The 48,127-nt window shown below is 72.5% G+C and carries 45 protein-coding genes (1 of these 45 running past the window's edge); 26 read left to right on the top strand and 19 right to left on the bottom strand.

The window, feature by feature from the left end:
- The 4 genes from IF22_RS0108060 to IF22_RS0108075 all read left to right on the top strand — a co-directional run.
- A protein-coding gene (locus tag IF22_RS0108060; RefSeq protein ID WP_030329973.1) for a sensor histidine kinase crosses the window boundary here: on the top strand, positions 1–2,219 show its 3' portion. 940 nt of this gene lie to the left of the window's left edge; only the last 2,219 of its 3,159 coding nucleotides appear in the window; its start codon lies beyond the left edge, outside the window; it ends in the stop codon at positions 2,217–2,219.
- The gene (locus tag IF22_RS0108065) at positions 2,216–2,623 is read left to right on the top strand and encodes a roadblock/LC7 domain-containing protein (protein WP_030329975.1); all 408 of its coding nucleotides are present in this window, start codon (positions 2,216–2,218) and stop codon (positions 2,621–2,623) included. The genes IF22_RS0108060 and IF22_RS0108065 overlap by 4 nt, the downstream gene beginning before the upstream one ends.
- Positions 2,624–2,712: 89 nt before the next feature.
- Entirely contained in the window at positions 2,713–3,078 is a 366-nt protein-coding gene (locus tag IF22_RS0108070) for a DUF742 domain-containing protein (RefSeq protein WP_007465174.1), read from the top strand.
- On the top strand, positions 3,059–3,682 hold the full coding sequence (locus IF22_RS0108075; RefSeq protein WP_030329978.1) for a GTP-binding protein: 624 nt from the start codon (positions 3,059–3,061) through the stop codon (positions 3,680–3,682). The genes IF22_RS0108070 and IF22_RS0108075 overlap by 20 nt, the downstream gene beginning before the upstream one ends.
- Before the next feature lie 44 nt (positions 3,683–3,726).
- Here the strand turns inward: IF22_RS0108075 and IF22_RS0108080 are convergent, their stop codons facing one another.
- The 5 genes from IF22_RS0108080 to IF22_RS0108100 are packed head-to-tail and all read right to left on the bottom strand — an operon-like array spanning position 3,727 to position 11,393.
- Positions 3,727–4,815: a uroporphyrinogen-III synthase gene (locus IF22_RS0108080; RefSeq protein ID WP_030329980.1), complete on the bottom strand. Its 1,089-nt coding sequence runs from the start codon at positions 4,813–4,815 to the stop codon at positions 3,727–3,729.
- Complete coding sequence (gene nirD, locus IF22_RS0108085) at positions 4,815–5,162, bottom strand: nitrite reductase small subunit NirD (RefSeq protein WP_030329982.1); 348 nt, start codon at positions 5,160–5,162, stop codon at positions 4,815–4,817. The genes IF22_RS0108080 and nirD overlap by 1 nt, the downstream gene beginning before the upstream one ends.
- A complete protein-coding gene (nirB, locus tag IF22_RS0108090; RefSeq protein WP_030329984.1) occupies positions 5,159–7,681 on the bottom strand; it encodes a nitrite reductase large subunit NirB in 2,523 nt (840 codons plus the stop codon). The genes nirD and nirB overlap by 4 nt, the downstream gene beginning before the upstream one ends.
- A complete protein-coding gene (locus tag IF22_RS0108095; RefSeq protein ID WP_030329986.1) occupies positions 7,678–9,117 on the bottom strand; it encodes an FAD-dependent oxidoreductase in 1,440 nt (479 codons plus the stop codon). The genes nirB and IF22_RS0108095 overlap by 4 nt, the downstream gene beginning before the upstream one ends.
- A complete protein-coding gene (locus tag IF22_RS0108100; RefSeq protein ID WP_051708248.1) occupies positions 9,114–11,393 on the bottom strand; it encodes a molybdopterin oxidoreductase family protein in 2,280 nt (759 codons plus the stop codon). Before IF22_RS0108100 ends, IF22_RS0108095 begins: the two co-directional genes overlap by 4 nt.
- 418 nt (positions 11,394–11,811) lie before the next feature.
- Here IF22_RS0108100 and IF22_RS0108110 point away from each other — a divergent pair, with 418 nt between their 5' ends.
- The 7 genes from IF22_RS0108110 to glmM all read left to right on the top strand — a co-directional run bounded on the left by IF22_RS0108110 (position 11,812) and on the right by glmM (position 17,299).
- The gene (locus IF22_RS0108110) at positions 11,812–12,507 is read left to right on the top strand and encodes a class I SAM-dependent methyltransferase (RefSeq protein ID WP_030329989.1); all 696 of its coding nucleotides are present in this window, start codon (positions 11,812–11,814) and stop codon (positions 12,505–12,507) included.
- A 90-nt stretch (positions 12,508–12,597) separates the two neighbouring features.
- Positions 12,598–12,855: a DUF6364 family protein gene (locus IF22_RS0108115; protein ID WP_030329990.1), complete on the top strand. Its 258-nt coding sequence runs from the start codon at positions 12,598–12,600 to the stop codon at positions 12,853–12,855.
- Positions 12,845–13,138, top strand: coding sequence for a hypothetical protein (locus IF22_RS0108120; protein ID WP_030329992.1), 294 nt, complete (start codon positions 12,845–12,847; stop codon positions 13,136–13,138). The genes IF22_RS0108115 and IF22_RS0108120 overlap by 11 nt, the downstream gene beginning before the upstream one ends.
- A 156-nt stretch (positions 13,139–13,294) precedes the next feature.
- Positions 13,295–14,677, top strand: a complete 1,383-nt coding sequence (locus IF22_RS0108125; protein ID WP_030329994.1) for a nitrate/nitrite transporter — start codon at positions 13,295–13,297, stop codon at positions 14,675–14,677.
- A gap of 209 nt (positions 14,678–14,886) precedes the next feature.
- Complete coding sequence (rplM, locus tag IF22_RS0108130) at positions 14,887–15,330, top strand: 50S ribosomal protein L13 (protein WP_007465158.1); 444 nt, start codon at positions 14,887–14,889, stop codon at positions 15,328–15,330.
- Positions 15,331–15,350: 20 nt separating this feature from the next.
- Positions 15,351–15,824 (top strand): 30S ribosomal protein S9, encoded by a 474-nt coding sequence (gene rpsI, locus IF22_RS0108135; RefSeq protein ID WP_030329997.1) that lies wholly within the window; start codon positions 15,351–15,353, stop codon positions 15,822–15,824.
- Positions 15,825–15,943: 119 nt separating this feature from the next.
- Entirely contained in the window at positions 15,944–17,299 is a 1,356-nt protein-coding gene (gene glmM / locus IF22_RS0108140) for a phosphoglucosamine mutase (protein ID WP_030329999.1), read from the top strand.
- 18 nt (positions 17,300–17,317) lie between these two features.
- On the opposite strand, the gene IF22_RS0108145 is transcribed toward glmM, so the two are convergent.
- Together IF22_RS0108145 and IF22_RS0108150 are read right to left on the bottom strand one after the other, a co-directional pair.
- The gene (locus tag IF22_RS0108145; protein ID WP_051708249.1) at positions 17,318–18,064 is read right to left on the bottom strand and encodes an ABC transporter ATP-binding protein; all 747 of its coding nucleotides are present in this window, start codon (positions 18,062–18,064) and stop codon (positions 17,318–17,320) included.
- A gap of 2 nt (positions 18,065–18,066) precedes the next feature.
- Positions 18,067–20,892, bottom strand: a complete 2,826-nt coding sequence (locus IF22_RS0108150) for an FtsX-like permease family protein (RefSeq protein WP_030330003.1) — start codon at positions 20,890–20,892, stop codon at positions 18,067–18,069.
- Between the two features lie 74 nt (positions 20,893–20,966).
- On the opposite strand from IF22_RS0108150, the gene IF22_RS0108155 reads away from it, so the two are divergent.
- Positions 20,967–21,617 carry a PadR family transcriptional regulator gene (locus tag IF22_RS0108155; protein WP_167337280.1) on the top strand — a complete coding sequence of 217 codons (651 nt, stop codon included), beginning with the start codon at positions 20,967–20,969 and terminating at the stop codon, positions 21,615–21,617.
- A 7-nt stretch (positions 21,618–21,624) separates the two neighbouring features.
- On the opposite strand, the gene IF22_RS0108160 is transcribed toward IF22_RS0108155, so the two are convergent.
- Complete coding sequence (locus IF22_RS0108160) at positions 21,625–22,821, bottom strand: pyridoxal phosphate-dependent aminotransferase (RefSeq protein ID WP_030330007.1); 1,197 nt, start codon at positions 22,819–22,821, stop codon at positions 21,625–21,627.
- 242 nt (positions 22,822–23,063) lie between these two features.
- On the opposite strand from IF22_RS0108160, the gene glmS reads away from it, so the two are divergent.
- Entirely contained in the window at positions 23,064–24,977 is a 1,914-nt protein-coding gene (glmS, locus tag IF22_RS0108165) for a glutamine--fructose-6-phosphate transaminase (isomerizing) (protein WP_030330009.1), read from the top strand.
- A 3-nt stretch (positions 24,978–24,980) separates the two neighbouring features.
- Here the strand turns inward: glmS and IF22_RS0108170 are convergent, their stop codons facing one another.
- Together IF22_RS0108170 and IF22_RS0108175 are read right to left on the bottom strand one after the other, a co-directional pair.
- Positions 24,981–26,573, bottom strand: coding sequence for an alpha/beta hydrolase (locus IF22_RS0108170; RefSeq protein WP_030330011.1), 1,593 nt, complete (start codon positions 26,571–26,573; stop codon positions 24,981–24,983).
- A complete protein-coding gene (locus IF22_RS0108175) occupies positions 26,570–26,866 on the bottom strand; it encodes a hypothetical protein (RefSeq protein WP_030330013.1) in 297 nt (98 codons plus the stop codon). The genes IF22_RS0108170 and IF22_RS0108175 overlap by 4 nt, the downstream gene beginning before the upstream one ends.
- 174 nt (positions 26,867–27,040) lie before the next feature.
- On the opposite strand from IF22_RS0108175, the gene IF22_RS0108180 reads away from it, so the two are divergent.
- The 6 genes from IF22_RS0108180 to ung all read left to right on the top strand — a co-directional run bounded on the left by IF22_RS0108180 (position 27,041) and on the right by ung (position 32,488).
- Positions 27,041–27,409, top strand: coding sequence for a holo-ACP synthase (locus IF22_RS0108180; RefSeq protein ID WP_030330015.1), 369 nt, complete (start codon positions 27,041–27,043; stop codon positions 27,407–27,409).
- Between the two features lie 55 nt (positions 27,410–27,464).
- Complete coding sequence (locus IF22_RS0108185) at positions 27,465–28,934, top strand: NAD(P)H-hydrate dehydratase (protein ID WP_030330017.1); 1,470 nt, start codon at positions 27,465–27,467, stop codon at positions 28,932–28,934.
- An 89-nt stretch (positions 28,935–29,023) separates the two neighbouring features.
- The gene (alr, locus tag IF22_RS0108190) at positions 29,024–30,142 is read left to right on the top strand and encodes an alanine racemase (protein ID WP_030330018.1); all 1,119 of its coding nucleotides are present in this window, start codon (positions 29,024–29,026) and stop codon (positions 30,140–30,142) included.
- The gene (locus tag IF22_RS0108195; RefSeq protein WP_030330019.1) at positions 30,139–31,242 is read left to right on the top strand and encodes an alpha/beta fold hydrolase; all 1,104 of its coding nucleotides are present in this window, start codon (positions 30,139–30,141) and stop codon (positions 31,240–31,242) included. Before alr ends, IF22_RS0108195 begins: the two co-directional genes overlap by 4 nt.
- Positions 31,239–31,721: a tRNA (adenosine(37)-N6)-threonylcarbamoyltransferase complex ATPase subunit type 1 TsaE gene (gene tsaE, locus IF22_RS0108200; RefSeq protein ID WP_030330020.1), complete on the top strand. Its 483-nt coding sequence runs from the start codon at positions 31,239–31,241 to the stop codon at positions 31,719–31,721. The genes IF22_RS0108195 and tsaE overlap by 4 nt, the downstream gene beginning before the upstream one ends.
- Positions 31,722–31,786: 65 nt before the next feature.
- Positions 31,787–32,488, top strand: a complete 702-nt coding sequence (ung, locus tag IF22_RS0108205) for a uracil-DNA glycosylase (protein WP_030330021.1) — start codon at positions 31,787–31,789, stop codon at positions 32,486–32,488.
- Between the two features lie 40 nt (positions 32,489–32,528).
- On the opposite strand, the gene IF22_RS0108210 is transcribed toward ung, so the two are convergent.
- Positions 32,529–33,233, bottom strand: a complete 705-nt coding sequence (locus IF22_RS0108210; RefSeq protein WP_030330022.1) for a helix-turn-helix domain-containing protein — start codon at positions 33,231–33,233, stop codon at positions 32,529–32,531.
- A gap of 391 nt (positions 33,234–33,624) precedes the next feature.
- Here IF22_RS0108210 and tsaB point away from each other — a divergent pair, with 391 nt between their 5' ends.
- Genes tsaB through IF22_RS0108230 form a run of 4 tightly spaced genes read left to right on the top strand, consistent with a single transcriptional unit; the run spans position 33,625 to position 36,089 of the window.
- The gene (gene tsaB, locus IF22_RS0108215; RefSeq protein ID WP_030330023.1) at positions 33,625–34,302 is read left to right on the top strand and encodes a tRNA (adenosine(37)-N6)-threonylcarbamoyltransferase complex dimerization subunit type 1 TsaB; all 678 of its coding nucleotides are present in this window, start codon (positions 33,625–33,627) and stop codon (positions 34,300–34,302) included.
- Complete coding sequence (rimI, locus tag IF22_RS0108220) at positions 34,299–34,781, top strand: ribosomal protein S18-alanine N-acetyltransferase (protein WP_030330024.1); 483 nt, start codon at positions 34,299–34,301, stop codon at positions 34,779–34,781. Before tsaB ends, rimI begins: the two co-directional genes overlap by 4 nt.
- Complete coding sequence (tsaD, locus tag IF22_RS0108225; RefSeq protein ID WP_030330026.1) at positions 34,774–35,820, top strand: tRNA (adenosine(37)-N6)-threonylcarbamoyltransferase complex transferase subunit TsaD; 1,047 nt, start codon at positions 34,774–34,776, stop codon at positions 35,818–35,820. Before rimI ends, tsaD begins: the two co-directional genes overlap by 8 nt.
- Positions 35,821–35,834: 14 nt before the next feature.
- The gene (locus IF22_RS0108230) at positions 35,835–36,089 is read left to right on the top strand and encodes a hypothetical protein (RefSeq protein ID WP_030330028.1); all 255 of its coding nucleotides are present in this window, start codon (positions 35,835–35,837) and stop codon (positions 36,087–36,089) included.
- A gap of 32 nt (positions 36,090–36,121) precedes the next feature.
- Here the strand turns inward: IF22_RS0108230 and IF22_RS0108235 are convergent, their stop codons facing one another.
- The 8 genes from IF22_RS0108235 to IF22_RS0108270 form a co-directional block, all read right to left on the bottom strand.
- A complete protein-coding gene (locus IF22_RS0108235; RefSeq protein ID WP_030330030.1) occupies positions 36,122–36,862 on the bottom strand; it encodes a DUF4142 domain-containing protein in 741 nt (246 codons plus the stop codon).
- Between the two features lie 124 nt (positions 36,863–36,986).
- The gene (locus IF22_RS0108240) at positions 36,987–37,283 is read right to left on the bottom strand and encodes a DUF1707 SHOCT-like domain-containing protein (protein ID WP_030330032.1); all 297 of its coding nucleotides are present in this window, start codon (positions 37,281–37,283) and stop codon (positions 36,987–36,989) included.
- Between the two features lie 19 nt (positions 37,284–37,302).
- Positions 37,303–38,484 (bottom strand): ROK family protein, encoded by a 1,182-nt coding sequence (locus tag IF22_RS0108245; RefSeq protein WP_030330034.1) that lies wholly within the window; start codon positions 38,482–38,484, stop codon positions 37,303–37,305.
- 22 nt (positions 38,485–38,506) lie between these two features.
- Complete coding sequence (locus tag IF22_RS0108250; RefSeq protein WP_030330036.1) at positions 38,507–39,769, bottom strand: sugar ABC transporter permease; 1,263 nt, start codon at positions 39,767–39,769, stop codon at positions 38,507–38,509.
- Positions 39,766–40,584 carry an ATP-binding cassette domain-containing protein gene (locus IF22_RS0108255; protein ID WP_030330038.1) on the bottom strand — a complete coding sequence of 273 codons (819 nt, stop codon included), beginning with the start codon at positions 40,582–40,584 and terminating at the stop codon, positions 39,766–39,768. Before IF22_RS0108255 ends, IF22_RS0108250 begins: the two co-directional genes overlap by 4 nt.
- A gap of 114 nt (positions 40,585–40,698) precedes the next feature.
- On the bottom strand, positions 40,699–41,790 hold the full coding sequence (locus tag IF22_RS0108260) for a sugar ABC transporter substrate-binding protein (RefSeq protein WP_030330040.1): 1,092 nt from the start codon (positions 41,788–41,790) through the stop codon (positions 40,699–40,701).
- Positions 41,791–41,969: 179 nt separating this feature from the next.
- Positions 41,970–42,449: a Cys-tRNA(Pro) deacylase gene (gene ybaK, locus IF22_RS0108265; protein ID WP_030330042.1), complete on the bottom strand. Its 480-nt coding sequence runs from the start codon at positions 42,447–42,449 to the stop codon at positions 41,970–41,972.
- A 10-nt stretch (positions 42,450–42,459) separates the two neighbouring features.
- Positions 42,460–43,656 carry a THUMP-like domain-containing protein gene (locus IF22_RS0108270; RefSeq protein ID WP_030330044.1) on the bottom strand — a complete coding sequence of 399 codons (1,197 nt, stop codon included), beginning with the start codon at positions 43,654–43,656 and terminating at the stop codon, positions 42,460–42,462.
- 259 nt (positions 43,657–43,915) lie between these two features.
- On the opposite strand from IF22_RS0108270, the gene groES reads away from it, so the two are divergent.
- From groES to IF22_RS0108285, 3 genes are all read left to right on the top strand, one after another.
- Positions 43,916–44,230: a co-chaperone GroES gene (groES, locus tag IF22_RS0108275; protein ID WP_030330046.1), complete on the top strand. Its 315-nt coding sequence runs from the start codon at positions 43,916–43,918 to the stop codon at positions 44,228–44,230.
- Between the two features lie 70 nt (positions 44,231–44,300).
- Positions 44,301–45,941: a chaperonin GroEL gene (groL, locus tag IF22_RS0108280; protein WP_030330049.1), complete on the top strand. Its 1,641-nt coding sequence runs from the start codon at positions 44,301–44,303 to the stop codon at positions 45,939–45,941.
- A 134-nt stretch (positions 45,942–46,075) separates the two neighbouring features.
- The gene (locus tag IF22_RS0108285; protein WP_030330051.1) at positions 46,076–47,860 is read left to right on the top strand and encodes a molybdopterin-dependent oxidoreductase; all 1,785 of its coding nucleotides are present in this window, start codon (positions 46,076–46,078) and stop codon (positions 47,858–47,860) included.
- Positions 47,861–48,127: the final 267 nt, after the last annotated feature.

Here is a 48,127-nt window from a genome sequence, read left to right on the forward strand (position 1 = left end):
TGCTCCAGCAGGCCGACCAGGCGCGTTCGGACGTCATCCGGCAGGCAGTGGTCGAGTCGGTGCTGGTGCTGCTGACCCTGATCATCGCCGTGTCGCTGGCCGTGGTGCTGGCCCGCTCGCTCAACCACTCGCTGCGCCGACTGCGTGAGGGCGCCCTCTCGGTGGCCAACCACGACCTGCCCGACGCCGTGCAGCGGCTGCAGAACATGGGCAGCGTGGGCGACGGCGGGGTGGACGAGATCGTCCGCCAGGTCCGCGACCCCATCCAGCTCAACAGTCGCGACGAGGTCGGTCAGGTGGCGCTGGCCTTCAACGTCGTCCACCGGGAGGCGGTGCGGGTCGCCGCCGAGCAGGCGGCACTGCGGACCAGCGTCTCGGCGATGTTCCTCAACCTGGCCCGCCGCAGTCAGACCCTGGTCGACCGGATGATCGGCGAGCTGGACGCGATCGAGCGCGGCGAGGAGGACCCGAAGCGGCTCGCGCAGCTCTTCGAACTGGACCACCTGGCCACTCGAATGCGCCGCAACGACGAGAACCTGCTGGTCCTGGCCGGCGCCGACTCCGCCGTACCGCGTCGTGACGACGCGTTGGTGGTGGACGTGCTGCGCGCCGCCCAGTCCGAGGTGGAGCTGTACAACCGCATCGAGTTCGGGACCGTGGACACCGACATCTCGGTGGCCGCCCACGCGGTCAACGACGTGGTACGTCTCGTCGCCGAACTCCTCGACAACGCCACCCGGTTCTCACCGCCGAACACCACTGTGGTCGCCGACGGTCGCCGGATCCGCGACTACGTGCTGATCCAGATCGAGGACCGTGGGCTCGGCCTCACCGACGAACAGCTCGACTCGCTCAACCGGCGGCTGGCCGCCCCGCCGAGCGTCGACGTCGCCGCGTTCCGGCTGATGGGTCTGGCCGTGGTGAGTCGGCTCGCCTCCCGCTACGGCATCCGGGTGGAGCTGCGCCGCAACGTCGAGGGCGGCACCGTAGCCCAGGTGACGCTGCCCGCCACCACGGTGGTGCTGCCCAGCAACCGGGGCCGGGAGCAGGTGCTCACCCGGCCGCGTCAGCCGATGGCCGTGGAGCAGACGCCGCTCACCCCGGTCGGTCACGCCGAGCAGTTCGCCGGTGCCGCCACGTCGGCGGCGACGCTGCCCGACCAGTGGCGGACCAGCACGCCGGCACCCGCCCAGTGGCAGTCACCGCTCGACTCGCGGGACACCACCCCGGCCGTACAGGCGGGTGGCTACACCGGACCGCGCTCGACCATGCCGCCCGTACCCGCCGACCCGGCACCGGCCGCTCCGGCACCCGCCGCCCCGCTCCCGCCGGCACGTCCGGCGTACAGCAACGGCGCGGGCGCCTCGATGGGCAGCCCGACGGTGGCCTACCCGACGGTCGACCCGCTGCCACGTCGGGGCGCCACCGCGGATGGCGCGGACGGGCGCGGCGGCCAGGGCCTTCCGGTCGGGCCGGTCGCCGGGCCGGGTGCGGTGGCACCACCGGCCGCACCGCCGGTCCCCGCCGCACCGCCGGTGCCTGCCGTGCCGTCGGTGCCCGCCGCACCGGTCAGCACCCGGCCCGACTTCCCCGCCGAAGCGCCGATCTTCCGGGAGATGGAAGCGGTCTGGTTCCGGTCCCACGGCGACGACGCCACCGCGATCTTCACCCGGCCCAACTTCGACGAGCCGCCCGCACCCGCCGCCGACTCCGGGCTGCGCAGCGGCAACAGCGCGGCGTCCGTGCCGGCCGCGCCGGCCCGGCCGAAGCTGCCGACCCGCACCCCGGGCAGCTCCGACGGCACGACCGCGCCGGGCACCGGGGGCAACGGCGGCGCGACGATGGACGGGTTCGCCGCCCGGTCGTCGGCGCCACCGTCGTACACCCCGACCCCGAGCCCGGCACCGGCTGGCCGGACGGCTCCGGCCGCGCCCGCTCCCGACCCGGAGGCCTGGCGTACGGCGGCCGACGAGGGCTGGTCGCGGGCAAGCCGGGCTGCCGAGCCGGCCCCCGCCGGGACCACCCGTTCCGGGTTGCCCAAGCGGGTGCCGCAGGCACAGCTCGTGCCGGGTGGCATCGAGCCCAAGAGCGGCCGGGACCGCAGCCGGCGGACCCCGGATGAAGTACGTGGTCTGCTGTCGGCCTACCACCGCGGTGTGCAGCGCGGTCGTACGGCCGGAACGGACCTGAACAGCACCTCGACCAAGGAGAGCCGATGAACAGGCCAGCTGCCATGCAGGACATGGGTTGGCTGCTCACCAACTTCGCCGACAGCGTGGCGGGCATCGCCCACGTGGTGGCGGTGTCCGCAGACGGGCTGTTGCTCGCGTCCTCCCGGGACCTGCCGGCGGACCGGGCGGACCAGCTCGCTGCGATCACCTCCGGGGTGGTGAGCCTGACCGAGGGCGCGGCCCGGATGTTCAGCGCGGGCGGGGTGTTGCAGACAGTCATCGAGATGGACAGCGGGTACCTCTTCCTGATGTCGATCAGCGACGGTTCGTCGATGGCCGTGCTGGCCGCGCGCAGCTGCGACGTGGGTCAGGTGGGCTACGAGATGGCGTTGCTGGTCGAACGGGTGGGCGCCGCGCTGGTGCCGCTGCCGCGCGACGCGGTGCGCTCTTAACACCGGGGGACGGCGCTCACTTCGAGTGCCGGACCAGGGACGAGAGGCGGCGCAGGCCGGCTCCGCAAGGGACGAGGAGGTGACCGGGAATGGACCAACGACGCGCTGACCCGCGCGGCGCGCTGGTGCGTCCGTACGCGGTCACCCGTGGTCGTACCGAGCCCCGACAGGACATCGCCCTTGAGGCCGTCCTCACCGCCTCGCCCACCCAGGTCGCGGAGTCCCGCTTCGCCGGGCACGACAAGCACCGCATCGCCACGGTCTGTGAGGGCCGAGCACAGTCGCTGGCGGAGATCGCCGCGTACACCCGGATGCCGCTGGGCGTCGCCCGGGTGTTGGTCGCCGACATGGTGGCCGAGAGCCTGCTGACGTTACACACTGCTGCTCCCGCCGAGGGGTTCGAGGAGCGGATGGAACTGCTTGGAAGGGTGCTAAGTGGACTTCGCAGGCTATGACCCCGCAGGGGGGCGGCCGGGCCGGGGAATCGTATCCGCGAAGATCGTCGTCGCGGGCGGCTTCGGCGTCGGTAAGACGACACTGGTCGGGGCGATCTCCGAGATCACACCGCTGACCACCGAGGCGTTGATGACCGCGGCGGGTGTCGGCATCGACGACCCGTCCAAGGTGCCGGGCAAGGAGACCACCACGGTCGCCATGGACTTCGGCCGGATCACCATGGCCCAGGACCTGATCCTGTACCTCTTCGGTACACCGGGTCAGACGCGGTTCTGGTTCATGTGGGACGAGATCATCCGGGGGGCGGTGGGTGCCGCCGTGCTGGTGGACACCCGCCGGATCACCGATGCCTTCGCCCCGCTGGACTACTTCGAGAACCGCAACCTGCCGTACGTGGTGGCGCTGAACAAGTTCGACGGCGCTCCGCAGTACGAGGCGGAGGAGGTCCGCGAGGCGCTGGCCATCTCGCCGCAGGTGCCGCTGGTGATGACCGACGCCCGGCAGCGGGACTCGGTCAAGCAGGTGCTGGTGACGGTGGTCGAGCACGCCATGCTCCGGCTCCAGTCGGAGCACGGGCGGGGCTTCCCGACGCCGGTCGGCTGAACCACCGCGTCACGGCCGGCGCGCGACGGCCGGCCGTGACGCGTTCAGTCCACCCGCAGCCGGTACCCGCGCTTGACCACGGTCTGCACCACGCGGGGCGCGCGCAGGCCGGCCCGCAGGCGGGCGACGGCCATCTCCACGGCGTGCTCGTCGGCGCCCCGGGGCAGGGTCCGCAGCAACGCCGTGCGGGACAGCACCCGCCCCGGTGACTGGGCCAGCGCCCGCAACACCGCCATCGGTGCGGGCGCGAGCGGCCGCAGCTCGCCGTCGATCACCGCGGCGTGCCCGCGCAACGTGAGCAGGTGCCCGGCGGCCTTGAACGTCACGGTCCGGCGGGGCAGCTCGTCGACGATGGTCCGTACCAGCGCGCCCAACCGGGCCCGACCCGGCGCGCTCACCGGCACCCCGCGTCGCAGCAGCGGCTCGGCGGTCACCGCGCCGACGCAACTGGCCAGCACATCACCGCGCAACGCGGACAGCACCGCGTCGGTGCGGTCCCCGGCGGCCCGCAGCAACGCCTCGGCCGCCGGCGCCGAGGTGAACGTCACCGCGTCCACCAGCCGGCCGGCGATCAGGTCGATCAACCGGTGCAGCGGCGCCGGGTCGGTCGGCGGTGCCCAGCGGTAGACCGGCACCTCGATGACGGTGGCGCCCGCCGCCTCCAGCGCGAGCGTGCACTCGGGTTGCCGCTCGCCGTGCAGCTGCATGGCGATCACCTGCCCGGCGACGCCGCGCCGACGCAGGTGGTCGACCACCTCGTCGCAGCTCTCCGAGGCCGGCGACCACTGGTCGTGCAGGCCGGCCGCCCGGATCGCGCCGCGGGCCTTCGGGCCGCGCGCCACCACGTACGAGCTGGCCAGCACGGAACGCAGCGGCTCGGCCAGCCCCCAACCCTCGGCCGCCTCCAGCCAACCGCGCATACCGATGCCGGTGTTGGCCATCAGGATGTCCGGCGGCTGGTCGAGGCAGGCGCGGGTCGCCTCACGCAGCTCGGTGTCGTCGGAGAGCGGCACGATCCGCAACGCCGGGGCGAGCACCACCCGGGCGCCCCGTCGTTCGAGCAGCGCGGCCAGCTCGTCGCGCCGCCGGTCGGCGGTCACCCCGATGGTGAAGCCCGCCAGTTCTTCCCGCATCAAGCCTCCTGTCGCAGCCGCACCTCGACCAGCCCGTCTCGGCAGCGCACGTCGTGTCGGGCCACCGTCACCCCGGGCAGGTCGAGGCAGTGCCCGCTGCGCAGGTCGTACACCTGCTTGTGCAGCGGTGAGGCGACCGTCGGCACCCCGCCGCGGCTGCCCACGATGCCCCGGGACAGCACGTACGCCCCGGAGACCGGATCGCGGTTGTCGATCGCGAACAGCCCGTCGGCGGTCCGGAAGAGGGCGACCTGCACCCCGTCGACCAGGGCGGCGACGCCCCGGTCCGGTTCCAACCGGTCGAGGAGGCAGACGGTGGTCCAGGTGAGCGCGAGGGTCTGGGTCATCGCCGTACCTCCGGTAGGCCAAGGGTGACGGGTTGCGGACGGTGACCGCCGGCCGGACCGTCAGCGCGTACGGGAACCGGCTGGCCGCGTTCCCGGGTGAAGGTGATCGACGGGTCCGGCACGTCGGGGGCGTTGACGAAGGACGTGTAGCGGCGCAGCCGGTCCGGGTCGTCCAGGACGTCACGCCACTCGTCGGAGTACGACGACACGTGCCGGGCCATCGCCGCGTCCAGGTCGGCGCAGAGCCCGAGCGAGTCGTCCACGATCACCGCGCGCAGGTGGTCGAGGCCGCCGTCCATCGCCTCGATCCAGCCGGCGGTGCGTTGCAGCCGGTCGGCGGTGCGGATGTAGTAGATGAGGAACCTGTCGATCAGCGTGATCAGCTCGTCAGTGGACAGGTCGGTGGCGAACAGGTCGGCGTGCCGGGGGCGGAAACCCCCGTTGCCGCCCACGTAGAGATTCCAGCCGGTCTCGGTGGCGATGATGCCGAAGTCCTTGCTGCGGGCCTCGGCGCACTCCCGGGCGCAACCGGAGACCGCCGACTTGAGCTTGTGCGGGGCGCGTAGCCCGCGGTAGCGCAGCTCCAACGCGACGGCCAACCCCACCGAGTCCTGCACCCCGTACCGGCACCACGTCTCACCCACGCACGACTTCACAGTGCGCAGCGCCTTGCCGTACGCGTGACCGGACTCGAAGCCGGCGTCCACCAGCCGCCGCCAGATCTGCGGCAACTGCTCCACCCGCGCCCCGAACAGGTCGATCCGCTGCCCACCGGTGATCTTCGTGTAGAGCTGGAAGTCCCGGGCGACCTCGCCGATCACGATCAGCTTCTCCGGGGTGATCTCGCCGCCCGGTATCCGGGGCACCACCGAGTAGCTGCCATCGCGTTGCAGGTTGGCCAGGAAATGGTCGTTGGTGTCCTGCAACGACGCCTGCTCACCGTCGAGCACGTGCCCGTTGCCCAGCGAGGCGAGGATCGAGGCCACCACCGGCTTGCAGATGTCGCAGCCACGGCCCCGACCGTGCTCGGCGACCAGCCGGGAGAAGGTGCGGATGCCGCGCACCCGGACGATCTCGAACAGCTCCCGCCGGCTGACGTCGAAGTGCTCGCAGAGCGCGCTGGACTGCGCCACCCCCGCCGCGTCCAGGAGCTGCTTCAGCATCGGCACGCATGAACCGCAGCTGGTGCCGGCCCGGGTGCAGGCCTTCACCGCCGCCACGTCCGCGCAACCACCGGCGATGGCGGCGTCCACGTCGCCCCGGGTCACCGCGTTGCAGGAGCAGACCTGCGCGGTGGCCGGCAGCGCCCCGGCGTCCGCGCCGCCGCCGTCGGGGGCGAGCAGCGCCAGCGGCGCGGCCGGCAGCGGGCCGCCCACACTCGCGCGCAGCGTCGGGTACGCGCTGGCGTCGCCGACCAGCACCCCGCCGAGCAGGGTGTGCGCGTCGTCGGAGAGGACCAGCTTCGCGTAGACCCGGGTGGCCGGGTCGGTGAACGTGACGTCCAGGCAGCCCTCGGTGGCGCCGTGGGCGTCACCGAACGAGGCCACGTCCACGCCGAGCAGCTTGAGTTTGGTGGCGGTGTCCGCACCCGGGAAGGTCGCCGCGCCGCCGACCAGCCGGTCGGCCACCACCTCGGCCGTCGCGTAGCCCGGCGCGACCAGACCGTGGCAGGTGCCGTCGACCGCCGCGCACTCGCCGACCGCCCAGATCCGTTCGTCGACGGTGCGGCAGGTCGCGTCGACGAGCACCCCGCCGCGCGGGCCCAGCGGCAGACCGGCGTCGCGGGCCAACTGGTCCCGGGGCCGGATGCCGGCGGCCACCACCACCAGCTCGGCGTCGATGGTGCTGCCGTCGGAGAGTTCCAGGGCCGCGACGCCGCCGTCCGGGCCGGGACGGATCGCTGTGGTCGCCACCCCGAGATGGGTCCGTACGCCCAGGTCGTCGACGTAGCGACGGAGCATCGCGCCGCCGGCCTGGTCCACCTGCACCGGCATCAACCGGGGAGCGAACTCGACCACGTCGGTGCTCAGGCCGAGCAGTCGCAGGGCGTTCGCGGCCTCCAGACCGAGCAGCCCGCCCCCGATCACCGCGCCGACTCGCCGGCCCCGCGCGTACGCCCGGATCGCCGCCAGGTCGTCCAGGGTCCGGTAGACGAAGACGCCGGGCAGTTCGGTGCCGGCCACCGGCGGTACGAACGGGTACGACCCGGTGGCCAGCACCAGCGCGTCGTAGCGGTACTCGCCGACGGCGGTGGTCACCACCTGTCGGTCCCGGTCGACGGCGGTGGCCGGTTCGCCGAGGCGCAGCCGCACCCCGTCGTCGGGTGTGTGCAGGTTGAGTTCGCTCTCGGTCACCCCGTCGAAGTACGCCGAGAGCCGCACCCGGTCGTACGCCGGGCGCCCCTCCTCGGCCAGCACCGTCACCCGCCAGCTGCCCTGGGGGTCGCGGGCGCGCAGCGCGTCCACGAACCGCTGCCCGACCATTCCGTTGCCGATGACGATCAGATCGCCGCCGCTCATCGCGTCACCTCCACCGATTCCGCCTGGCTCAGCCAGTCGACGATGCCGCTCACCGCGTCCCGGCATCCGCCGCATCCGGTGCCGGCCCGGGTCGCGGCCACCACCGCATCGACAGTCCGGGCGCCGGAGCGCCAGCTTCTGACCAGTGCGCCCTTGCTCACCGTGTTGCACTGGCACACCGTGGCCGCGTCCGGCATCAGCGCCGGTGAGGCGGCCGGGGTCGCGCCGACCGCACCGAGTGCCCGGCCCAGCAGCAGCGCCCGCCGGTCGGTCGGCACCGGGTGGCCACGGTCGAAGAGTTGGATCACCGTGCCGACCGCCGGGTTGTCGCCGAGCAGGATCGCGCCGATCAACCGCTCGTCCCGGATCCGCAACCGGGCGTACGTGCCCCGGGCCGGGTCGGCGAAGGTCAGCTCCTCGCCCGGCTCGCCACCGGCCGCGTCACCCATCGAGGCCAGGTCGATCCCGGCGGCCTTCAGCCGGGTCACCACCGGCCGGGGCCGGTAGCGGGCCAGTGGGTCGGTGCCGGTCAGCACGTCCGCGAGCACCTGGGCCTGGGCCCAGGCGGGCGCTACCAGCCCGGTGAGCACGCCGTCGTGCTCGGCGCAGTCGCCGATCGCGGAGATGGACCGGTCGCTGGTGCGGAGCCGGTCGTCCACCACCACGCCGCGCCGCACGGTCAGACCGGCGGCCTGCGCGAGGGCGGTGTCCGGTCGTACGCCGCAGGAGAGCACCAGCAGGTCGGCGTGGAGCGACCGGCCGTCGGCCAGGTCGAGGCGGACACCGTTGGCGTCCGTGGCCACGCCGGTGGCCGACACTCCCAGTTGGACGGTGACACCGAAACCGGCGAGTGTGCCGGCGAGCACCGCACCGGCCGCCGGGTCCAGTTGCCGTTCCATCAGGTGTTCTCTCGGGTGCACCACTGTGGTGGCCAGGCCCCGGGTGGCCAGTCCTCGGGCGGCCTCCAAGCCGAGGAGCCCGCCGCCGAGCACCAGCGCGCTGCGGGCGCCGTCCGCCGCGGCGAGGATCCGCCGGCAGTCGTCCAGGGTCCGGAAGGGGACCACCCGCTCCGGCAGGTTCGCCGGGTCGAGGCCGGGCAGCGACGGGACCACCGCGCGGGCGCCGGTGGCCAGTACCAGGTGGTCGTACCCGATTCGTTCGCCGTCGTCGGTGCGGACCTGCCGGGCGGACCGGTCGATGGCGGTCACCGGTACGCCGCTGCGCAGGTCGACGCCGTGCCCGGCGGCTTCGGTCAGCTCCACGTCCGGCTCGCCGATCCGGCCGGCCAGCAGAGTGGAGAGCAGGATCCGGTTGTACGCGCGGTGCGGCTCGGCCCCGAGCACCGTGACCTTCCGGTCTCCCTCCCGGGCGTGCAGCTCACCGGCGAGGCGCGCGCCCGCCATTCCGTTGCCGACGATGACCACCCGGGCGGTCATGCCTTCTCCACCCGGACGGCGCAGATCTTGAACTCGGGCATCCCGGAGATCGGGTCGACCGCGTCGTTGGTCACCGAGTTGGCGCGTCCCGCCCCGGCGTAGTGGAACGGGGCGAACACGGTGTCGGGTCGGATCCCGGCGCTGAGTCGGGCCGGGGCGCGGAACTCACCTCGGCGCGAGGTGACCCGCACGGGGTCGCCGTCGTCGATGCCCAGCCGGGCGGCCAGGTCGGGGTGCAGTTCGACGAACGCCTCCGGCGCGGCGCGACGCAGCGCGGCCACCCGTCGGGTCTGGGCTCCCGACTGGTACTGCGCGAGCACCCGACCGGTGGTGAAGTGCAGCGGATACGTGGCGCAGACCTGTTCGGCGGCCGGCCGATGGTCGACGGCGTGGAAGCGGGCCCGGCCGTCCGGGGTGGCGAACCGGTCGGCGAAGAGTCGTGGCGTGTCCGGCCCGTCCTCGGTCGGGCAGGGCCAGTAGACGCCGTCGTCGGCGTCGATCCGGTCCCAGCTGATGCCGGCGTAGTCGGCGGCCCCGCCCGCGGAGGCGCGGCGCAGCTCGGCGAAGACGGCAGCCGGGTCGGTGGGAAAACGCCCCGCCGAGACGGCAGCCTCCGGTCGCCCGGCCGTCTCGGCGGGTGCCGGTGCGGTGCCGGCCAATTCGGTGCCGGGCGTCCTGGTGCTTGCCAGTGCCGTGCCGGCCGGTGCGGTGCCGGGCGTCCTGGTGGTTGTCGGCGCCGTGCCGGCCGGTGCGGTGTCGGTCGCTTCGGCGACTGCCAGCCGCGCCGCCAGGCCGGCGATGATGGCCAGGTCGGTCCGGACATCGGGCGGGGGTGGCCGTAGTGCGCGCCGACGCAGCACCCGACCCTCCAGGTTGGTCATGGTGCCGTCCTCCTCGGCCCACTGCGCGGTGGGCAGCACCACGTCCGCCAACGCGGCCGTCTCGGAGAGCAGCAGGTCGGCGACGACCAGCAGGTCCAGGTCGCGCAGCCGGCCCTCGATCCGGGCCGCCCGGGGTGCCGAGACCACCGGGTTGGACCCGAACACCAGCAACGCGCGCGGCCCGCCCGGGGTGCCCAGCGCGTCGAGCAGTTGGTACGCCGGCACCCCCGGGCCGGGCAGTTCGTCGGCCGGTACGCCCCAGACCCCGGCCACGTGTTCCCGGGCCGCCGGGTCGTCGATCTTGCGGTAGCCGGGGAGTTGGTCGGCCTTCTGCCCGTGTTCCCGGCCGCCCTGGCCGTTGCCCTGGCCGGTGAGGCAGCCGTACCCCGAACCGTCGCGGCCGGGCAGACCGAGGGCGAGGGCGAGATTGACGTACGCGGTGACGGTGTCCACCCCCTTGGCGTGCTGCTCGGCGCCGCGCGCGGTCAGGATGATCACCCGACCGCCGGTGCCCAGCGCGCGGGCGGTCGCCTCCAGGTCGGCCACCGGCACCCCGGACAGCTGTTCCGCGCGGGCCGGCCACCAGGCGGCGACGCCGCGGCGGACCGCGTCGAATCCGGTGGTGCGCTCGGCGACGTACGCCCGGTCGACCCACCCCTCGGTGAGCGCGATGTGCAGCAGCGCGTTGGCCACCGCGAGGTCGGTGCCCGGCAGTGGTTGCAGGTGCAGGTCGGCCTGGCGGGCGGTGGCGGTGACCCGGGGGTCGACGACGATCAGTTTCCCGCCGTTGCCGCGCTGCTCGGTGAGCCACCGCACCAGCGGCGGCATGGTCTCCGCCGGGTTCGCCCCGACCAGCAGCAGGGTGTCGGCCCGGCCCAGGTCGGCCAGCGGGAACGGCAGCCCACGATCGATGCCGAAGGCGCGCATCCCGGCGGCTGCCGCCGAGGACATGCAGAACCGTCCGTTGTAGTCGATGTGCCGGGTCCGCAGCCCGATCCGGGCGAACTTCCCCAACGCGTACGCCTTCTCGTTGGTCAGGCCGCCACCGCCGAAGACGGCGACCGCGTCCCGACCGGCGTCGGCCTGGACGGCGCGGATGCCGGCGACCACCCGGTCCAGCGCGGTGTCCCAGCTTGCCGGGCGCAGTGTGTCGGTGGCCGGGTCGCGCACCAGCGGGGTGGTCAGTCGGTCCGGGTGGTCGAGCAGTTCGGCGGCCGTCCAACCCTTCTGGCAGAGCCCGCCCCGATTGGTGGGGAACTGGCGCGGGTGGACGGTCACCCCGGTGTCGCCCGCGCGCAGCGTCATTCCGCACTGCAGTGCGCAGTACGGGCAGTGCGTCGCCACTTCCCGGGGCGTCAGCCCCGGTGGAGTTGCCGACCGTGCACCGTCTGTCATGTCGGGAAAGCGTGCCGTCGGGCGGTTTCCGGTCCGGGTCCCTTCTGTTTCGGTCCTGTCAAGTGGGGCTCACACCGCACATGGGCAGCGGGCGCGTTGGAGGGTGCGAGTCGGAGTCGGTGGAGCTGAACCGCTGACGTGTGGGGCTGAACCGCTGACGACAGCGGCGGTTGACTCGTTCGCGACATCAGCTCCAAAGCGGCAGCGCACCTCATCGCGCGGGGACCGTCAGCGCAAGTCGGCCTCGGTTCGGCTTTCGGTTCGGGCGTCGGTTCGATTTCCGGCGCGCGCTTCCGATCGGGCGGCTTGTCCGGCACGTGCTCACCCGGGTCGTCCTTTCGGTGTGCTCAGGGTCAGCGTCGTTCATCGCGTACCGCCTATAATGTGGGAAATCTGTCTCATACTTTGGGAGGCTGCGATGGGCGTGACGGACGTCTTCGACGCGGTGGCCGGCACCTACGACGAGGCGCGCAGGCGGCTGGTGCCCTGCTTCGACGCCTTCTACGGCACCGCCGTCCAGGTGGCCGCGCCGCCGCTGCGCGCCGCGCTCGCCGCCGGGCGTACCCCGGAGGTGTTGGATCTGGGCGCGGGCACCGGCCTGCTCTCGCTGCTGCTGGCCACGGCGGTGCCCGGAGTCCGGCTGACAGTGGTGGACGGAGCCCCGGCGATGCTCGCCCGCGCCACCGACCAGTTGGCCGCGCGGTCCGTGCCGCACCGCGCGGTCCGGGCGGACCTGGCCGACGAACTGCCGCCCGGCCGGTACGACGCGGTGGTCAGCGCCCTGGCGATCCATCACCTGGACGACGGCGGCAAGCGCGCGCTCTACCGGCGGGCCGCCGCCGCGCTGGCGCCGGGCGGGGTGTTCGTCAACGCCGAGCAGGTCGCCGGCCCGACCCCGGAACTGGACCGGCGCTACGACGAGGTGTGGTTGGAGCGGATCACGGAGCTGGGTGCGTCCCCCGACGAGATCGCGGGGTCCCGGGAGCGGATGCGCCACGACCGCCCGGCGACCGTGGCCGACCAGTGCCGGTGGCTGGCCGAGGCGGGCCTGGTCGACGTCGACTGCTACTTCAAGGAGTGGCGTTTCGCGGTGTTCGGTGGTCGGGTCGGGTGAGCCTCGGCGGAATGTGCCTTTCGTCGCCCGGGAGCGAGCCGGTGAGCGCCGGGATGACTGTCGGTCACACCGCTGGGTAATCTGCTCGGCATGACTGCCAAGGTGACTCTCTCGTTCACGGACGAGACGATCGAGGAGGCGCGGCGGTTCGCCAAGCGCGAAGGGCTGTCGCTCTCCGCGTGGATGGACCAGGCCGCCCGGGAGAAGGCGCTGCGCGAGGTCTTCACCGCGCACGCCGCCGCCGTGGGCCGCGCCAGCCTGGATCTGGAGTCCGCCGCCCTCGCCGACGCCCGCGAGGTGGGCATGGTCAACGACCTGTTCTCCGACGGACGGCCGCGTGCTGCGTAGGGGTGAGATCTGGCGCATCGAGGGCGCCCGGGAACGCCTCGGCCTGGTGATCAGCTCGGACGTCTACAACTCCACAGACGTACCCATCGTGATCGTCGTCGAGGTGGTCGAGGAGTCGCTGCTGCGGGACTCACCGCTCGCCGTGCCGATGGGCCGGTACGTGGTGATGCCCGACCGGATCTCCTCACCGATGAAGAAGTGGTTCACCGGGTGCGTGGACGTCGCCGACGCCGACACCATGCTCCGGGTCGGCCGCGCGCTGCGCATTCTCCAACAGCTCTGAGCACGTGGCCCGGGTGGCGTGCTCACCACCGCGTGCTCACCACCGCCGCCGGCCCGTGGTGCGATCCCCGTTTCCGGCCCGACCCGCGACGGGCACTGCCAGGTAACCCGGCGTTCCTAGCGTTTCCCCTCGTCACATCGACGAGGAGGAGCCGCCGTGAGCACGCTCACCAGCACCGCAGTCACCGCCGAGCCGCCTGCCGTCACCGGTCGCCGGCAACCGCTGCACGACTGGCGCCCCGAGGACCCGGACTTCTGGCAGACCACCGGCGCGCCGATCGCCCGACGCAACCTCTGGGTCTCGATCTTCGCGGAGCACGTCGGCTTCTCGGTGTGGAGCCTCTGGTCGGTCACCGTGCTCTTCCTCGGCCCCGCGTACGGCATCGATCCGGCCGGCAAGTTCCTGCTCACCGCCGTGCCGGCCGCACTGGGCGCGGTGCTGCGGCTGCCGTACACGCTGGCGGTGGCCCGCTTCGGCGGACGACGCTGGACGATCATCAGCGCACTGCTGTTGCTGGTGCCCGCGGTGCCGATGACGGTACTGCTGGAACCCGGGGTGTCCTACTCCACGCTGATGGTGCTCGCCTGCCTCACCGGGGTCGGCGGCGGCAACTTCGCCTCCTCGATGGCGAACATCAACCTGTTCTACCCGCAGCGACTCAAGGGGCGGGCGCTCGGGCTCAACGCCGGCGGGGGCAACCTGGGCGTACCCGCCGTGCAACTGGTCGGCCTGGCGGTCCTCGCCACTGCGGGCGCCGCGTACCCCCGGTTGGTGCCGGCCGTCTACCTGCCGCTGATCGTGCTGGCCGCGCTGGCGGCGGCCCGCTGGTTGGACACCGTGCCCGGGGCGCGCAACGAGCCGGGGGCGTTGCGTGAGGCGGCCCGCGACCCGCACACCTGGGTGATGTCGCTGCTCTACATCGGCACCTTCGGCTCGTTCATCGGCTTCGGTTTCGCCTTCGGTCAGGTGCTTCAGCTCCAGTTCGCCGAGCGGTTCCCCACCCCTGTCGACGCCGCCTGGCTGACCTTCCTGGGCCCGCTGATCGGCTCGCTGATCCGGCCGCTGGGCGGGCACCTCGCCGACCGGTTGGGCGGTGCCCGGGTGACCTTCTGGAACTTCGTCGCGATGGCGGCCGGCGCGAGCACCGTGCTGTACGCCGCCCGGGAGCGCTCGTTCGGGCTCTACCTGGCGGGGTTCCTCGCCCTCTTCGTCTTCTCCGGCATCGGCAACGGCTCCACCTACAAGATGATCCCGGCGATCTTCCGGGCCCGGGCGGCGGATTCGATGGCCAGCGGCCAGCGCGATCCGGAGGCGGCCGCGCGGTGGGCCCGAAGGATGACCGGCGCGTTGATCGGCATCGCGGGTGCGATCGGGGCCTCCGGTGGCGTGCTGGTCAACATCGCGTTCCGCCAGTCGTTCCTCAGCTCGGGCAACGCCGACGCCGCCTACCTGGCCTTCATCGGCTGGTACGCGTTGTGCTTCGCGGCCACCTGGGTCGTCTACCGTCGGCCGAGGGCCGGCCGTCTCGCCAACGTGTGAGCTGAGCCACCCTCGGCGCGTCATCGTGCGGGACCGTACCCCCGTTTTGACCTGCGGACGGGGCGCCGGGTATCGTTGCCTGCTGTTGTACGACATCCAGAGGCGTGCCCCATCAGGTACGCTTGGTCGTTCGTGCGCGCTGGTCCGGCCTGCTAACTCTGGTCACCTCGGCGCGCGACCCCAGACCGACGACGAGACAAGGTAGACCTGTGCGTACGTACAGCCCGAAGCCGGGTGAGATCGAGCGTCAGTGGCACGTCATCGACGCCTCTGATGTCGTGCTGGGCCGCCTGGCCACCCACGCCGCCACGTTGCTGCGTGGTAAGCACAAGCCGACTTTCGCGCCGCACGTCGACACGGGCGACTTTGTCGTCATCGTGAACGCGGGCAAGGTTGCGTTGACCGGCAACAAGCGCCAGACCAAGGTCGCTTACCGCCACTCCGGTTACCCGGGTGGTCTGAAGCAGGTCGGCTACGACGAGCTGCTGACCAAGCGTCCCGAGCGGGCCATCGAGCTGGCTGTGAAGGGGATGCTCCCGCACAACAAGCTCGGCCGTCAGCTGATCAAGAAGCTGAAGGTCTACGCCGGTGCCGAGCACCCGCACCTCGCGCAGCAGCCGGTGCCGTTCGAGATCAAGCAGATCGCGCAGTGAGCGCGGGCGAAGGAAGCAGCATGACCGACATCATCGAGACCGAGGTCGCCCCGGAAGCCCCCGAGGCCACCGAGGCGCCGGCGCCCGTCGCCCGCGCGCCTCGTGGTGACCGGCCGATCCAGACCGTGGGCCGCCGCAAGGAGGCCATCGTCCGGGTCCGCATCGTCCCGGGCACCGGCAAGATCACCTGCAACGGTCGCGACCTTGAGGCGTACTTCCCGAGCAAGGTGCACCAGCAGCTCATCAAGGACCCGCTGGTCACCGCCGAGAAGCCCGAGCAGTTCGACGTCATCGCGAACCTGCGTGGCGGCGGCACCACCGGCCAGGCCGGTGCGCTGCGGCTGGCCATCGCCCGCGCGCTGATCGTCAACGAGCCGGACGACCGCCCGGCCCTGAAGAAGGCCGGCTTCCTCACCCGTGACGCCCGGGTCAAGGAGAGCAAGAAGTACGGCCTCAAGAAGGCCCGTAAGGCTCCCCAGTACTCGAAGCGCTGATCTTTCCCAGCGCGTTGTACTTCTGACGGACGGCCGGTCCGCCTCCCCCTCGTCGAGGGAGGCGGGTCGGCCGTTCCGCTTTCTCCTCACAGGCAGTGCTCATTCGGAGGTTGGCGGGTATGGGTCGGTTGTTCGGCACGGACGGCGTACGCGGGCGGGCGAACGCGGATCTCACCCCGGAGTTGGCACTGGCGGTGGCGGTGGCCGCCGCGCACACACTCGCCGAGACGGACCGCAGCCACCCGCCGCTCGCCGTCGTCGGCCGGGACACCCGCGCCAGCGGCGAGATGCTGGAGGCCGCCGTGGTGGCCGGGCTGACCAGCGCCGGCGCCAACGTCGTCCGGGTCGGTGTGCTGCCCACCCCCGCGGTGGCGTTCCTCACCGCCGAGGCCAAGGCCGACCTGGGTGTGATGCTCTCCGCGTCACACAACCCGATGCCGGACAACGGCATCAAGCTCTTCGCCGCCGGTGGGCACAAGTTGCCCGACGAGATCGAGATGCGGATCGAGGCGGCCGTCGAGACGAACGCCACCACCGCCTGGGACCGGCCGATCGGCGCCGGCGTCGGCCGCGTGCACGACCTGCTCGACGGTGCCGACCACTACGTCCAGCACCTGGTGGGCACCGTTGGGCACCGGCTCGACGGGATCAAGGTCGTGGTCGACTGCGCCAACGGCGCCGCGGCCGAGGTCGCCCCGGTCGCCTACCGGGAGGCCGGCGCCGAGGTCATCGCCATCTACGCGGAGCCCGACGGCCTGAACATCAACGACGACTGTGGCTCCAACCACATCGACGCGCTGCGTGCCGCAGTGGTCGAGCACGGCGCCCACCTGGGCATCGCCCACGACGGCGACGCCGATCGCTGCCTGGCGGTCACCGCCGACGGTGACGAGGTGGACGGCGACCAGGTCATGGCGATCCTCGCGCTGGCCATGCGGGACGCCGGCACGCTCACCCAGGACACCCTGGTGGCCACCGTGATGAGCAACCTCGGGCTGCGCCTGGCGATGTCCGCGCAGGGCATCCGCCTGATCGAGACCAAGGTCGGCGACCGGTACGTGCTGGAGGAGCTGCGCGCCTCCGGGCTGGCGCTCGGCGGTGAGCAGAGCGGCCACATCGTCATGCCCGCGCACGCCACCACCGGCGACGGGGTGCTCACCGGCCTGCACCTGATGGCCCGGATGGCGGCCACCGGCCAGTCCCTCGCCGAGCTGGCCTCGGTGGTCACCAAGCTGCCCCAGGTGCTGATCAACGTCCCGGTTGGCGACCGGACCATCGGCGCGGCCGCGCCAGCCGTCCGCGCCGAGGTCGAGCGGGCCGAGGCGGAGCTGGGGGAGACCGGTCGGGTGCTGCTGCGCCCGTCGGGCACCGAGCCGCTGGTCCGGGTGATGGTCGAGGCGGCCACCGAGGCGACCGCCCGGTCGGTCGCCGAGCGGATCGCCGAACTGGTCCGCACCGCGAGCCCGGTCGCCTGAGGCCACCTCCGGGCGGCCTCACAACCGCAGTTGGGTCGCCCGCCCGTACGTGTCGGCCGGGTCCTCGCCGTCGGTGAGGTCGAGGTCCTCGGTGACGCGTCCGTCGGCCAGCCGGACCAGCCGGTCACAGCGGGCCGCGATGGCCTGTTCGTGGGTGGCCAGCAGGATCGTCATGCCGTGCCGGTCGCGGAGGTCGAGCAGCAGGTCGAGGATCTGCCCACCGGTGGTGGAGTCGAGGTTGCCGGTGGGCTCGTCGGCCAGCAGCAGGCCCGGCGCGCCCATCAGGGCCCGGGCGATGGCGACCCGCTGCTGCTGGCCACCGGAGAGCTGCGCGGGCAGGGCGCGCTCCCGCCCGGCCAGGCCCACCGCGTCGAGCAGTTCGCGGGCCCGCGTCGCGTGATCGGTCCGGCCCCGGCGGGGGAGGACCGGCGCGATCACGTTGTCCAGCACGGTGAGCGCGGGCAGCAGGTGATAGCGCTGGAACACGAACCCGACCCGTTGCCGGTAGCGGGCCAGCGCGGCACGACGCAGCGAGGTGACCTCCACGTCGTCGACGGTGACGGTGCCGCTGTCGGCCTGCTCGATGGCGCCGATCAGGTGCAGCAGTGTGGACTTGCCCGAGCCGCTGGGACCGGTCAGCGCCACCACCGACCCGGCCGTGATCTCCAACGAGACGTCGTCGACAGCTGTCAACTTTTCCGTGCCGGTACGGAACTGCCGGTTCAGCCCGACAGTCCGGACCGTGCTGCCGGTGGTTGCCTCCATCGTCACTCCTCCGCGAGTAGCCGTGCGGTCGGGAGCCGGCGCAGCAACGCGGCCGGCACGAGCGCCGCCAGACAGGTGAGCAGCACCCCGCCGAGGGCCACCGCGGCCGCGACCATGATCAGGGCGGCCGGCAGCGCGCCGACCAGCCAGGCGGCCCCGGCGAGCCCGAGCCCCGCGCCGGCCACCGCCCCGAGCGCGCCGATGAGGAACCCTTCGTAACCCACCAGGCGGCTCAGCGCGGTGTCCGTCCAGCCGACAGCACGCAGCGTGGACAACTCGGCGGCGCGGTCCCGGACGTTCAGGTACAGCACATCGGCGACGGCACCCGCGCCCAGCAGGACGGTGACGACCGCGGCCAGGGTGTCCGCACCCCGTACGTTCAGCGAAACGGTGTCGCCGAGCAGATTGCCGACGATCGCGCCACGGAAGGCGTAGGCGGCGGCGCTGACCACTGTCAACGCGGTCAGCCCGATGGCCAGCGCTCCGGCCCCGAGCAGCGTGCGCCCGGGGGTGCGGACCAGGTTGACCACTGCCATCCCGAACAGGTTGCGCGGCCGCCGCACCCACCGGGCCGGGGCGACCATGGGCCGCAGCGCGGCGGCCGGGTGCGCGCCCGCAGCCCGCAGCGCCGGGGCCACGCCCGCCACCAGCGCCAGCAGCAGAGCCACCGGTACGGCGAGCGCTGCCTGATGCCAGCCGATCTCGATGTTCAGCGCGGCGGCCAACGGGAACGCCAGCCCGAGGGCCAGCAGACCGGCGGCGAGCCCCAGCGCGGCCACCTCGCCGAGGATCAGCGCCGCGATCCGCCGGGCTGACCAGCCCAGGCAGGCGAGCACCGCCAGTTCGGGGCGGCGGTCCCGGACGGCGGCGGAGACCGCGTTGCCGAGGAACAGCGCGCAGACCACCAACACCAGCCCGAACAGAAAAAGGCTCTTACGGTCGACCGCCTTGATGATGACCGAGGCGATCCCGAGTGCGGACCACGGCTCGGTCAGCCGCAGGTCGGGCCGGCCTAACGGGCCCGCCGGTAGTTCGACGGTCTGCGGGGCGGGAGACGAGCCGATGGTGAGATCGACGTCCAGCCCGGTCGTGTCGGCGATCCGCTCGGCGATGAGCCGGACCCGCTCGGCGGACCGTTCGGTGTAGCCGGAGACGTCGGCGACCCGGATCCGGATCGCGCTGATCGGCGCCGTCCGGCTGGGGCTGGGGCTGCCCTCCATCAGCTTCGGCACCGCCGCCAGGCTGGTGAGCAGCAGGGGCGGTGCGGACACGTAGCCGGCCGGGTTGCCGCTCGGTTCCAGCGGCCGGCCGCCCAGCGCCTGACGGCTGCGCTCGTCCGCGCCGTCGAGGCGTGGCGGCTCGTACGTCTCCAGCGGGAGCCGGGACAGGTCGCTGAACCCGCTCAGCTTCTCCGGATCGAAGATGCCGACGGTCCGCCAGTCCCGCACCTGGACGATCGGCCCTGGCGGTTGCATGGGGACCGCGGTCAGCGGGCGGAAGCCGTTGTCGTCGGCCGACCACGGACGCCCGTCGAAGTTGTAGATGTTGTCGGTGCCGAAGGCCTCGGCATCGAACGGCGGTCGGGTGCCAGCACGGAGAGTGCCGTCGGGGAGTCGGTCGTACTCCGGGGCACCCGCTTGAATGATCGTCTGCAACTCACCCCGGCAGCAGCCGGTCGGGGAGATCCCCGTGGCCAGCAGGTCGCGGTACCCGTCGGCGATCGCGTACTCCTCGGTCCCGACCTTGACCCCGGTGGCGCCGGACAGCGCCTGCTCCAGGTCGGGGATGCTCAACCCGGCGGGGCGCGCCTGCGGCAGCCGGGTGAGGGCGGACCGCACTGTGACATCGAGGTAGGGGCGGCTGGTGCTCAACACCGGGATGAACCGTTCGGGTATATGCATGGGGAGGTGGGTGTCGGTGGCCGTGTCGTCGGGTCGAAGAGCGCGGCCCTCGATCACCGCGTCGTCGAGGCCGACGAGCCGCTGCTCCGCCTCGGGGTCGACGGCGGCCAGCAGGAACGGCACCGTCACCCGGTAGGTGGCCACCAGTTGGTCGGTGGCGACGCGCTGGGCGCGGCCGGACTGCCAACTGTTCTCTTCGAAGCGTCCATCGGGCAACAGTCGAACGGTGTCGACGCTCCAGTTCTCTCGCTCGGAGGTCCATCCGTCGCTCGCCGACCTTGCGATCAGGTGCGGGTCGCAGATCGGCTGGCTCCGCCCGTCCGGGAGCACCTCCAGTGGGACATCGCCGCACTGCTGGTCGTACGGGTACATCCGGCCGTCCGAGTACGGGATCGAGGAGGAGTTCGCGTCGCCGCCCTCGGGGTAGAGCAGCGGTCGCTTGGTCACGTACACGTAGCGTGGACGGCTCGGGGCCGTGGTGAGCCCGCGTTCCGCGGTGAAGGTGGGGTCGAGCCGGATGACCTGCTGATCCAGGGAACGATCGACCGCGTCGGTCAGGTCGAACCGGACCGTCACGGACGAGGTCGAGTAACCCAGCATGGCGATCGGCGCGGCCACGTCGACGCCGGCGACCTGTTTCACCTGCTCGTACTGCGCGGGGGTGATGCCGCCGAAGAGGCCGGAGAGGTAGTTCGGACGGACCAGTCCCCGTTCGACCTCCAGCGGCGTGCGGGCTCCCTGGGGACGGACGAGGATGTCGTAGGCGGCCCGGGTGTCGCGCTCGACAGCGCCGGTGACCTCGAGGCGGGAGGTGGTGGTGGCGCCGGTCAGGACGACGAAGCCGGTGGTCGCCACCAGCACGCCTGCCAGCAGCGCCACCGACCGACCAGCACGGCCGCGTAGCTGCGCCCAGATGAACCCGAGCATGTCGCGCCTCCCCGTGTGCTCCCCACACTCTGCGCGTTACATTGTCACAATGCAAGACCTGGCCCAGTGTGTCAGTGGGATCGGAGGAGACGGTGGCGATCCAGCACGCGGTCCTCGCGCTACTCGCGCGCGGCCCGAGCTACGGCTACGAGTTGAAGAGCGCCTTCGAGGCCGCCGCCGGCCCACAGTGGGGGCCGCTCAACATCGGCCACCTGTACCAGATCCTCGACCGGCTCTCCCGGGACAGCCTGGTGATCGCCGAGCGGCAGGCCCAGCAGGTCAAACCCGACCGGGTGGTCTACCAGATCACTCCCGCCGGGCGGGCCGAACTCGGCCGCTGGCTCGACGAGCCGAGCCCGCGCAGCGGCGGCTTCCGGGACGACTTCTTCCTCAAGGTCACCGCCGCGGCCCGATCGGGCTCCGCGCAGACCGTCCGCACCGTGCTCAGCAACCAACGCGGGCACCTGCTTCGCGAGTTGCGCAATCTCGACGGGCTGCGTCGCAAGGCCGCTGACCCGGTGGTCGGGCTGCTGCTCGCCGCGGCGTGCCGGCACGTCGAGGCCGACCTCGCCTTCGTCAACGACGCCGAGGCGGTGCTGTTGGCCGACGGCGGCGCGTTGCTCGCCACCCTGGCCGTCGCACCACCGGAGATCGCGGCGTCCGTCGCCGACGCGTCGTCGCCCCCACCGGCGGACGGCGCCGGACCGGCCCGCGCGACCGGCTGACCCGACCTCAGCGGTGCTCGGCCAGCCCGCGCAGCCGGGTGACCGCGTCGGCCAGCACGTCAGGGCGCTTGCAGAAGGCGAACCGGACCAGCCGCCGACCCGCGTCGATGTCGTCATAGAAGACCTGGGTGGGCACCGCCACCACACCGCAGCGCTGCGGCAACGACCGGCAGAACTCCGCCCCGTCCCGACCGCCCAGGGCGGTGATGTCGGCGGTGACGAAGTACGTCCCCTCCGAGCCGAGCACCTCGAACCCGGCGTCGGTGAGACCGCCGACGAGCTGGTCACGCCGTTGCTGGAGGCTGTCCCGGAAGCCGGTGTAGTAGTCGTCCGGCAGGGCCAGCGCCACCGCCACCGCCGGTTGCAGCGGTGCGGCGTTGACGTAGGTGAGGAACTGCTTCACCCGCAGCACCGCCGAGACCAGCGCCGCCGGGCCGCTCGCCCAGCCGATCTTCCACCCGGTGCAGGAGAACGTCTTGCCCGCCGACGAGATGCGCAGCGTCCGCTCCCACATTCCGGGGAGGCTGGCCAGCGGCACGTGCGCGCTCGCCGCGTCGGTGAACACCAGGTGCTCGTACACCTCGTCGGTGACCGCGTACGCGTCGAACTCCTGGCACAACTCGGCGACCTGCGCCAACTCGGCCGGGGTGAAGACCTTGCCGGTCGGATTGTGCGGTGAGTTCAGCAGCACCAGCCGGGTGCGCGGGCCGAACGCCGCGCGCAGCGCCGCCGGGTCGAAGGCGTACCGGCCGTCGGCCGTGGGACGCAGCGTCACCGGCCGGCGGACCGCGCCGGCCAGCGCGATCGAGGCGGCGTACGAGTCGTAGTACGGCTCGAAGCAGACCACCTCGTCGCCCGGCTCGCAGAGGGCGAGGATGCTCGCCGCGACCGCCTCGGTAGCACCCGCCGTGATCACGATCTCGCCGTCCGGGTCGTACGCCAGGTCGTAGAACCGCCGCTGGTGGGCCGCGACGGCCGCGCGCAGGGCGGGGATCCCCGGGCCGGGCGGGTACTGGTTCTGCCCGCCGCGCAGCGCCTCGGCGGCGGCGGCCAGCATCTCCGGCGGGCCGTCGGTGTCCGGAAACCCCTGCCCGAGGTTGACCGCGCCGGTGCGTACGGCGAGGGCGGACATCTCGGCGAAGATCGTCGTGCCGAACGGCCGCATCCGGGCCACCAGCGGGTCGACATCGGTGCTCGTCGTCACGCCGCCAGCCTACGGGGCCTGCCCTGTCAGCTCGACCTCGGAGATTCGGCCGAAGCAGCTGGCGGGTCGCTGCTTGCGGTCTCGCTGTACGGGTAGGTGGGGGCGTCGGGCGCATCGCGGCACCTCAGGTCGGGTTTCCGCGTCGGTCGTCGTTGCCGCCTCGGCGGTTTGCTCAAACTTGATGTTCGTTTACCCGACTTTCGAGCACCCATCATGAGTGAAACTGGGTTAGGCTGCGGGCCATGTGTGGAATCGTGGGATACGCGGGCGCGCGCCCCGCACTCGGCATCGTCCTCGACGGGCTGCGGCGACTGGAGTATCGCGGCTACGACTCGGCGGGCGTGGCGATCGTCTGCGAAGACCGGCTGCTGACCGAGAAGAAGGCCGGCAAGCTGGCCAACCTGGAGAAGGTGCTCTCCGAGCGGGCCGCCGACGACCCGACCTCCTGCGCGGCCAGCCCGATCGGCATCGGTGACGGCACCACCGGCATCGGGCACACCCGGTGGGCCACCCACGGCGGCCCGACCGACCGCAACGCCCACCCACACGTCGCCCCGGACGGGCGGGTCGCGGTGATCCACAACGGCATCATCGAGAACTTCGCCAAGCTCCGCGCCGAGCTGGAGGCCGACGGCGTCCAGTTCACCAGCGACACCGACACCGAGTGCGCAGCGCACCTGCTCGCCGCCGCGCTGGCCGACCTGCGCGCCGCCGGCCAGCCGGACAGCCCGCAGCTGCTCGCCGCCGGCATGCGCGTGGTCTGCCAGCGACTGGAGGGCGCGTTCACCCTGCTCGCCGTCGACGCCGCCGTGCCCGGTGCGGTGGTCGGCGCCCGACGCAACTCGCCGCTGGTGGTTGGCCGCGGCGACGGGGAGAACTACCTGGCCAGCGACGTGGCCGCGTTCATCGAGCACACCCGGGAAGCGGTCGAGCTGGGCCAGGACCAGATCGTACTGATCACCGGTGACAGCATCGAGATCACCGACTTCGAGGGCCAGCCCGCCGCCGGCAAGGACTTTCACATCGACTGGGACTCCTCGGCCGCGGAGAAGGGCGGCTACGACTGGTTCATGCTCAAGGAGATCGAGGAGCAGCCGCAGGCCATCGCCGACACGCTGCTGGGCCGGCTCACCGAGACCGGTGAGATCGGCCTCGACGAGGTCCGCCTCAGCGACCAGGATCTGCGCGACGTCGACAAGATCTTCATCGTGGCCTGCGGCACGGCGTACCACGCCGGCATGGTCGCCAAGTACGCCATCGAGCACTGGACCCGGATCCCCTGTGAGGTGGAGCTGGCCAGCGAGTTCCGCTACCGCGACCCGGTCCTCGACCGGTCCACGCTGATCGTGGTGATCTCGCAGTCCGGCGAGACGATGGACACCCTGATGGCGCTGCGCCACGCCAAGGAGCAGAAGGCCCGGGTGCTGGCGATCTGCAACACCAACGGCTCGACCATCCCCCGCGAGTCCGACGCCGTGCTCTACACCCACGGTGGGCCGGAGATCGCCGTCGCCTCCACCAAGGCGTTCCTCACCCAGGTCGTCGCCTGCTACCTGATCGGCCTGCACCTGGCCCAGGTGCGCGGGATCAAGTTCGCCGACGAGGTGGGCGCGGTGGTCGCGCAGCTGCAGGAGATTCCCGGCAAGCTGCGGGAGCTGCTCGGCCGGATCGAACCCGTCCGCGAGCTGGCCCGGGACCTGAAGTCCGAGCCGACAGTGCTGTTCATCGGCCGGCACGTCGGCTACCCGGTGGCCCTGGAGGGTGCGCTGAAGCTCAAGGAGCTGGCGTACATGCACGCCGAGGGCTTCGCCGCCGGTGAGCTGAAGCACGGCCCGATCGCCCTGATCGACAAGGGCACCCCGGTGATCTGCGTGGTGCCCTCGCCGGTCGGCCGGGGCATGCTGCACGACAAGGTCGTCTCCAACATCCAGGAGGTCCGGGCTCGTGGCGCGCGGACCATCGTCATCGCGGAGGAAGGTGACGAGGCCGTCGTCCGGTACGCCGACCACCTGATCTACGTGCCGCGTACGCCCACCCTGCTGGCCCCGCTCGTCACCACCGTGCCGTTGCAGGTGCTCGCCGCCGAGATCGCCGCCGCCCGGGGGCACGACGTGGACCAGCCCCGCAACCTGGCCAAGTCGGTCACCGTCGAGTAGGCCTCAGCGGCCCAGCACGACCCGGGCCATCCCGTCCAGCGCGGGATTGCCCGGGTCCCAGTAACCGGTGTGACCGCCTCGCCCACTGCCGAAGACCCGGCCGCCGAACCCGGGATCCGACGGGTCGTGCCCGAACCACAGCTCGTGCCCGCTCTGCCCCAGCCAGCCCACCACGGCGGCCAGCGGCACCGTACGCAGCAGGGCCCTGCGGCCCAGCTCCTCCGGTGGTCGGGCCGCCCGGATCACGTCGTCGGGGGCGGTGCTCGCCCAGACCTCCCCGGCTGGCACGCCCAGCTCGCCGGCGTGCGACGCGCCGACACCGGGCGAGCCGACGAAGACCAGCGCGTCGGCGTCGAGCCCGTGCTCCCGGGCGGCCACACCCACCACCACCGACCCGTAGCTGTGCCCGAGCACCGTCTGCCGGGCCGGTGGCCCGTCGTGGCTGGCGCGCAGCCCCTCCTGGAAACGGTGCAACGCCCCGCCGGCGTCCCGGGCCTGACCCGTCGAGGCGGCCTCGTTCAGCAGGTCCGGGGCGTCGTAGTCCAACCAGAGCACCGCCGCGCTGCGCTCGCCCGGGGCGAGCGCGGCGCACCGCTCCAGCACCCGGGCCGCTCGCCCCAGCTCGCCGGCTGCGTCGTCCAGCCCGGCGGTCATCCCCGGCACGTGGGTCAACACCCGGTCGGCGTGGTCCGGGTCGCCGAGCGCCACCACCACCCGGCCCTCACCGCCCGGATCCAACCCGAGCAGGTACGCCCGTGGTGCCCCGCCGGAGGTCAACCGGTCGACCAGCGCGTCCAGGCCGGCCAGCCGCCCGGCCACCGCGTGCAGCCGCAACGACGCGAGCGGCCCCGGCGGCACCCGGGACAGCAGCCGTCGACGCTCGGCCAGCAACTCCGCTCGCCACCCGTCGAGCTGTAACCGGTTCGCCTGGTCGCGGGCGGCCACCGGCACCCCGTCCAACCGGCCGACCAGCGCCGGTTCGCGCCCGATCAGCCACCGTCGCTGGGCCGGGGTCAACCCGGACCACCAGGCGCTGACCAGCGCGGGCGCGGCACCGGGGGCCGGCCGGCCGGGAGGTGGCGGGGACGCCCAGCCGGTGCCGGCGGCCCGGGCCAGCTCGGCCAACCGAGCGGCGGCGACCCGGTCGGCAGTGGCCGCCCCGTCGAGCGCGCGGCGCAGGGCCGCGGCGACTCCGGCCGCTGCCACCCCGGCCCGCTCGGTGGGCTGGGCGCGGGCCGGATCGACCCGCACCCCACCCGAGCGGTCCACCAGCAGGCCGGCCGCGTCGGCCTGGGCGACCGCCTCGTTGAGCCGTGCCTTAGCCGCCGTCAGCCGACCGGCCAGCTCGGCCAGCACCTGGTCGGCCTCGATCAGCGCGGGTGCGATCGAGGCCAGCTCGGCACGCAGCACGGCGAGCCGATGGTCCGCCGCCGTTGCCGCCGCACCCGACCAACCGTCCCGCAACCGCCCGCCGGACGCGCGCAGCCCACCGACGTGCCGATCGAGCGGCCCGGTCAACCCCGCCCACGCTGCCCCGGCGGCCCACCACTCCCGCGGGTCGACAGCCCACAGTTGCCGGTAGCCGACGCCGCTCACCGGGGCACCGCGGCGAACCGGTCGGCGGCCCGCTCGTCCACCGTCTCGTACGCCTCGGCCGCCGCGCGGACCCCGCCGGAGGCCGCCGCGACCTGGGCGCCCAGCCGGCAGAACCAGGCGTGCCCGGCCGCCTCCAACGCGGCCAGCGCCGCGCCAGCTCGCCACTCGGGGGCCGCAACCACCAGCCCGGGCAACCCGGCGAGGCCCGCCGCCAACCGGTGCGCCTCGTCGTCGAGCAGGACGGCGACCGCCCGCAACTCCTCCGGCCGGACCGTGAACGGCTCGTCGGTCATGACCACACCCCCGTGGACGATCGGCATCGACGCGCTGACGTTAGGCGCGCACCACAGTTCGCGTGGTGCCCTGTGGACAGCCGGCGTCGAGGCGTACCCCGGGGTGTCCACAGGCGTTGCCCAGCGCGAGCCCGACGGCTAATCTGCGGCCTCGACCGCCGGTAGGGTGGTGTGGTGATCGTCGCTGTCGGCATCGACGTCGTGCTGGTCGAGCGGTTCGCCCGAGCCCTGGCCCGGACGCCGCAGCTGGCCGACCGGGTCTTCACCGAGGCCGAGCGGCACACCCGCTCCGGCAGCACGCGCTCGCCCGAGTCGCTCGCCGCCCGGTTCGCGGCCAAGGAGGCCGTGGCCAAGGCGCTCGGCGCTCCGGCCGGGCTGAGCTGGCACGACTGCGAAGTCGTGGCCGACCCGGACGGTCGCCCCTGGTTGGCCGTCTCCGGCACGGTCGCCGAGGCGGCCGACGCGCGGGGGATCAACCACTGGCATCTCTCGTTGTCGCACGACGGCGGGATCGCGTCGGCGATGGTGGTCGCGGAACGATGACGTCGGCCGGGAGGGCCGACCGGGCCCGCCCGCGAACGGAATGGGACACGGTGGCATGAGAGCGGTGTGGCGGGTGGCCGACGTACGGGCGGCCGAGGCGGGGCTGATGGGCACCCTGCCGGAGGGGACGCTGATGCAGCGGGCCGCCGCCGGCCTGGCCCGCCGGGCGGCGCTCGTGCTCACCGAGCGGGGCGGGGTCTACGGCGGCCGGGTGCTGCTGCTGGTCGGCTCCGGTGACAACGGTGGCGACGCGCTGTACGCGGGGGAGCGGTTGGCCCGCCGGGGTGTGCAGGTGTCCGCGATGCTGGTCACACCCGGGCGGGCGCACGCCGCCGGCCTGGCCGCGCTGCGCGCCGCTGGCGGACGGGTGGTGCCGGGTCCGGCCGGCCCGGTCGACCTGGTCCTCGACGGCATCGTCGGCATCGGTGGCACCGGTGGGCTACGGGCGAACGCGGACGAGATCGTCCAGCGCCTCGACGAACTGCGCGGACGAGACGGGGAGCGGGCCACGGTGCTGGCGGTCGACGTGCCCAGCGGCGTCGCTGTCGACACCGGTCACGTACCGCTGTCCGCGTCCGGCCGGCCCACAGCGGTGCGCGCCGACGTGACGGTGGCCTTCGGCGCGCTGAAACCCGCCCTGGTGGTCGGGCCGGCCGCCGCCCTGGCCGGGCAGGTCGAGCTGGTCGACATCGGGCTGCGGCCGTGGCTGCGCGGCACCCCGGCGCTGCGGGTCACCGAGTGGTCCGACCTGGTCGACTGGTGGCCCGAGCTGGGCCCCGCGTCGGAGAAGTACACCCGGGGCGTGGTGGGCGTCGCGACCGGCTCGGCGACCTACCCCGGCGCGGCGGTGCTCTCCGTGGGCGGCGCGCTGGCCGGCCCGACCGGGCTGGTCCGCTACGCCGGCAGCGCCCGCGCCGAGGTGCTGCACCAGCACCCCTCGGTGATCGCCAGTGAGCGGGTCGCCGACGCGGGCCGGGTGCAGGCCTGGGTCTGCGGCTCCGGGCTGGGCACCGGCGCCGACGCGGCCGCCGAGCTGCGTGCCGTGCTGGCCGCCCCGGTGCCGGTGGTGCTCGACGCCGACGCCCTGACCCTGCTGGTGGACGGCTCACTCGCCGACCGGCTGCGGGGTCGGGACGCGCCCATCGTGGTCACCCCGCATGATCGGGAGTTCACGCGCCTCTGCGGTGAGGAACCCGGTGCCGACCGGGTCGGCGCAACGCTGCGGCTGGCCGCCTGGATGAACGCGGTGGTGCTGCTCAAGGGTGACCGCACGGTGATCGGCACGCCGGACGGTCGGGCGTACGTCAACCCGACCGGCACTTCGGCGTTGGCCACCGGCGGCACCGGCGACGTGTTGGCCGGGTTGCTCGGCTCGCTGCTGGCGGCCGGGGTGCCCGCCGATCGGGCTGCGGCGGCGGCCGCGTACCTGCACGGGCTCGCCGGGCGGGAGGCGGCCCGGGGTGGGCCGGTGACCGCGCCCGACGTGGCCACCGCGTTGCGTCCGGTGTTGGCCCGGCTGGGCTGAACGGGCCGTTCCAGCCGTGCTGGGCGGATCGCCGCGCCGGGACGTGCGTCGCCGCCCGCCGTGATCACGGCGGAAAGTAGGCTGGGCACATGTGGCAGGCCGAGGTACGCGTCGATCTTGACGCCATCCGCGAGAACGTGGGCAGGCTCCGCTCCGGCACCACCGCCGAGTTGATGGCGGTGGTGAAGGCCGACGGGTACGGCCACGGCATGCTTCCGGCCGCCCGGGCGGCGCTCGACGGCGGCGCCGACTGGCTCGGCGTCTGCACCCTCGACGAGGCGCTCACCCTGCGCCGGGCCGGCGTGACAGTGCCGGTGCTGGCCTGGCTGCTCGCGCCCGGTTTGCCGCTGCACGAGGGGGTCAGCGCGGGGGTGGACCTCGGCGCGGCCAGCCTGGGTCAACTGGACGAGATGATCGACGCGAGTCGCCTCGCCGGGCGTCCCGCCCGCCTCCACCTCAAGATCGACACGGGGTTGTCCCGGGGCGGCGCGACAGTCGCCGACTGGCCGGCGCTGCTGGACGCCGCCGCGAAGGCGCAGGCCGACGGCCTGGTCGAGGTGGTCGGCGTGTGGAGCCACTTCGTGTACGCCGACTCGCCCGGCCATCCCACCACCGACCGCCAACTGGCCGTCTTCCACGAGGGGCTGGCCATGGTCGAGCGGGCCGGGCTGCGACCGCGCTGGCGGCACCTCGCCAACTCGGCTGCCACCCTCACCCGCCCGGACACCCACTTCGACCTGGTCCGTCCGGGCCTGGCCATCTACGGGCTCTCCCCGGTGGCCGGCGAGACGTACGGGTTGCGGCCGGCGATGAGCGCCCGCGCCCGGGTGATGCTCACCAAACGGGTGCCCGCCGGCACCGGCATCTCCTACGGGCACGCCTACACGACGCAAGCCGACGCGAACCTGGCCGTGGTGCCGCTCGGGTACGCCGACGGGGTCCCCCGGCACGCGTCCAACACCGGTCCGGTGCAGCTCGGCGGCGTACGCCGGACGATCTCGGGGCGGGTCTGCATGGACCAGTTCGTGCTCGACTGCGGCGACGACCCGGTGGCCGACGGCGACGTGGCGACGCTCTTCGGCAGCGGCGTCGACGGCGAGCCGACCGCTGACGACTGGGCCGAGGCGGTCGGCACCATCAACTACGAGATCGTCACCCGGTTCGGCGGCACACGGGTGCCCCGCGTCTACGACGGCGAACGGCCATGAGCTACCGCATCCCACGACCCCGCACGGCAGCTGGTCGGGTCGCGGGGATCGTCGGCGCGGCGGTGGGCGTGGCCGCGGCGGGGCTGGCGGCCGGGGTGGCGACCGAGCGGACCCTGGTCCGCCGGCTCAAGGCCGACCCGGCCGACCGCTACGCGCACGAGACGTTCGACGAGCAGCGGTACGACGAGGCGTTCCGGCTGGAGTTGCCGGACGGCACCGACATCCACGTCGAGGTGGTCGAGCCGACCCGGCCGGTGCCGGGGCGCCCGACGGTGGTGCTGGTGCACGGCTTCTGCCTGGACATGGGCACGTTCCACTTCCAGCGTCAGATGCTCGCCGCCCGCGGTGACTACCGGATCGTGGCGTACGACCAGCCCGGTCACGGCCGGTCCGGCCGGTTGGAGACCGGGGAGTACGACCTCACGGTGCTCGGCCGGACGCTGCGCCAGGTGATCGACCGGACCGCCCCGGACGGGCCGCTGGTGCTGGTCGGCCACTCGATGGGCGGCATGACCATCATGGCGTTCGCCGAGTTGTTCCCGGAGCTGTTCGGCGACCGGGTGGTGGGGACCGTTCTGATGGCCACGTCGGGCGGGCTCATCGCGGAGACCAAGCTGGTAGCTCCCGCGCTGCTCGGCCGGGTCGGTGGCCCGGTGCTCTACATGGTCAGCAACGCCACCCGCTACGGCGGGCCGGTGATCGACAAGGCCCGCAAGTCCACCTCGAACGTGGCCTGGCTGTTGACCCGCAAGTACGGCTTCGGCACCCGCAAGCCCAGCCCGTCGCTGGTGTCCTACGTGGAGGCGATGAACTCCCGGACGTCGGCCGACACGGTGACCCGCTACCTGCGGACCCTGGCGACCCACTCGCGCTTCCCGGCGCTGGCGGCGCTGGCGGCGACTCCGGTGCTGGTGGTGGTCGGCGACAAGGACATGATCACTCCGGTGACCCACTCCGAGGAGATCGTCCGCCGGTTGCCGCACGCCGAGTTCGTGAAGATCAAGGACAGCGGTCACGTGGTGATGTTGGAGCACGCGGACGAGGTCAACGCCGCCCTGGCGCGGTTTTTGGAGTCATTGCAGAGCGGGGAGGAACGGTGAGTCACGTCGTCAAGCTGCCGGCTGTCGAGGACACCCGGGATTTCGGCCGACGGCTGGCCGGGCTGCTGCGCGCCGGCGACCTGGTGCTGCTGACCGGCCCGTTGGGTGCCGGCAAGACCGCGCTCACCCAGGGCATCGGCGCCGGGCTCGGTGTCCTCGGGGACATCACGTCGCCGACCTTCGTGATCGCCCGGGTGCACCGACCCGATCCGGCCCGGGGCGGTCGGGTGGCACTGGTGCACGCCGACGCGTACCGGTTGGGTGACGCCACCGATCCGCGCGCCGAGATCGACGACCTGGACCTCGACGCGTCGGTGGACGACTCGGTGACCGTGGTGGAGTGGGGCGAGGGCCTGGTGGAGCAGTTGGTGGACGCGCACCTGCGGGTTCGCATCGACCGCCGCGACGACGACACCCGCATCGTGGAGCTGGACCCGGTCGGCGGCGACTGGGCCCGGCGGCTCGCCGATCTGGGCTAGCTCGGCGGCTGTCGTACCCGATGCCTAGAGTGCGGGGGTCCGACCCGCGCTGTGAGAGGTTCCTGATGCCCGACGACGCTCCCGCCCTGGATCTGCTGGCCCTGCTGCCGGAGCAGTGGCGTGCCGTGCTCACCCCGCACCTCGACCCGGCCCGCACCGCCGCGCTGGGCGAGTTCGTCGCCCGGGAGTACGCGACGCAGACCGTCTTCCCGCCGCTGGAGGACCTGTTCTCGGCCTACCGGCTCTGCCCGCCGCAGGGCACCCGGGTGCTGATCCTGGGGCAGGATCCCTACCACCGGGCCGGGCAGGCACACGGGTTGAGCTTCAGCGTCCGTGACGGGGTGACGGTTCCGCCGTCGTTGCGCAACGTCTTCAAGGAGTTGGGCGAGGACGTGGGTGTTCCCAAGCCGCGTGGCGGCAACCTCAACGGTTGGGCCGCGCAGGGTGTGCTGCTGCTCAACGCGGTGCTGACCGTCCGGCAGGCCACCCCTGGCTCGCACGCCAACGCCGGGTGGGAAGAGTTCACCGACGCGACGATCCGTGCGCTGGACGCGGCACCGGAGCGGGTGGTCTTCCTGCTCTGGGGTGGCTACGCCCGTAAGAAGGCCGCGCTGGTCACCAATCCGCAGCACGTGGTGCTGGAGGCGGGCCACCCCAGCCCGATGAACCCGCGTGGCTTCCTGGGCAGCCGTCCGTTCAGCGCCGCCAACAAGGCGCTCGCCGACGCCGGCCTGCCCACCATCGACTGGGAGCGCACCGCCGGCTGACCGGTGACTCGGCCGGCGGCTGGTTCGGCCGGCAGTTGGCTCAGCCGTCGCTGGCCAACTGCCGGCGCCGGTAGCGGCGTAACAGTTCGGCGGAGCGTGGCTCGCTCAGCTCCAGTTCGACGAGCGGCACCACCCGGTAACTCCGCCCGCCGTGGCATACCTCGATGGTCTCGGGCAGTTCGTCGCACATCGTGGCCCTGACCTCCCCGTAGCGGGTCGACCACAGGTGTTCGCCCGGCTCCTCGGGCTCCAACCACACTCCGCCGAACTCACCCCAGCGGGCGTTCCACCGCTGGCCGTAGTTCGCCTCCAGCCACCGGGTGAACGCTTTGGCGTCCTGCCAGCGCAGGGCGATCTCCAGTGCGTCGACCGGCACCGGCGCGCCCTGTAGCAACGCCGCGGTGCACCCGGTGATCACCTGCGGGAAGTCGGTGAGTCGATCCAGTAGCCGATTCAGCCCCAACCCGTCGATCCGCTCGGCGATCGGCCGGGCGGCCAGGTCGTCGATCTGGGCGTCGAGGTGCGCGTCCAACGGCTCGACCCCGACCACCAACTGCACGTCCATCGCGGCAAGCAACCGCTCCAGCACCGCGATGCTGGGCGCTCGCTTGCCGCGTTCGAGCCGGGCCACCACCGCCTGGTCGACCTCAGCGAGCGCGGCCAACTGACGCTGGCTCAGATCGCGCAGATGTCGTTGCTGCCGCACGGCAGTGCCGAGAAGGGTGGCAAGGCGAGTCGATGACATCCCGGCATGGTGGGCCGCGGGCGAGATGCCCGCGATCCCGGTACGGCAGATCGGCGGCTAACGGCCGATCTGACGCCGAGAATCGCCGAGCTCATGGGCAGGCTCGCGGGATGGCGGGCTTCACTTCATTGAGCGTGATGTCTGTGCGTCATCACGATGACTCACAGACATCACGCTCAATAGCGGATGTGGCTCCAGCGCTCGTCCGTAAGTAACTACGCGGTGGGCCCGACCGCCGGACGGGCTACGGCGGCGGGCAGCGCGAGCGGGGCGAGCGGGCCGGGGCGAGGGCCGAAGGCGGGCGGTGAGGCGAGGGCGGGGCGAGGGCCGAAGGCGGTGGCGGGGCGGGGCGTGACCGGGGCGCGGGGCGGGGCGGCTAGGCTGGCTTACCGTGCTCGTACTCGTGGTGGACAGCTCGACGCCCGCGGTCACCGCGGCGCTGGTGGAGGTCTCGGCAGACGGCGTGGCGTCGCGGGCGCAGCGGTGCACCGTCGATGCCCGCGCGCACGGTGAGCTGCTCGCGCCCCAGGTGGACGCGGTCCTCGCCGACGCCGACGCGCGTCCGCGTGACCTGACCGCCATCGTCGCCGGGCTCGGCCCGGGACCGTTCACCGGGCTGCGGGTCGGGCTGGTCACCGCCGCGACCATGGGTCAGGTGCTCGGCATCCCCACGTACGGTGTCTGTTCGTTGGACGCCATCGGCTACCCGGCGGCGTCCGGCGCGCCCGTCCTGGCGGGCAGCGATGCGCGGCGCAAGGAGCTCTACTGGGCCGTCTACGACGGCGCCGGTCAGCGGATCGTCGGGCCTGAGGTGTCCGCACCGGCGGTCGCCGCCGCGCGCGCCCGCGAACTGGGCGCGACGATCGCTGTCGGTGACGGGGCGCACCGGTACGCCGAGGTCCTGGACCTGCCCGTCCGGGTCGAGCCGCGCTACCCGGATGCGACAGTGCTGGCGCTGCTCGCCGCCGAGCGGATCCGGGCGGGCGCGCCCAGCGAGCGGCTCACTCCGCTCTACCTGCGCCGCCCCGACGCGGTGGCGGCGACCGGCCGCAAACCGGTCCTGCCATGACGGCGGTACGGCTCGAACCGTTCCGCTGGTGGCACATCGACGACGTGCTGCCGATCGAGGCGGACCTCTTCGGCGCCGAGCAGTGGTCGCCCGCCATGTTCTGGAGCGAACTCGCCAACGGCCACCACTACCGGGTCGCCGTCGACCCGGATGGTTCGGTGCTCGGCTACGCCGGACTCGCCGGCGTACCCCCGGACGAGGTCTGGGTGCAGAACATCGCCGTGCGCCGGGACGCCCAGCGGCGCGGTGTGGGCCGCGCCCTGCTGGAGGAGTTGCTCGCCGAGGCGGCCCGGCGCGACGCCCGCAGCGCCCTGTTGGAGGTCGCCGTGGACAACGCCGCGGCACAGCGGCTCTACGCGACGTACGGGTTCGAGCCGATCGGGGTGCGCCGCGGCTACTACCAACCAAGCAACACCGACGCGCTGGTCATGCGGCGCGACGCCGAGCTGACCGGGGACGGACCACGCGACCATGGCTGACGAACCACTGATCCTGGGTATCGAGACCTCCTGCGACGAGACCGGCGTCGGCATCGTGCGGGGACACACCCTGCTGGCCGACGCGCTCGCCTCCAGCGTCGAGGAACACGCCCGGTTCGGCGGTGTGGTGCCGGAGGTGGCCAGCCGGGCACACCTGGAGGCCATCGTGCCGACCATGGACCGGGCACTGACCGAGGCCGGCGTGACGCTTGCCGACATCGACGCGATCGCCGTCACCTCCGGGCCGGGACTGGCCGGCGCGCTGCTGGTCGGTGTCGCCGCCGCCAAGGGGTACGCGCTCGCCGCCGAGAAACCCGTCTACGGCGTCAACCATCTCGCCGCGCACGTCGCGGTGGACACCCTTGAGCACGGCCCGCTGCCCGAGCCCGCCATCGCGCTGCTGGTGTCCGGCGGCCACTCGTCCCTCCTGCTCGTCGACGACCTGGCCCGGGGTGTCACCCCGCTGGGCGCCACCATCGACGACGCGGCCGGCGAGGCGTTCGACAAGGTCGCCCGGCTGCTCGGGTTGCCGTTCCCGGGCGGTCCCCCCATCGACCGGGAGGCCCGGGCCGGCGACGCCGCCTCGATCGCCTTCCCCCGGGGCCTGACCGCCGCCAAGGACCTCGCCGCCCACCGGTACGACTTCTCGTTCTCCGGTCTGAAGACGGCGGTGGCCCGGTGGGTCGAGGCCCGTCAGCGCGCCGGCGAGCCGGTGCCGGTGGCCGACGTGGCCGCGTCCTTCCAGGAGGCGGTCTGCGACGTCCTCACCAGCAAGGCGCTCGCCGCCTGCCGCGCCCAGGGCATCGAGACCCTGGTCATCGGCGGGGGAGTGGCGGCGAACTCCCGGCTGCGGGCGATGGCCGAGCAGCGGGCCGAGAAGTACGGCATCCAGGTCCGGGTGCCCCGGCCGAAGCTGTGCACCGACAACGGTGCGATGGTGGCCGCGCTCGGTTCGCACCTGGTCGCCGCCGGGGTCGCGCCGAGCAGACTGGACCTGCCGGCCGATTCGGCGCTGCCGCTGACCACAGTCAGCGTGTGACGGGAGCGGCGGACATGATCGTGCGGATGTGGGAGGCGCGCGCCGAGGCGTACGGCGTCGCCGACCTGATCACCTGGGTGTGCGACACCGCCCTGCCCGAGGTGGAGCACGACCCGCTCCACGTCTCCAGCGAGGTCTTCTCCTCCACCGACCACCGCGTGGTGGTCATCTCCAAGTGGCGCAGCAACCCTCGCCCGCTGCCGGACCCGCCCGCCCTGCTGGTGGCCCGCGCCCCGCACTCCTGGGACTTCACCCAGGTAGACCGCTGACGCGAGCCACCAACCGCCGCCACCGCTGACCGTCAGTTGCGGCGCAACATCCGGTACGTGGCGATTCCGCCAGTGCCCAGCGCGGCGAGGAAGACCAGCCAGACGACGGTGCTGCTGACCCCGACCTGCGGGCCGGTGTTTGCGGAGGCGGCGGCCAGCAGCCCGTCCTCACCCGGGGCGGGCAGCGCGGCCGGCGGCAGCTCCGGCCAGCGGACCAGGCCGGTGCTCTCCAGCATCTGCATGTGGTGCTGGACGAATCCGTTGGCGTCCTCGCAGAGCTTGCGGACCGTGGCGTCCCGGGTGCTGGCCCGGACCGCCCCGATCACCGGGAAGATCTTGCCGTGGGCGACCCGGAGCCGGGTGACGAAGATCTGGTCGAAGCGGGCGCCGGACGCCTTCTGCATCTCCGCCAGCCAGCCCTTCTGCTCGGCCGTCGGCTCGGAGGGGATGGTCGCGCCGAGTTTGTTGGCCGCCTCCACGACGAGTTCGTCGAGCTTCTGGTGCTCGTTCGCGATGCCGGCGCCGATCTCCCGGACCTTCGCCGACTGTCCCTTCTCGGCGGCCATCTGGCCGGCTGGCATCTCCCACAGTCCGGCCAGCCGTACCCCGTTGAGCAGTGTCATGTCGGCGGCGTTGAGCTGTTGACCACCGGCGGGCGCGGCGACGGCCACTCCGGGCAGGACACCGACCCCCGCGATGATCGCGATGAGCAGCAACGCCGCTCGGTGGGTCCGATTGCCCAGTCGGCGATGGGCGGATCTGAGCGGTGCCATGTCTGTGGTGCCTCCTCGGTCCGGACCGGATCGCGTCTGGACCGGGCAGCCGTACCTGCCGGTTGCCCGTCCGCCCACTGGTACGGACTGATCGCGCGATCAGTTCACCGTCGGGCGGCCCGGATCAGCGGGTGACGGCGAGCAGGCCGCCGAGCAGCAGCAGGGTGAGCGCCGCGGCGGCGAAGACCATCAGCAACTCCTGACGCCCGCGCCCGACCGAGTCGGCGTCGACGACCGGGTCCGGCAGGGCCGGTAGGTCGCGGGTCAGCGCGGCCAGGTCGCCGAGGGTGCGCGCGGTCCACACCGCACCGGCCCGCTCGGAGAACTCGTCCAAGGTCAGCCGGCCCGCCGCGGTGTGTTGGTGCAGCGCGGCGACCACCCGGTTGCGGTCGTCGTCGGAGGCGCGCAGCTCGACATCCACGCCGGACAGCGTACGCGGATCAGCCCACGTCGAGGGGGTCCGCGAGGAGCCGTTCGAAGGCCAGCTCGGCGGCGCCGATCAGGGGCGCGTCAGCGCCCAGTTTCGGGGTGCGCAGCCGGACGTGTTCCAGGCAGGCGCCGAGCGCGTTGGAGTTGAGCCGACTGCGGATCTGGGCCGCCGCCGCGAGGTAGAGGTCACGCATGGTCCCACCGAAGATGACCATCTCGGGGTTGAAGATGTTCACCAGGTTGGCCACCCCGAAGCCGAGCCAGTCGCCGGCCTGACGGACCGCCGTCTGGGCCCGGGCGTCTCCCCGGTCGGCCGCGTCGAAGACCTCCAACAGTGCGTCGCGGCCCCGGGCGTCGGAGCGTCCGGCGGCGTGCAGGAGGCCGTGCTCACCGATCTCGGTCTCCCAGCAGCCCCGGGAGCCGCACTCACACGGCCTGCCGTCGCGGACCACCTTCATGTGGCCGACCTCGCCGCCGTATCCACCGTGGCCGGTCAGTCGACGTCCACCGGCGATGATGCCGGCCCCCACGCCGACGTCGCCGTACAGGTAGAGGACGTTGTCGCAACCCGCCGCCACACCCCGGGCGTGCTCGGCGAACGCGGCGACGTCGGCGACGTTGCCCACGGTGATCGGCACAGCGATGCCCAACTCGTCGGCGAGAGCCGCGCCGATCGGCTCGTCCACCCAACCGGTGGTGGGGCCGAGCCGGACCAGACCGTCGTCCCGGCGGACCATGCCGCAGACGGCGACGCCGGCACCGACGCAGATCGCGTCCGCCGGAACCGTCTGCTGCATCTCCTTGACCGCGCCGGCCAGCAGCGGCGCGGCCTCCGCGGCCAGCAGGCCGCGTGGCCGGTCCAGATCCCGGCGGTCCAGGACCGCGCCGCCCAGCCCGATCCGGGCCGCGCGCAGGCGGTCCACCTCCACCGAGTACGCGTACGCGTAGACCCGGGCCGACTCGGGCCGGACGACGAGTGACGGTCGTCCGGCCCGGCCGGTTTCCTTCGGTGCCCCTTCGCTGACCAGCCCCACTGCGGACAGGTCGGCGGTGAGCGCGCCGATGGTGCTGCGGTTGAGGCCCAGCGTGGTGGTCAGTTCGGCGCGGGTGGTCGCCCCGTGGACGTGCACGTGCCGCAGCAGGGCACCGAGGTTCTGCCGTCGGACGTCATCCTGGCTTGGTCCTGGGCGCATGCTGGTGCTACCTCCCGCGCGGTCAGCGGGTGCCGGTGGCTGCCGCGCGGCGGCGGGAGAGCGCGTCGACGCTGGCCGCGAGCAGCAGCACGACGCCGGTGACCACGTACTTGACTCCCGCGCTGTACCCCATCAGGCCCATTCCGTTTTCGATGACCGCGACCACCGCGCCGCCGAGTACGGCGTCGAGGACGCGGCCCTTGCCACCGAAGAGGCTGGTGCCGCCGATCACCGCCGCGCCGACCGCGTAGAGCAGTACGTTACTGCCCCCGGTGTTCGGGTCGACCGAGTTGGCCCGGCTGGCCGCCACGATGCCACCGATGGCGGCCATCGACGAGCAGATCATGAAGACCGAGATCCGGATCCGGTCGACCTCGATGCCGGCCCGCCGGGCGGCTTCCCGGTTGCCACCCACGGCGTAGATGTGCCGGCCGTAGCTGGTGCGTTGCAACACGAAGGTCCCGATGACCAGCAGCACCGCGATGACCGGCACCACGATCGGCACGCCCTTGAGTGAGCTGATCAGGACGTTGCGGCTGCGCTCCAGGTTGAGCACGTACACGGCGGTGCCGAGGATGACGGCGAGCCCGCCGATCCGCAGCGCCACCACAGCGATCGGGTCGGTGATCAGACCGCGGGCCACCCGGGTGCGGTGACGCAGCAGTTGCACCGCCGCGTAGCCGACGACCGCGACGGCGGTCAGCGCCCAGCCCACCGTGGGGGCGAGGTTGCGGTTGGCGATGGCGACCAGCACCTCGTCGCGGACGGAGATGTTGGTGCCCTCCTTGACGAGCAGCAGCACGACGCCCTGGAAGGCGAGGAAACCGGCGAGGGTGACCACGAAGGACGGAATGCCGATCTTCGCGACCAGCATGCCGAGCGTGGTGCCGATGACCACGCCGGTGGCGATCGCGGCGAGCACGGCGACCCACCAGGGGTAGCCGAGCACGGTGACCACATTGGCCAGTACCGCCGCGCAGACGCCGCTGGCGAAGCCGGCGGAGAGGTCGATCTCGCCGAGCAGCAGCACGAAGACCAGACCCATCGCGATCAGCGTGACCGCCGCGCCCTGGGTGAAGAGGTTGGCGAAGTTGCCGGCGGACAGGAACGACGACGGCCGCATGATGGCGAAGACGGTGCAGAGCACGATCAGGCCGAGCACGGCCGGCAGCGCGCCGACGTCGCCACCGCGTACCCGACTCAGGTAGGTGCGGGCGTGGCCTCCGACGGTCGGCGGGGGTGTGACGGCGGCGGGGCCGTCCTTCCGCACGGCGGTGGTGGTCATCGGACGCCTCCTGAGATCGAGTCGGCCGGCTGCGGGCCGTCGCCGTTGCTGCCCGGGTCGGTGGCGAGGCCGAGCCCGCCCGAGCGCCCGGCGGTGATCAGCTCGACCACCTGGGCGTGGGTGATGTCGGTGGTCTTCACCTGGGCGACCATCTGGCCGAGGTACAGCGCGGCGATCCGGTCGGAGACGGCGAAGACGTCGTTCATGTTGTGCGAGATGAGCACCACGGCCAGGCCGTTGTCGGCGAGGCGGCGGACCAGTTCGAGCACCTGGGCGGTCTGTGCCACGCCGAGCGCCGCGGTGGGCTCGTCCAGGATGACCAGCTTGCTGTTCCAGAGCACCGCCTTGGCGATGGCCACGGTCTGGCGCTGACCGCCGGAGAGGCTGGAGACGTGCTGGCGAAGTGACGTGACGGTGCGGATGGAGAGCCCCGCCAGCGTTTCGGCGGCGAGCTGTTCCATGGTCGGCTCGTCCAGGACGATGCCGCTGCGCTTCTCCCGGCCGAGGAACATGTTCTGCACGATGTCCAGGTTGTCGCAGAGCGCGAGGTCCTGGTAGACGACCTCGATGCCGAGCGTGGCGGCGTCGCGGGGGCTGCCGATGTGTACCGGTTCACCGTTGAACAGGAACTCTCCGGCGTCGATGGGGTGGATGCCGCTGATGCACTTCACCAGGGTCGACTTGCCGGCGCCGTTGTCGCCGACCAGTGCGGTCACTTCGCCCGGGTGGACGGTCAGGGCGACGTCGCGGAGCACCTGGACGGGACCGAAGCTCTTGTCGATCCCGCGGAGTTCCAGCAGGGGAGTCGCGGACACGGGGGTCTCCTTCTTAAGGGAGGGTCGGGGCCCGTCCGGCGGGCGCCGCCCGGCACGGGAGGGTGCTCCCGTGCCGGGCGGCGATGGTCGTCCCGGCGGGTACTGCGGCGTCTGTCAGCTGATGCCGGCGTCGGCGCAGAGCTTGGCGTACGCCCCGGCGCAGACCTCTTCCTTGGTCACGTAGCCGTCGGCGATGACGTCCTTGACGTTCTCCTTGTAGATGGCCTTCGGGGTGAGCAGCACCGACGGGACGTCGCGGCCACCCTCCGGGTCCTTCACCGTCTGCCCGGTGTCCTTCTTCTCGCCCTTGGCGAGCGCGATGGCGAGGTCGGAGGCGGCCTTGGCCTCTTCCCGAACCGCCTTGTAGACGGTCATGCACTGGTCACCGACGAGGATGTTCTGCAGGCCCTCGGTGCTGGCGTCCTGCCCGGTCACCGGCACCTTGCCGTTGAGCTTGTTCTTCTTGAGGATCGAGATGGCCGCGTTGCCGAGACCGTCGTTGGCGGCCAGCACACCGTCGATCTTGCCGTTGGCCTTGGTCAGCTGCTGCTCGAAGATCGTCGCGGCCTGCGCGTTGTCCCACGCCGGCACCGCGTCCTCGGGGCCCTTGACGTACTCCTTGGAGTCGAACTTCGGCTTGAGCACCGAGTCGTAGCCGGCCTTGAACAGGGTGGCGTTGTTGTCGGTGGGGGAGCCGTTCAGGTACGACACGACGGGGTTCTTGACGCCCTTGTCGGTCAGGCACTTCGACAGGCCCTCGCCCTGGAGCTTGCCGACGGTCTCGTTGTCGAAGCTGACGTAGTACTGGGCGGAGCCGCCGAGGGTGAGCCGGTCGTAGTCGATGGTGGCGACGCCCTGCGACTTGGCCTTGTCCAGCACTGCCTTGCCGGTGCCGGAGTCCAGGTTGACGATCATCAGGGCGGTGACGCCACTGGTGATCATCTGATCGGCGATGGTCTGGAAGGCGGTCTTGTCGTTCTGGGCGTTCTGAATGTCGTACTGGACGCCGGCGGCCTTGAACGCCTCCTCCAGGAACCGACGGTCCGCGGTCTCCCAGCGGGCCGAGGACTTGCTGTCCGGGAGGATCACGCCGATCTTGGGGGTCTTGGCGGCGGCGCCGCCGTCGCCGGAGTCGTCGCTGCAAGCGGTCAAGCCGCCGGTCGTGAGCAGGCCCACGGCGGCGATGGTGAGGATCCCCTTACGCATGTGCAGGGTCCTTTCGGAGGTGGGGGAGGTGTTGTTTTGTTGTGTCCGGCAACGTATTTCGCGTCACACCGGCTACACAAGACCGCGCAGGTGCCTAGTTTGTTGGGAGCGATAACAATTCAGCAACGCGACTGTTACTCCGCGGGTATCCCACGGGGAGAGCGACGTAACGACTGTCGTCAGCTGCTCTGCAACACCGCGGTACGGGCGTCGGTCAGCGCCACCAGATCCGCCGCTGCCAGTTCGAGTTGTAGTCCGCGCCGACCAGCCGAGACGTAGATCGTCGGCAGTTGCAGCGCGGCCTCGTCCAGCACCGTGGGCAACCGCCGACGCTGCCCGAGCGGGCTGATCCCACCGCGTACGTAGCCGGTTGCACGCTCGGCGACCGCCCGATCCGCCAGCACCGCCCGCTTGCCGCCGACCGCCGCCGCGAGCGCCTTGAGATCCAGCTCCCCGGTCACCGGCACGACCGCCACGGTGAGCGCCCCGTCGACAGCGGTCACCAGCGACTTGAACACCCGCTCCGGCGCCACGCCGAGCGCCACCGCCACCAGCGCGCCGTAGTTCGGGGCGTCCGGCGACACCCGGTACGGATGGGTGCGATGCGCGATCCCGCGCTTGACCAACAGTGCCGTCGCCGGCGTGCCCTGTCCCGCCACGGCGACGACGTTAGTGGACCGGCCGGCCGATGAGCACCGTCGGTGCGCCGTCGACCCGGGTGAGCACCAGACTCGCCGCCTCGTCCCCGGCCAGCCGCAGGTCCTTGCGGAGCTGCTCCGGGACGAGCGCCGAACCCCGCTTGAGGATCTCCACGCGGCCCACCCGCCGGTCCCGCAGCAGCGCCCGCAGGCGCTTGAGCGAGAACGGCAACACGTCGGTGATCTCCAGACAGCGCGCGTACGGGGTGCGGGTCGGCTGGTCGGCGTACAGGTAGGCGATGCTCGGATCGGCCAGGTTGGCGTCCAGCTCGGTGGCCAGTTCGGCGACGAGATGCGCGCGCACCACCGCCGGCTCCGGGTCGTACAGGTAGCGGCGTACCGGCCCGACCGGCGCCTCGGAGGCACCCGAGCCGGTGAGCTGGGCACGGTGGATCTCGCTGCCCCGCTGCCGGTAGAGGGTGGCGCGGCGGGGCACCTCCGCCAGCTCACCGCACCAGAGCGCCGCCTCGACCAGGTCACCGTCGACGCCGACCCACTCGGCCTCCGCCCCGGCCGGGATGAGCCCGTGGTCCAGGCCCGGCGCCACCTTCACCACAGTGCGCGGCACCCGCTCGGCCAGCCCGGTCACGAAGTCCCACGGCGGCGAGTAGGCGCGCGGGTCGAAGATCCGCCGCCCGGTGCCGCTCGTGCGGCGGGCCGGGTCGCAGAAAACGCCGTCGACCCCTGACACGTCGAACCCGGTCGCGTCGCCGCACTCGACGGTGAACAGCTCGGCCAGGCCGGCCGCCGTGGCGTTGGCGGCGGCCATCGCGGCGGTCACCGGGTCGGCCTCCACCCCGTACACCCGGATGCCGGCACGGGCGGCGGCCAGCGCGTCGGCCCCCAGCCCGCAGCCGAGGTCGGCCAGGGTGCGCACGCCCGCCGCGGACAACCGGGCCGCCCGACGGTCGGCGACCACCCGGCGGGTGGCCTGCTCCAGGCCGGGGCGGGTGAGGAACATCCCAGCGGCGGCCGAGCCGAACTTGCCGACCGCCCGGTGGCGCAGCTCGGCCTGGGTGAGGGCCGCCGCGGCCAGCGTGGGCGGCACCCCGGCCGCCCGCAGCGCCGAGGCCGCGGCCAGCGGGTCACCGCCGGCCAGCCCGGCCGCCGCGGTGAGCGCGGCCGACCCCTCAGGGGTACGCAGCGCCGCCAGCTGATCGAGATCCACCCGGTCATTGTCCCGGCCGAGCCGGAAATCCTGGCTGGCGGGGCGCGACGCGCTGGCACTCTCCTTGACGGAGTGCTAGCCACGGAATAACCTGCGATTAGCACTCTCACCCTGAGGGTGCCAGCTTCCGGGTCTCGCGACCCGGGTGCGCACGCCAGGCGGACCGGCACCCGCGACGACGGCACCGCCCGGTGGCATGAGGCAGATTGACGCTGGCCAGCCCCGCTGGTCAGCAACGAAACCAGTACCCCAGGAGGGTATGCCCGTGACTACCGCGACCAAGGTTGCGATCAAGCCGCTCGAGGACCGCATCGTGGTCCAGGCGAACGAGGCTGAGACCACCACGGCGTCGGGCATCGTGATCCCCGACACCGCCAAGGAGAAGCCGCAGGAGGGCACCGTCCTCGCTGTGGGCCCGGGGCGCGTCGACGACAACGGCAACCGGGTTCCGGTTGACGTTCAGGTCGGCGACACCGTCCTCTACTCGAAGTACGGCGGCACCGAGGTCAAGTACGCCGGCGAGGAGTACCTGGTGCTCTCCGCCCGCGACGTCCTCGCGGTCATCGAGAAGTAAGCAACCGATCAGTGCCACTGCCCCGGTCCGGCTCGCCGGGCCGGGGCAATGGCGCTTCGAAGGGACATTAATGGCGAAGATCCTGAGCTTCTCGGACGACGCCCGGCACCTGCTGGAGCACGGTGTCAACGCCCTCGCGGACGCGGTCAAGGTCACCCTCGGCCCGCGCGGGCGCAACGTCGTCCTGGACAAGAAATTCGGTGCGCCGACGATCACCAACGATGGTGTGACCATCGCCAAGGAGATCGAGCTCACCAACCCGTACGAGAACCTTGGCGCGCAGCTGGTCAAGGAGGTGGCGACCAAGACCAACGACGTCGCCGGCGACGGGACCACCACCGCGACCGTGCTGGCCCAGGCCATGGTCCGGGAGGGTCTGCGCAACGTGACCGCCGGGACCAACCCGGCCGGCCTCAAGCGGGGCATCGACGCGGCGGCCACCAAGGTCTCCGAGGCGCTGCTCGGCAAGGCTGCCGAGGTCACCAGCAAGGAGTCGATCGCGAACGTGGCGACGATCTCCGCGCAGGACTCCACGATCGGCGATCTGATCGCCGAGGCGATGGAGCGCGTCGGCCGCGACGGTGTCATCACCGTCGAGGAAGGCTCGATGCTCACCACCGAACTGGACGTGACCGAGGGTCTCCAGTTCGACAAGGGCTTCATCTCGCCGAACTTCGTCACCGACCTGGAGAGCCAGGAGTCCGTCCTCGAGGACGCGTACATCCTGGTCACCACCCAGAAGATCTCGGCGATCGAGGAGCTGCTGCCGCTGCTGGAGAAGGTCCTGCAGAACAGCAAGCCCCTGCTGATCATCGCCGAGGACGTGGACGGCCAGGCGCTCTCCACCCTGGTGGTCAACTCGCTGCGCAAGACCCTCAAGGTCTGCGCGGTCAAGGCCCCGGGCTTCGGTGACCGGCGCAAGGCGATGCTCCAGGACATCGCGATCTCCACGGGCGCCGAGCTGGTCGCCTCGGAGCTGGGCTACAAGCTCGACCAGGTCGGCCTGGAGGTGCTCGGCACCGCCCGGCGCGTCGTGGTCGACAAGGAGAACACCACGATCGTCGACGGCGGTGGCCAGAAGGCCGACGTCGCCGACCGGGTGTCCCAGATCCGCAAGGAGATCGAGGCCTCCGACTCCGAGTGGGACCGGGAGAAGCTGGCCGAGCGGCTGGCGAAGCTCTCCGGTGGCATCGCCGTCATCAAGGCCGGCGCGGCGACCGAGGTCGAGATGAAGGAGCGCAAGCACCGCATCGAGGACGCCATCGCGGCGACCAAGGCAGCGGTCGAGGAGGGCACTGTGCCCGGCGGCGGCGCCGCCCTGGTGCAGATCCTCTCGGTGCTCGACGACGACCTGGGCTTCACCGGTGACGAGAAGGTCGGCGTCTCGGTCGTGCGCAAGGCGCTCGTCGAGCCGCTGCGCTGGATCGCCCAGAACGCCGGTCACGACGGCTACGTCGTGACGCAGAAGGTCGCCGACCTCAGCTGGGGCAACGGCCTCGACGCCGCCAAGGGCGAGTACGTCGACCTGGTCAAGGCCGGCATCATCGACCCGGTGAAGGTGACCCGCAACGCGGTCACCAACGCCGCCTCGATCGCCGGTCTGCTGCTCACCACGGAGAGCCTCGTGGTGGAGAAGCCGGAGCAGGCCGAACCGGCCGCCGCCGGCGGGCACGGCCACGGTCACGGCCACCAGCACGGCCCGGGCTTCTGAGCCGGTAGCGACACCCGTTCCGGGGCGCACCGCCGTACGGCGGTGCGCCCCGGCCCGTATCCGTCGGCTGGCAGGTCATTACCGAACGCTGACGTTGTTGGCGACCGGCCGAGATGATCGCGCACACTGGGCCGATGAGCACCACGTCACGGCGGTACGCCGCGCTGGCCGGAATCACCGCCGCCGCCGTCGCGATCGGGATCGCCGAACCGGTAGCGGTGCTGACCGGCCCCCGGTCGGCACCCCTGGTCGCGGTCGGCGGGGTCATCGTCGACGCCGTCCCCGAGTCACTCAAGCAACTCGCCATCGACCTCTTCGGCACCGCCGACAAGATCGCGCTGCTGGTCGGCACCGCCGTGTTGCTGGGCGGCTTCGCCGCGCTCCTCGGCGTACTGGCGGTTCGTCGGCTGGCACTCGGCCTGGCAGGCATCGGCGCGTTCGGCGCCATCGGCGTCGCCGCCGCGTTGACCCGCTCCGGCGCGGATCTCGCCGACGCACTGCCGTCAGTGATCGGCGCGGGTCTCGGCGCCCTGGTGCTCTGGTTGTTCATCGCCGGCCCGTTCGAACTGAACCCCTGGCCCTGGTCACCACCCACGCCGACCGTGCGGTCCGCCGGCCCGGCGCCGTCCAACGGTCCTGTGCCGCCTGCCGGTGCGGCGCGGCCTGACGGTGCGGTGCCGCCTGCCGGGCCTGTGTCGTCCACCGGCCCGGGGTCGGAGTCGCGGGACGAGCTGCCGACGGGAGCCTCCTCAGCATCCGAGCGTCGGCCGGTGTCTCCGGCCGCGCCGGTGCCGGTGCCTTCGACGGGGCCGACGCCGGCGGTTGAGCCGGTTGGGCCCGCCGAGGTGGACCCGGAGTCGCGGCGGCGATTCCTCACCGGCAGCGGGGTGCTGCTCGGAACGGCAGTGGTGGCCGGTCTCGGCGGGCGTTGGCTGGCGGGTCGGCGCGGCGTGTCCGCAGCCCGGGACGCGATCCGCCTGCCCGCGCCGGTCGCCCCCGCACCGGCCGTGCCGGCAGGTGCGAACCTCTCGCTGGCCCAACTGGCGCCGTACGTCACCCCGAACTTCGGGTTCTACCGGATCGACACCGCGCTGGTGGTGCCCCAGGTCGACCCGGACACCTGGCGGCTGCGGATCCACGGACGGGTCGGTAAGGAGCGCACCTACAGTTACGCGGACCTGCTGGCCCGACCGCTGGTCGAGCGGTACGTCACCCTGGCCTGCGTCTCCAACGAGGTGGGCGGGGACCTGATCGGCAATGCCCGCTGGCTCGGCGTACCCCTGCGGGAACTGCTGGACGAGGTCGAACCCGACGACGACGCCGACCAGGTCGTCGGCCGGTCTGTCGACGGCTGGACCTGCGGCACCCCCACCGCCGCACTGCGCGACGGACGGGACGCGCTGCTGGCCGTCGGAATGAACGGCGAGCCGCTGCCGGTCGAGCACGGCTTCCCGGTCCGGATGGTGGTGCCGGGCCTCTACGGCTACGTGTCGGCCTGCAAATGGGTGACCGAACTTGAGCTGACCCGGTTCGCCGACTTCGACGCGTACTGGGTGCCGCGCGGATGGTCCCGCGAGGGGCCGATCAAGACCCAGTCGCGGATCGACACGCCCCGCAGACGCAACCGGCTGACCGCCGGGCCGGTGACCGTCGCCGGGGTGGCCTGGGCGCAGCACCGAGGCATCCGCCGAGTCGAGGTACGCGTCGACGACGGCCAGTGGCAGGAGGCCACGCTGGCCCCCACCGTGTCGGTGGACACCTGGGTCCAGTGGTCCTGGCGCTGGGACGCCACACCGGGCGAACACCGGCTCCAGGTCCGAGCGACAGACGCGACCGGTGAAACCCAAACCGACCGTACCCAGGGCGTCGTCCCGGACGGCGCCACCGGCTGGCATACCGTCACCGTCACCGTCCGCTGACCCCGACACACCACGGCCCCTCCGGTCGACAGCGGGGAGGGCCCCACCTGACCGCGGGGTCCGTGGGTGATCTACCGCGGCTGCCTACCGACCTGGCTTGTGGTCCCGTGCCTGTCCTTCGGCGCGGCCGGCGGCTGATGGACCGCCGACGCGCGGACCCGTACGTGCAGATCTTGGACAGTTTCCGTTCTGTGCTAACGGAAACTGTCCAAGATCTGGAAAACGCACGCCGCTTGATGACGCCATCCGCCTCCGCCGAGGAGCCCT

This window comes from Micromonospora parva (genome assembly GCF_000718515.1).
Taxonomy (GTDB): domain Bacteria; phylum Actinomycetota; class Actinomycetes; order Mycobacteriales; family Micromonosporaceae; genus Micromonospora; species Micromonospora parva.

What these genes read in the sequence shown, in the direction of transcription:
- groL (WP_030330049.1), top strand. Translation starts at nt 44,301, where the DNA reads ATGGCGAAGATCCTGAGCTTCTCGGACGACGCCCGGCACCTGCTGGAG.
- glmS (WP_030330009.1), top strand. Translation starts at nt 23,064, where the DNA reads ATGTGTGGAATCGTGGGATACGCGGGCGCGCGCCCCGCACTCGGCATC.
- tsaD (WP_030330026.1), top strand. Translation starts at nt 34,774, where the DNA reads ATGGCTGACGAACCACTGATCCTGGGTATCGAGACCTCCTGCGACGAG.
- IF22_RS0108195 (WP_030330019.1), top strand. Translation starts at nt 30,139, where the DNA reads ATGAGCTACCGCATCCCACGACCCCGCACGGCAGCTGGTCGGGTCGCG.
- IF22_RS0108230 (WP_030330028.1), top strand. Translation starts at nt 35,835, where the DNA reads ATGATCGTGCGGATGTGGGAGGCGCGCGCCGAGGCGTACGGCGTCGCC.
- nirB (WP_030329984.1), bottom strand. Translation starts at nt 7,681, where the DNA reads ATGAGCGGCGGCGATCTGATCGTCATCGGCAACGGAATGGTCGGGCAG.
- IF22_RS0108100 (WP_051708248.1), bottom strand. Translation starts at nt 11,393, where the DNA reads ATGACAGACGGTGCACGGTCGGCAACTCCACCGGGGCTGACGCCCCGG.
- IF22_RS0108210 (WP_030330022.1), bottom strand. Translation starts at nt 33,233, where the DNA reads ATGTCATCGACTCGCCTTGCCACCCTTCTCGGCACTGCCGTGCGGCAG.
- IF22_RS0108145 (WP_051708249.1), bottom strand. Translation starts at nt 18,064, where the DNA reads ATGGAGGCAACCACCGGCAGCACGGTCCGGACTGTCGGGCTGAACCGG.
- IF22_RS0108115 (WP_030329990.1), top strand. Translation starts at nt 12,598, where the DNA reads ATGACTGCCAAGGTGACTCTCTCGTTCACGGACGAGACGATCGAGGAG.
- ung (WP_030330021.1), top strand. Translation starts at nt 31,787, where the DNA reads ATGCCCGACGACGCTCCCGCCCTGGATCTGCTGGCCCTGCTGCCGGAG.
- glmM (WP_030329999.1), top strand. Translation starts at nt 15,944, where the DNA reads ATGGGTCGGTTGTTCGGCACGGACGGCGTACGCGGGCGGGCGAACGCG.
- IF22_RS0108235 (WP_030330030.1), bottom strand. Translation starts at nt 36,862, where the DNA reads ATGGCACCGCTCAGATCCGCCCATCGCCGACTGGGCAATCGGACCCAC.
- rpsI (WP_030329997.1), top strand. Translation starts at nt 15,351, where the DNA reads ATGACCGACATCATCGAGACCGAGGTCGCCCCGGAAGCCCCCGAGGCC.
- rimI (WP_030330024.1), top strand. Translation starts at nt 34,299, where the DNA reads ATGACGGCGGTACGGCTCGAACCGTTCCGCTGGTGGCACATCGACGAC.
- IF22_RS0108065 (WP_030329975.1), top strand. Translation starts at nt 2,216, where the DNA reads ATGAACAGGCCAGCTGCCATGCAGGACATGGGTTGGCTGCTCACCAAC.
- IF22_RS0108150 (WP_030330003.1), bottom strand. Translation starts at nt 20,892, where the DNA reads ATGCTCGGGTTCATCTGGGCGCAGCTACGCGGCCGTGCTGGTCGGTCG.
- IF22_RS0108185 (WP_030330017.1), top strand. Translation starts at nt 27,465, where the DNA reads ATGAGAGCGGTGTGGCGGGTGGCCGACGTACGGGCGGCCGAGGCGGGG.
- IF22_RS0108250 (WP_030330036.1), bottom strand. Translation starts at nt 39,769, where the DNA reads ATGACCACCACCGCCGTGCGGAAGGACGGCCCCGCCGCCGTCACACCC.
- IF22_RS0108080 (WP_030329980.1), bottom strand. Translation starts at nt 4,815, where the DNA reads ATGCGGGAAGAACTGGCGGGCTTCACCATCGGGGTGACCGCCGACCGG.
- alr (WP_030330018.1), top strand. Translation starts at nt 29,024, where the DNA reads ATGTGGCAGGCCGAGGTACGCGTCGATCTTGACGCCATCCGCGAGAAC.
- IF22_RS0108070 (WP_007465174.1), top strand. Translation starts at nt 2,713, where the DNA reads ATGGACCAACGACGCGCTGACCCGCGCGGCGCGCTGGTGCGTCCGTAC.
- IF22_RS0108095 (WP_030329986.1), bottom strand. Translation starts at nt 9,117, where the DNA reads ATGACCGCCCGGGTGGTCATCGTCGGCAACGGAATGGCGGGCGCGCGC.
- IF22_RS0108110 (WP_030329989.1), top strand. Translation starts at nt 11,812, where the DNA reads ATGGGCGTGACGGACGTCTTCGACGCGGTGGCCGGCACCTACGACGAG.
- IF22_RS0108245 (WP_030330034.1), bottom strand. Translation starts at nt 38,484, where the DNA reads ATGCGCCCAGGACCAAGCCAGGATGACGTCCGACGGCAGAACCTCGGT.
- groES (WP_030330046.1), top strand. Translation starts at nt 43,916, where the DNA reads ATGCCCGTGACTACCGCGACCAAGGTTGCGATCAAGCCGCTCGAGGAC.
- IF22_RS0108175 (WP_030330013.1), bottom strand. Translation starts at nt 26,866, where the DNA reads ATGACCGACGAGCCGTTCACGGTCCGGCCGGAGGAGTTGCGGGCGGTC.
- nirD (WP_030329982.1), bottom strand. Translation starts at nt 5,162, where the DNA reads ATGACCCAGACCCTCGCGCTCACCTGGACCACCGTCTGCCTCCTCGAC.
- IF22_RS0108285 (WP_030330051.1), top strand. Translation starts at nt 46,076, where the DNA reads ATGAGCACCACGTCACGGCGGTACGCCGCGCTGGCCGGAATCACCGCC.
- IF22_RS0108260 (WP_030330040.1), bottom strand. Translation starts at nt 41,790, where the DNA reads ATGCGTAAGGGGATCCTCACCATCGCCGCCGTGGGCCTGCTCACGACC.